The sequence below is a fragment of the Thermosynechococcus sp. GLH187 genome, assembly GCF_031583395.1.
In the GTDB taxonomy this organism is placed as follows: Bacteria; Cyanobacteriota; Cyanobacteriia; order Thermosynechococcales; family Thermosynechococcaceae; genus Thermosynechococcus.
Window position 1 is genome coordinate 1595376 of record NZ_CP134175.1, and the last position, 55353, is coordinate 1650728.

Below are 55353 nucleotides of genomic sequence, written 5' to 3' on the forward strand. Positions count from 1 at the left end.
TCCTTTTTTGGTGGTCAGTGGCGATAGCATTACCGATATCGATTTAACCGATGCCCTCCGTTTTCACCAGCAGCACGGTGCTCCCGTAACCCTGATCCTTGCCCGTGTACCTCAACCGAAGGAGTTTGGCATTGTCTTTACTGATAGCGATGGTCGCGTGCGGCGGTTTCTCGAGAAGCCCTCAGCGGGGGAAGTCTTTACAGATACGGTGAATACAGGCATCTACATCCTCAGCCCTGCTGTCATGGACTATCTCAATAGCGGCATCGAGCGGGATTTTTCGCGGGATTTATTCCCGTTGCTGTTGCAGGCGGATGTGCCGATGTATGGTTATATCACCGATGCCTACTGGTGCGATGTCGGCAGTCTGCAAACCTATCAACAGGTGCAACAGGATGCCCTCTATGGCCGCGTGCACTTGGAAATTCAGGGGCACGAAGTTCAGCCGCAAATTTGGGTAGGGCACAACACTACATTGCCGCAAACAGTTCAGCTACAGGCGCCGCTAGTCTTGGGCAATAACTGCCGCTTTGGTGCGGGGGTCACCCTTGGGGCAGGGACGATCTTGGGAGATAACGTGATTGTTGGTAATGGCAGTCGGTTGCGCTCAGTGGTGGCTTGGAGTGGCTGTTTTATTGGGGATGACAGTGAATTAGAGCACTGCATTTTGGCTCGCCATGTCCATGTCGATCGCCATGTGAGGGTGCACGAAGGGGTAATTATTGGCAGTCGCTGTGTGGTCGGGGAGGAAGCTAGCCTCAGTCAGGGGGTGCGGCTTTGGCCGGGCAAACGCATTGAAGCGGGTGCAATTGTCAATGAAAGCCTGATCTGGGGCACAACGGGGCAACGCTATCTCTTTGGCCAGCGGGGGGTAGCCGGTGTGGCCAATGTGGACATTACACCGGAGTTTGCTGTGCGGCTGGCGGCCGCCTATGCTTCAATCCTTGAGCCCGGAACTAGTGTGCTGGTGTCGCGAGATCAGCGCAATGTGTCGCGGATGGTGTCCCATGCTCTGATGTCGGGTTTGATGTCGGTGGGGATTCATGTCCTCAATTTGGAGGCGATCGCCCTACCGATTGCCCGCTTTGCTGCCCAAACCCTTTCAGTCAGCGGCGGAATTCATGTGCGTGCCCATCCCGATCGCGCCGATCAACTCTTGATTGAGTTTTTTGACCATAAGGGCATCAACCTGAGCAAAACCAAAGAGCGGCAAATTGAAACCGCCTACTTCCGCGAAGATATTCGCCGCGCCCTACTTACGGATGTCGGTGTCATGACCCATCCCAACAACTGCGTGGCCGCCTATGCCCAGGGCTTTGAAAAGTGGCTAAATACCCAACTGTTTTATGGTAGCCCCGCCAAAATTGTCATTGACTATGCCTATGCCGTTTCTGGGGTTGTCTTGCCACAAATCCTCAGTAAGTTTGGCTGTGATGCCGTTGTTCTCAATGCCACCCTGCACCCAACCCCCCTCAATATTCTCGAGCGACAGCGACTCCTGCGGGAACTGGGACAGGTGGTGACAGCGCTATCTGCCAGTTTGGGGGTGCAAGTCTCCGCCAATGGTGAACGGTTGACCTTAGTGGACAATGCCGGTCAGGTTTTCAGTGATCAAGAACTCACAGCGTTGATGACCTACTTGATCCTCTTGACCCATCCGGGGGGCACTGTCGTGGTGCCGGTCACAACTTCTAGTGCGGTGGAGGCGATCGCCCACCAACAGGGCGGACAAGTGATTCGCAGTCGCACCAACCCCACTGATCTCATGGAAGCCTGCCAACACCACAGCGGTGTGGTTCTCGGCGGTTCTGCGGAAACGGGATTTATTTTCCCACAACTGCATCCGGGATTTGATGCCATGTTTACGATCGCCACCCTGATCGAACTGCTGGCACTGATTGGCAAACCCCTCACCGTCATGCGCCAAGAACTGCCCCGCGTCCACTACTATCATCGCCCGATTCGCTGTCCTTGGATTGCCAAAGGGTCATTGATGCGCCACTTGGTGGAAACCCATCCCCGCAATCACTTGAGTCTCATTGATGGCGTCAAAATTGGTGAACCCAATACTGACCACTGGGTACTGATTCTGCCCGATGCCAGTGAGCCATTGGTACACCTCTACGTCAATAGTCCCGATGCCACTTGGAGTGAGCAGATGTTGCAACGCTATAGCCGCCGCATTGAAGAGTTTGCTCGTTTGGAACCCCTCTCAGATGCCACAATAAAGATGTAACCAAAATCCCGTAGAATCAGGGAAAATTTTTCGTACATTAGGCGCAATGGTGGTGTTGAAAACCGAGAAAACCGAAGGGGACTTTACTGATAAATTGCGGGGCATTGCCCGTTGGTGGTCAGAATTCAAGATTCAAACCCGCCTCATGGCCACAGCAACCCTCGTGGTCTCGATCATCATGAGTGGTTTCACCTTTTGGGCGGTGAATACCATTCAAACCAATGCCCACCTCAATGACACCCGCTATGGCCGCGATTTGGGGTTGCTCTTAGCTGCCGATGTGGCTCCCCTCGTGGCCAAGGGGGATACCGCCGCTGTTGCCGAATTTTCCCGTAAGTTCTACGAGCGCAGTGCCAGTATTCGCTACATCCTTTATGCCGATCCCGATGGCGAAATTTACTATGGCCTCCCCTACTCTGCCCCCCAAGTGGAAAGTGCGCTGACCCTGCGCCGCCGTATTCAACTGCCGGACACCTACCGTGCCAGCCAAGAACCCCTTGTGCGCCAACACCAAACTCCCGACGGCCTTGTGGCCGATGTCTTTGTGCCATTGATATTTAATGATGAAAATCTAGGAGTTGTGGCTTTGGGCATTAATCCCAACCAAACGCTTATTGCCTCTGCCAATCTCACGCGGGATCTCACGATCGCCGTCTTTGTCTCCCTCTGGATCATGGTGATCTTGGGCGGCGTCTTCAATGCCCTCACCATTACTCAGCCCATTAAAGAATTGGTGCAGGGGGTCAAAAACATTGCCGCCGGCAATTTTAAGCAACGCATTAACCTGCCCTTTGGTGGTGAACTGGGGGAGTTGATTGCTAGCTTTAATGACATGGCAGAGCGGCTTGCTTCCTACGAAGCGCAAAACATTGAAGAACTGCAAGCGGAAAAAGCCAAGCTGGATACCTTGGTTTCCACCATTGCCGATGGGGCAATCCTGTTGGACACTGACATGCGGATTATTTTGGTCAACCCCACGGCTCAACGTCTCTTTAATTGGGAGGGGATGAATGTCATTGGTCAAAATGCCCTGAACTGTTTTCCGGCGCCGGTGTGTGAAAAACTCACCTGTCCTCTCTACAAAGCCTCCAAGGGCGAATCGGAAGGGGGAGAATTTCGCGTCACGCTCCAAGAACCCAGCTCGCGATCGGTACGCATTTTGCTGACAACGGTTATGGATGTGCAACGGGAAAAACCCAAGGGCATTGCGATTACGATTCAGGACATCACCCGCGAGGTGGAACTCAACGAAGCCAAAGCGCAATTGATTAGCAATGTTTCCCACGAATTGCGCACACCTCTATTCAATATCAAATCGATCATCGAAACCATTCAAGAGTACGGCAGCAGTCTTAGTGAAAAAGAGCAGCAGGAGTTTCTGGAAACCGCGAATCACGAGACCGATCGCCTGACCCGCCTTGTGAATGATTTCCTCGATATTTCTCGCCTCGAATCGGGTCGCCCCTATCAATTTGGCTCGGTACAGATGGCGCAGGTGATTGATCAGATCATGCGCACCTACCAACTCAATGCTGCCAATAAGTCCATTACCCTCACTGCCGAAGTGGAAAACCCCTTGCCACCGGTTTGGGGCAACTACGATCTACTCATTGGTGCCCTCACTAACTTGGTGGGGAATGCTTTGAAGTTTACCCCCGAAAATGGACGGGTAACCATTCGTGCCTATGTCTGGCATCCCCCCAGCGATCCAGAGCAGGAACGGGTGCGCATTGAAGTCGCCGACACGGGTATGGGCATTGCCCCAGAGGATCAACCCCGCGTCTTTGAACGGTTTTTCCGCGTTGAGAATCGCGTGCATACCCTAGAGGGGACAGGGCTGGGGTTGGCCATTGTCCAAGATATTATCCACAAGCACAATACACAAATTCATTTAATTAGTGAATTGGGGGTCGGCAGTACCTTTTGGTTTGATTTGGCCATTGATGAATCCGCCCTCGTTAATAACCCTGATGGCACTGCTGAAACGGCACTTCCCCCCGCTTGAACAAGTTGATAGAGGAAGGGGGCGATCGCCCCACCTTGCCAACAACCACAAATGATCCGCTAAAATCTGAAGGCAAGAATCAATAACTCCTCACGCCAATGGTTCCTTGGGCTTGACCCTCAGGAAAAGAAACAAATTTTTGTATTGATTTTGCTGCCCTATCTAAAACCAAATAACTAAGCATTGGGGTTGAGGACGTGAAAACAAACTTATTTGCACCCGTTGCCCTTCTCTCTGTTCTCGGCAGTACGGGAGCGGTGTTACCTGCTTTAGCGATTCCAGTTATCACCCCCACCCAACAGGATATTCAGCCCCCCCTACCGGAACCACCCCCTCTACCCTCCCCTTCGCCACCCGCTCTTGAACCGCCCCCTTCACCCCCTAGGCCAACCCCCGAGTCAGAAAATGTTTTAATACCTGTACAAAAAATTGTTGTTGAAGGGAGTACTATCTTTGGGCCTGCGGAATTTGATCCGATTATTAAGCCCCTGGAAGGGCGTCAGGTGACGCTGGCGGAGCTACAAGGCGCTGCCGATGCGATTACAAAACTCTATCTTGAGGGGGGCTATTTGACCTCTCGCGCCGTTTTAGGCGAGCAGGTGGCACGGGATGGGGTAATCACGATTCAAGTGCTTGAAGGCCGCCTAGAGGACATTCGTATTGAAGGGAATAAAGGAATTATCCAACGCTATATTCGCAGTCGTATTGCCCTCGGTGCCGGCGTGCCCCTCAACTCCAATCGTCTGGAAGAGCAGTTGCGCCTGCTGCGAACGGATCCTCTCTTTGCCAATCTTTCTGCCAGTCTGCGACCCGGCACGACGCCCCAGGACAGTATTTTGGTGGTACGGGTGGTACCTGCCCGCTGGTTTAATGCTGCTTTTGGTTTGGATAACAATACGCCGCCAGCGATCGCCCCGGATCGGGCCACGGCCTTTTTGGGATACAACAACCTCAGTGGTCGCGGCGATAGCGTCTACGGTTCCTACGCCATCGGTAATAACCTAGGCACGTTTGACTGGGGAGCGTCCAACACTGTGGAGTTTGGCTACAGTCTGCCCCTCAATGCCATGAATGGCACACTCACCATTCGCACCGTACAAGCAGACAGCGAAATTACCCGCCCCCCCGCCCTTGCTGGCTTGAATATTCGCAGTGAGTCTTCTATTTACGAAGCCAGTTTTCGCCAACCGGTGATTCGCAATATCCGTGAGGAACTAGCCTTTGGCATTGGCTTCCTGATGCAGTCGGCACAGACTTTTGTTTTGGGAGTGCCAACCCCCATTTCCATTGGTTCTGATTCATCGGGCTATAGTGCCACCCGAGTGCTGGAAGTGAGCCAAGAATATATCCGCCGTGATCCCCAAGGGGCATGGGTCTTTCGTTCGCAGTTCAACTTTGGCCTGCCGATCTTTGGCGCCACCGAAAACCCCAGTCCAACCCCTGATGGTACTTTCTTTAGCTGGCTGGGACAGGGACAGCGGCTGCAACGCCTCTGGGCAGATAACTTCTTGATTTTGCGTACGGATGTGCAACTGAGTCCCAATAGCCTGCTCCCCTTTCACCAATTTGTCATTGGTGGCCCCCTGTCGGTGCGGGGTTACTCAACCAATGCCCTCTCTGGGGATAATGGCCTGCGGTTCTCTGGGGAAGCCCGTTTTCCCGTACTGCGCACTGCCAATCGTCGCCCAATTATTTCCATTGGGCCCCTGTTTGATCTGGGGGTGGTCTGGAACAATAGCCGTAATCCTGCGGGTGCAGTGCCTAACAATGTGATTGCCGGTTTAGGCATGGGACTCTTGGTGCAACCAACGCCCAACTTAGACATTCAGTTCCAGTACGCGGCACCATTGATTGATCTGCCCGGTCAAACCCGCAGTTTGCAGTCCGATGGCATTTACTTTACGTTGACGGTGCGTCCCTAGGGCGTATCGAGGGCTGTGCGGAGTGACTGACAAAACTCGGCGACAGCGGCAACTCCCTGCTCTGGTTCTGCCAGCCGTTTGACAAAGGCACTGCCGACAATGGCAGCATCGGCGCCCCAATCGCGCACTTGACGGGCATGCTCTGGACTGGCAATGCCAAACCCGACACCAATGGGCTTGGGGGTAATTTGCCGCAGTGTGCCCAATAGTTCCTGAACGCGACTGGCCATTTTTTGGCGCATCCCTGTGACGCCCGTGGTGCTGACAAGGTAGATAAAACCTTGGGAGGCGGTGGCGATCGCCTGCATCCGTTCGGGCGATGTGGTGGGCGCAATCAGTAGTGTCAATTCCAAGCCTAGATGCGCTGTTTCTGCAAGAACGGGTTCTGCTTCCTCAAGGGGCAAATCCGGAATCACTAAGCCCTTGATCCCGGCTTGGGCAACGGCTTTCAGAAATGAAGAGACCCCTCGATGGTAGATGGGATTGTAGTAGGTAAATAAAATGAGTGGTGCCCTCAGTTGGCAGTGTAAGTCCGTTGTCATTTCTAAGACTGCTTCGAGGCGAGTTCCCCGTTGCAGGGCGCGGGTAGCGGCTGCCTGAATCACAGGACCATCGGCCAAGGGATCGGAATAGGGCATTCCCAGTTCAATCAGATCTGCACCATGGGCATCTAAGGCCTTGAGGGCAGCAACCGTCGTTTCTAAATCAGGGTCACCGGCGGTCAAAAAGGGAATCAGGGCACAGCGTTGGCGGGCACGACATTGCTCAAAGCGTTCAGAAATTGTAGGCACAGTCACAGGCAGTCGCTCTCAAAGATGCATAATAATTGTGCCAGATTAGATACTGTTCCTATAGTGGCCGGTGCCAGTGAGGGTCATCTAAGCGTGAGTTGGTGGCGTTTTCTCCCCTTTGGCGATCGCCTGCGGCGCAGCGAAGCGGTTGGCGACCTGCGGCAGTGGACTCTAGAAGCACGATTGCTCCACTGGTTGACCCTAGTGTGGATTGGTCTTGGGTTGGTCGTCCTCTTTTCCGCTAGTTTTCCCGTGGGTTTGGCCGAAACAGGGGATGGGCTGTACTACTTTACGCGCCAGTTGCTGTGGCTTGCCCTTGGCTGGGCAGGGTTTCAATTGTTTCTACGGCTACCCCTGCGGCGATCGCTCCAGATGGCCATTCCAGGGTTCTTCTTGTTTCTGCTGCTGATCTGGGCAACACGCCTACCGGGGGTCGGGACAACGGTGATGGGCGCCACCCGCTGGATTAGTCTTGGTCCTTTTCAACTCCAGCCTTCGGAGATGATGAAGCCTTTTTTAGTCCTGCAAGCCGCTTGGGTGTTTAGTTCGTGGCGGCGGCTGCATCTCAAGGCACGCTGTTTTTGGTTAACGGCCTTTGCCGTGACGCTGCTAGGAATTTTAATCCAACCGAACCTCAGTACCACCGCCCTCTGCGGCATGACATTGTGGCTGATGGCCTTTGGGGCAGGTTTACCCTTGGCGCCCCTGCTGTTAAAAGCCATGAGTGGCTTGGGCTTGGCAGTCCTCAGCATGAGCATTAACGAGTATCAACGGCGGCGGGTGATGTCCTTCCTCAACCCTTGGGCGGATGCGATGGGGGATGGCTACCAACTGGTGCAGAGTCTCTTGGCGGTTGCTTCGGGGGGCGTTTTGGGCACGGGCTATGGCTTTTCACAGCAAAAGCTCTCGTATTTGCCCATCCAGCACACGGATTTTATTTTTGCGGTCTATGCCGAGGAAATGGGGCTATTGGGGTGCCTCTTGCTCCTAGGACTGCTGGCAGCCTACGGTTGGCTGGGAATGCGGGTGGTGAATCAGGCGCGGGATCCCCTGATCCAGCTCATTGCCTTGGGGGCAACGGTGATCATGCTCCTACAGGCCTTGATTAATATAGGTGTCGCCATTGGTATCCTACCGACAACAGGATTACCCTTTCCCCTCTTTAGCTATGGCGGTAGCTCAATTATGGCCAGTATGGCGATCGCTGGCCTGTTGATTCGCTGTGCCCGTGAAGGACAGCAGGCAGAGGTGATTGCCTTCCCCGCTGCCACAAACACTCGCGCCAAAACGTCTAGAACCCACCGCCGCCGGGCTGCCCCAGTCGTACCCCTGCGTCCTGAAGGGATCAATCGCTATTCTTCCCGCAAACCCTAGGCTGACACTTCCCGGCCATCTGAGCGCCACACGGCAATCACGGCAGGCCGAGGCACGACCACCTCTTCTCCATAGGGCCAGCGTGTTGACAGATCAGCTGTGGATTTTGCCCCTTCCCCCGGATGCTGAATGGCACAGAAAAAGGTTTGATAGTCACTGCTAAATTCAGGGCCACAAATTTCACAGCCGGGCACGCCAGAGAGGAACATCTTCAGTTCGCGGCGCTGCGGATTGAGGACATAAACGCCATCATTTTTACCCAAGCGGGTTGATCCGCCATTGCCATCGGTGGCAATCCAGACATTGCCGGCGCGATCGAAGGTCAAGTTATCCGGTGCTGAGATTGGCGGTACCTCTGCGTTGGTGGGTTCACCATACAGCACTAACTGGCGGTTCTTCTCTGGGGCGGAGGGATCTCCACAAAGCAAAGGTAAACGCCACTGAAACTGCAAGGCGGTTGGGTTATTGCCCTGCTCAATCATTTCAATCACATGCCCCATCACATTTTCAGGACGCGGGTTGGCGCCATCCGTGGCCTTAGCCTTCCGTTTCTCGTTGTAGGTCAGCGCCAGCCAAACACTTTTGGTGACCGGATTCCACTCAAAGTCCTCGGGTCGATCCATTTTTGTTGCCCCTAGGGCATCGGCGGCGGCGCGGGTGTAAATAAAACACAGGGCAGGATCCTGTTGGAAGGCTGTGGGCAGATTGGGGTTGGGGCTAATTGTACTGCCCTCAACGCGGGCGATCGCTCGCCATTCACCCGTCAGATCGTCATTAAAGCGAGCAACGTACAGTTCCCCTTCATCCAACAGATTCAAGTTGGCGGCGCGATCGTTGGCTTGGTACTTGCCCTTGGTAATGAATTTGTAGGCATACTCAAAGCGTTCATCATCACCCATATACACCACAACTCGACCATCGGGGGCAATCACCGTTGTCGCCGCCTCATGGCGAAACCGTCCTAGGGCTGTGCGTTTAATGGGGGCGCGATCCGGAGAAAGAGGATCCACTTCCACAACCCAGCCAAAGCGAAAGGCCTCTTGGGGTTCCTTCGCGATGTTGAAGCGATCTTCATAGAGATAAAAGCCATAGCGATCGGCTCGCTCATTGGGAATGTCATAGCGCTTATGTAGCTCCTTCACCATGCCCGTGAGGTTGCTATCACTGCCGCCAAAATAGCTATGGAAGTTTTCCTCGCAGGTGAGTACCGTGCCCCAAGGGGTTTTGCCCGCTGCGCAGTTGTTGAGGGTGCCGTTGACCCGTGTCCCCGTGGGATCCCCAGCCGTCTTCAAAAGGGCATGGCCTTTGGCAGGGCCAGAAATTTCGCAGGGCGTTGAACCTGTGATTCGGCGGTTGTAGGGCGAGGCTTTCACATATTGCCAGCCACCATTGGCGTTTTTGGCAATCTCGACAATGGAGAGGCCATGGGCTTCCCGCTGGAGTGCGGCTTGCCATTGATTGGGGCGATCGCCCACCGTTTGAAACATGAGTTCGGGATTGGTGTATTCATGATTCACAACGAGCAAATGCTTGCCATCGGGTGTGGTCTGGTAGCCAACAAAATCACAGTTGTAGCCAAAGCACTGCTGCTGCCGCTGGACATCAGCTGCGGTGACTGTTTGGTGAATGCGATTCCAATTCAAGTTTTCACCACCATCGAGGGCATCGCCCCAGCGAATCACGACGCCATGCTCAAAGCCCTCAGGCAGCGTAATTTTATCGTCGGTGTTGGGGTAAATCGTTGGAAAGCCTAAAGCCGGTGCAGTGGCACACCCTTTGGTCAGGGTTGCAAGGGTTAAACCCGCCGCGCCAAAAAGAGCAGTTTTTAGTACGGTGCGTCGGCTTAGGACACGGGGTAACAGATCACCAAAATATTCAGCCATGAAGCGTATCTCGTTCCAAATTCATCCACTGTGGGCAGCCAGTTTATAACTTAGGGAAGTTGGGTTAGGGTTTGCCTAAGAAATGGGGGAAAAGTGGTTAAGACCAGCTACAGAGCAGCGGCCAGCAATTTTTGCGTGTAGGGATGTTGCGGCTGGGCAAACAATTGGGCGGTGGGCGCCAGTTCAACAATCTTGCCAGCGTACATGACGGCAATGCGATCGCAAAAATAGCGGGCGACCCCCAGATCGTGGGTGATAAAGAGATACGTGAGTTGGAATTGTTCTTTTAACTGCTGCATCAGTGCCAGCACCTGGCGTTGAATATGGGCATCGAGCATGCTCACCGGCTCATCACAGACCACCAGTTGGGGATGGGTAATCAGGGCACGGGCGATCGCCACCCGTTGGCGTTGTCCCCCCGATAGGGCATAGGGATAGCGATGAACATAGGCTTCAGGGGGGGTCAATTCCACCTGTGCCAGCATCTCGCGTACCCGTTCTTGGGCAGCCTCTTTGGCCATCAGCCGATGAATTAGCAGTGGCTCCAGCAAGTTTTGCTCCACGGTCATTTTGGGATTAAGGCAGGCATGGGGGTCTTGGAAAATCATTTGCAGATCGCGGCGGACTGGGCGCAGTTGTGCCGCGGGTAATTGAGTTAAATTGCGCCCCAAAAAGACCACTTCACCGGCGTTGGCGGGAATCAGTTGCAGAATCAAGCGCGAGAGCGTACTTTTACCACAGCCAGATTCGCCCACAAGGCCAAGGGTTTCTCCCCGGCGCAACGTCAGATCGATGCCATCTACCGCTCGAATCGTGGTTTGCGGTTGTAGCCATCCCCCCAAGCGGTAGTGCCGCTGTAAATTGTGAACCCGCAGCAGTTCTGGGGCAGTGTCCAAGGGTGGGGTTTTTTTAGCGGTGAGTTGGGTGGCCGCAAGTAGGGACTGGGTATAGGGGTGTTGGGGCTGTTGCAGCACTTGACGAGCCGCTCCCCGTTCAACAATCTTGCCTTGGTGCATGACCGCAAGGCGATCGCAATACTTGGCCATCAATGCCAGATCGTGGGAAATCAGCAGCAGTCCTCGCTGCTCCTCTTGGCACAGGCGCGTGAGTTCATCGAGAATTTCCGCCGCGACAGTCACATCTAGCGCCGTTGTCGGTTCATCGGCAATGATCAGGGGTGGGTTCAAGAGCAACGCAAGGGCGATCGCCACCCGTTGACGCATCCCGCCACTCAACTCATGGGGATACTGATGCAGGCGATTGGCCGAAATTTTCACCCGATCCAACACCTCAACAATGCGCTGCCGCCGTTGGGAGCGACTCCAAGCAGAGCAATGACTCCGCAATAGCTCATCGCAGTGGTCATAGACGCTCATGAGGGGATTGAGGCGCGTCATCGGATCTTGAAAGACCAAACCAATTTGCTCGCCCCGCAGTCGCCGCAATTGGGAAGTGGTCAGCCCCAAAAGGGATTGCCCCTGAAGGGCGATCTCCCCAGCAACCTGTGACCCAGTCGGCAATAATTGCAAAATGGCCTTACCAATCGTGGATTTGCCACAACCTGACTCCCCCACTAAGCCAAACCGCTCCCCAGCGGCCACACAAAAAGAAACACCATCCACCACGAATGTTGCAGCAGATGATGTCTCCGTTGTAGGGTAGGCGACCCGCAGTTCCCTGAGTTCTAAAAGAGTCGCCATGGGCTGGTCGATCCTAGGCAGGTTCGATGCGGGCGTAAAAGACCCCTTGAATTTTCACTTCGTGAGGTTCGTGGGCACCCATATCATCATCGGAGAGTTGCTCACTTTCAAAGGTGCCAGCAATTTCACCCGTGCGGCCATCCACTTTCGCCACATTCAGAGAAATTTCACCCTTGGTCAAGGAGAAGCGTTTGACGTTGGCGCGAGCCAGCTCTTCTTCTTTACCTTGGGGAATGGCGATCGCCGAATCATAACCAGAAGCCAAGCCCCGTCCTTTGGGATCGAGGAAGTTGGCAGTGCGGTAGGAAGGAACGGTGAATTCCCCTTTGAAATCCGTTGAAGTGGTGATGCTAGTAATGTTGGGCTGAGTGCTCGCCACCAAGTTTTTCACTGTAAACAGCAGTGGGATACGCTCGCCACCGGGCATTTGCACGGTCACTGGTTGGAAATCAATCCCATCCTCTTCTATGAACGTGAGGCTGCCATCGCTGTTGACCTTGAGTTCCCCTTGAATTTGATCCAGGCTCGTGGTTTCGCGGGTCACCAGTTTTGTGGGGACAAATTCGGCCTCTTGGCGTTTGTTCTTAGGCTCTTCCTTGACCAAAAATGTCGTGGGCTGTAAGCACAGTTGGGCAATGCGATAGGTTTGGGAGCTATCAATGGGGTAGGCACCGCGTGCCGTATCATCAAGCGTGGGGCACTTGTTGGCCAGACCAGTGCCGACAATATCGTCATAGGTTAAAGTCTGTTTTGCGGCAAAGGCGGGGGCGCTCAAGGAAAAAATCCCTAAACATACCGCCAGCAGCGTCGCCATTAAAATGCGATATTTCATGGTTAACCTCAGAAGTCAAAGCATCTCAAAGCAGTCAGAGTGTGGGAGATACCCCTGCGTAAGAGTCCAGTGAAGGCAGCCATGCAACTACCTTATCAATCCATGATTATACGGAGCTTTGCGATCGCCTCAGAAAGGAAATTTTCACAGATATTTTAATTTCACAAGAGCAAAAACAATGACCGACCTCTCTCCGACTGGAGCGGCAAAGTAAACTATAAAAAAGCAGGAGCGGGAGTGAGTTCATGGATGACAGCGAGTTGTTTGCTGTTTTTGTTGCCGATGTTGTCAATGGGGCTGAGAGCCTTGCCTCAAATCCCAACTATCGCATTGAATCGGTTTTAGGGACTTGGCAACTGGTGGACAACAAAGCGGGCGTCATTGCCACGGGCAAAAGTGAGAATGGTCAACCGCAGATCATGGTCAAGCGCTACTGCGATGCGTGGGAATCTTTGCGACAAGCATTGACCCATGGATCATTCTTCCCTGATCTCGCTCAAAATAAGGCACAACTGGTGCCCTTTACCCGTGCCGCCATTCCCGAAGGCTATCAACTCTATGATTGTGCTGCCAGTGAGATGTGGCGCAGTTGGCGACGGGGCGCAGTTAATTATGTCCATATCTATACCGCGAATCAGTGGCGATCGGTGGGGGAAATTTCCTGTAGTGGCGGTGTGGTCTTTATTCCCGTTCCCGATCTCGATAAAGAGATTCAGATTACCAGTTCGTCATTGATGTCTTGGTTAGGCGTTCCTAATGCTTAGAACCCTAAAAAGGCTTAAGAAACTATGGATTAGGGGAGAGCGATCGCCCCAATGGATCAAACAGAACCTAAAGACTCTAGAGATAATAGACGTATAACCATAGCGACCTAGCAACACAATGCTTCCCTGTTTGCGACCTCGCCAGCCGATTTCCCCTTGAGGCAACTATGTCAGAACCGTACCGCGATACCAACATTGGCCAAATTCTGATGAATCGGTACCAGCTGACGGAGCTGATTGGCAAAGGCTCAATGGGACGGGTGTATCGGGCAGAGGACATTCTCCTTGGCGGCGTTCCGGTTGCCGTTAAATTCCTGTCGCAAACCCTGCTCAACGATCGCATGAAAACCCGCTTTGCCCAAGAAGCGCGCGCGGGTGCTCTCCTCGGTCAGAAAAGTATGCACGTGGTGCGGGTGCTCGACTACGGCATGAACAACGAGGAAATTCCCTTCTACGTCATGGAATTTTTGGAAGGCGAAAACCTCAGTGATTTGCTCCTAGAAGAACCCCTGCCCTTAAGCCGATTTCTGCGAATTGCACGCCATATGTGCCTTGGTCTGCAGGTAGCCCATGAGGGAATTATCATCGAAGGCCAAAAATGCCCCATTATTCACCGTGACATTAAACCTAGCAACGTCCTTGTGATTCAGGATGGCACGATGGGGGAACTTGCGAAGCTATTGGATTTTGGGATTGCCAAATTTTTGGGGGATGTCTCTGAAAAAAGGCAAACCTCGTCGTTTATGGGCACTTTGGCCTACTGTTCCCCAGAGCAAATTGAAGGGCGAGAGTTGGATCACCGCTCGGATATCTACAGTCTTGGCATCACCATGTATGAGCTACTCACCGGCAAGATGCCCATTCAGGCGGACACCCACTCCATTGGCAGTTGGTTTAAGGCACACCACTTCCAAAAGCCAGTGCCCTTCAATGTGGCCAGTCCAGGGTTGTATCTTCCTCCTGTCCTTGAGGAACTGATCATGGCCTGCATGGCCAAGTCCCCCAGCGATCGCCCCCAAAACGTCGGTGAAATTATCAAGGTCTTAACAGCCCTTGAGGAACAGTTTGGGAGTAGTCGAGTCACCCAGCCGGGGGTAGAGGTCGCTGCAAAAGTCTCTCAACCCTCAGAACGCCAGTCTCAACCGCCTGTTGCCCTTGCAACGGTTGAAGAAGTCTGCTGGCAAAGTGTTTGGCCTGCCGATAAACCCGTAGCGGAAATTGTCTTTCCGATGCCTTTGTATGCACAGCGGGAATCAGCCGCCTCGCTGTGGGTGATGCTGCCTCGCCCAGAAATTGATCGGCGCATGCTCAATATTCGCTACAACCAGTTTCTCTTTACCACCAGTCCCCACCCGATGATCCTCTGGATTACTGCCATCTACGATCCCAAGCAAGGGCCCCGCTGGTTGCCCTGTTATTTGGATATGAAACTGCCACGCAACCAAGAACTCTGCGTTTTGCTCTCGGAGACCGGCTACTATCCGCTGCTCTTTTTCTCCCTTGAGGATCCGCAACACTGCATCAATGTCCGCATGTTTACGATCGCTACCTTCCAGCGGCAACTGCTACGGGATTGGCTGCAAACCAGTAAAAGCTTGCCCAGTTCTGCCCCAGCGATTGTGAGCCGTAATCTCCTCAAAGCAGAGTTTGAAAACTACAAGCCGCAAATCCTCGCCAAGCTGGAGAACGTGAAGATGGCCACAGTCATTGATTAGGGATATTGCGATCGCCCTCTAGGACAGCAATAGAGAAAAATATATTAAGAGATGTTGCGGAATTAGTAAAGAATTGTTACAGTGAGGGTACAGGGTTCGATCAGGAGTCAAAACCATGGAAGATACCAAAACCATCAAAGCTGAAGATCGCAACGCATGGGTCTTTGGATTCACCCCCCAAGCTGAAATTTGGAACGGTCGCCTCGCCATGATCGGCTTTGTGGCGGCGCTACTCACAGAACTGATCACCAAACAAGGCGTGCTTCACTTCTGGGGTCTCCTCTAGACCTTAACTCTCTCCCAATTTTCAGCGGTCAAAGTGTCATTTTGAGGTCAGTAATGGCCTCTTTTTTTTGGCCAATTCAGCGGTACTACAAGGCAAACACAGCGCCTTTCACAAGGAGAGCACACCTTCAAAACCGTGAAAGCGACTAGCAGAGAGGATTGTACTCCCTCTATCCATCCCAATAGGTCAGGACTGTAGCGGGAAATGCCGCTGTCAAAGTACCTGTTAAATAATCCGCAATTGAGTATGAATAAATCGAATAAATCTAGGAGTGATTCACACGAGGAATCCCCAGACTGTAGTTGCGCACACGACTGTTGAGGTTGTAGCCAATTTCCCCCTGCATCAGCAAAGAGCGAATAAAATGCTCCAAGTCCGAGCCAATGCGCCGCAGATTATATTCCGTCAAGTCCTCGCCAGCGGCATTTGCCACCAACTCCTGAAATTTGGCTTCCACCTTCGCTAGGGCGGCGTCGTTCCACTCCAACTCGTTATCGGGATCCACATTCAGCGTCAGCGTTTCTGTATCAGGATGAACTTCCCCATCAACCACATGGCCGGCATAGATGTGAACGTGGCGTGTTGTAGACTTCAGTAGCATGGCTAACCAATGACGAGTGAACCGTAGTTCGTAAACGCTTATACTATACCAAGAATCCTTGCGCGGAAAGTTTCGAAAAACTCATGCCTTAACCCAAGAATCCGTAATAGAACTAGGCTGGATTCTAGGCTGATTTTGGCTAGCGATCGCTAAAAGCTGAACATAAAAGGGGCAATTGCCCCCTCTATCCATCCAGATTTTTAGCTACCTCACAAAATTTCCCAGCCGCCTATGTGGTAACGGGCTTCCTCCTAACGTGCCTGTCGTTGCTCCCAGCGTCGCCGGCCACCCGCCCAGGGGGGAGGTCCACCATGGGGACGAATGTTAATCACCTCGCCATTGGCGCGGGTAATGCGAAAGGCGTCAAAATCATAGTCATCATATTTCCCTACCACCGTGACCGTTTCGCCGGGCTGAAGATTAATTTGGTGGAACCAACGGGGACCGGCATCCACAATGACTTGGCCAGTACCATCGTCGAGGATAAATTCATTACCAACAACACTGCGTACGGTGCCGCGAATGGTAATGCCATAGACATTGCCTAAATTACGAATCGGAGTTACCGACTGGGCAACACTTTGAGCTATCGGTGGCATCAAAACGCCCGTAGTACCTACAAAAAGAGACATACCCAAAGCCCATAAATACTTCCTAACCATCTTCTGTGTCCTCAATGCTTCAATCCCTAGATTAAGGAAAAAAAATGACAGAACTATGTCAACGTCCGTCAACGTCCGCTTGGGGGTAAGGTAATGGTCACCGTTGTTCCCTCCCCCACGCGACTGTGAATTTGCAGCTGTCCTTGATGAGCATCAACAATTTGTTTGACGATCGCTAGCCCCAAACCAAAGCCCTGCGGTTGTTTCTGACCTTGATGAATGCGATAAAAGCGATCGCAGACATGGGGCAGCGCGGCTTCTGGAATGCCGATCCCCGTATCCACAACAGCAATTTGAACCTCGCGCTCTGTTGAGTGAGTTGCCAATTTTACCTTGCCACCTTGGGGGGTATAGGCACAGGCATTACTCAGAAGATTGGCGATCGCCTGTTTCAGGAGTAAAAAATCACCCTTTACGATAAGTGGTAACTCCGGCAACTGAACCATAAACGTAATCCCACGCTGCACCATTGACAGTTGCCATTCTTGGGCAAGTTCAGCAATCAAAGAATTCAGATCAAAGGATTGGCAATTTGCGAGTTGTCCTTCATGGCGAGCCAAAAATAAAAGGTCACTCACTAGATGCGCCATCTGTTTAGCAATTTGAGAAATCTTGGCTAGATTTTGCTCCACTATTATCAGAGATTCACGAGAAGTTTCTTCGTCTTCTTGTAAAATCATGAGTGCAAGCTGGCTATTGCTTAAAATTACAGATAACGGCGCCCTTAACTCATGGGAGGCATTGGCTGTAAATCGTTGAAGCTGATCACAGACAATAGACAATTTAGCATTGTTTGCTTGCAGAGCATTTTCTCTTGACTCTAGCTCTGTAACCAATTGATAAAATAAATGAATTGAGAATAGACTAGTAATCCCACCAATGACTGCCGCAGCAATAATAATTGACCATGCGAGTTCTCGATACTCAATTTGATGTTGACGGCGATCGCCCAACAGCACCTCCTCATTTTTATAAAATTCGTAAATGCTTTGCCGTGCTCTTTCCATTAAAATCCGACTTTTATTCCAATCAATATTCTGCTCTTGGTTGGATTTACTGACTAAATGAGTCATAGATGCAAAATTTTCTGAATACACATAATGATCAAAAATCTGAATGTTTTGCTGAAGGGTTTCCTCGATTGAGTCTAAAGCCTTAAGTTGCTCAGGATTATCCTGTACCAGCTCTCTAATTTTTTCCAATGATGGAACAATGCGAGATTTTGCCGCAATGTAAGGTTGCAGAAAGCGGTGACTGCCTGTCAGGCTATAGCCACGCACACCCGTTTCCAAGTCCAGCAGTAAGTTAAGTAGTTTTTGCGTTTCTAGTCGTACTTTTTGCGTATGCAACACCCATTCATCATCTTCAATTAGGTTTAGCTTCAACCATATAAATGACGCGACAATAATGAACAGAAAGATAATCGGCATGGCAATAATTAAGCCAGCACGATAGCGAATTGATCCAACTACTTTCCTAAGAAACATTTTGCTGGGGATTCAAGGAATAACCACTACCATAGTGGGTTTTGAGCCAATGCTCTACACCCAGTTGCTTCAATTGCTCCCGCAGCCGTTTCACTCGCACAGCAACCGCATTACTCTCAGGGGATTTATCCCATTCCCAGAGTTGACTTTCAATTTGCTGGCAGCTGAGAACTTGGCGTGGATGGCGCATCAGGTAGCTGAGCAACTGAAAATCTCGACTTTTAAGCTGAATTTCCACACCTTGATAGCTCAACTTCCGAGTCTCTAGGTGGAGAGTTAATCCCTCAAGGGTTAGTTCATCCCCCTGCCAGAGGGGCGATCGCCGCCGCAGGGCGCGGATGCGTGCCAATAATTCCAATAGATCCACGGGCTTAATGAGATAATCATCGGCACCCACATCTAAGCCAGTGACTTTATCCGCCGTCGTGTCCTTTGCGGTAAGAAAGACAATTGGCGCAGTTTTTTGCTGCTGGCGGTAATAGCGACACAGCTGTGTGCCTTCACCATCGGGTAAAAGCCAATCTAAAATGAGCAATTCATAATCCACCTCATGGATTAACCAGTAGGCTGTTTTCAAATCGGGTGCAGTATCAACGGTGTAGCCCTGCCGCTGCAGTGCTAGGCAAATGGGCTGTCGCTGATGGGGGTCATCTTCGACAAAGAGAATGCGCATGATCGAGTGACCGCTGCTATAAAAAACGATGATAAACCGATTGAAATCCAACTTGATTTAGACAGAAAGAAATAGGATTCGGTTCAGGCCAGAGGCAGGTTGAGCAAAAGGGGAAGGCATGCTTAACTGAGTTAAAGAGTTTTGAGCCTTTGCTTCTATGCCTTTGATAGCGCTACTGTTTGAACCCTTTTTTGCCAATGCGGCAGCAGAATCAGTGAACTTGGCGGAAGCAGCACCTTTAATTTTGGCCGCTGTTTTACTGAGTCTGGTGGTGATTTACTTGGCGAGCAAAATGGGCGGTGAAATTTGTGCCCGCATTAACTTTCCACCGGTGTTGGGTGAGCTGGTGGGCGGTGTGGTGGTTGGTATTTCGGTCTTGCACCTGTTGGTCTTTTCCGAAGGGGGAACCACTGAGCCCTCTGTGCTGACGACGTTTATTCAGCAGACCACCGGCATGGATGACCCGCTGGCTACGGTGGTTGCCAATACTGCCAGTGAGGTCATTGCCGTCCTCTCAGAAATTGGCGTCATGATCCTGCTCTTTGAGATTGGCTTGGAGTCCGATCTAGAGGGTTTGCTGAGGGTGGGGCCGCAGGCAGCTATCGTTGCTGTGGGCGGGGTGGTGGTTCCCTTTACAGCAGGAACCCTTGGCCTCGTGACGCTGTTTCATGTGGACTTGGTACCGGCCATCTTTGCAGGGGCGGCTCTGACGGCAACCAGTATTGGCATCACAGCCAAAGTCCTTGCCGAAATTCAACGTCTTACTTCTCCGGAAGGTCAAATCATCATTGGGGCAGCCGTTCTCGATGATATTCTCGGCATTATTGTGCTGGCAGTGGTGGCCAGTCTAGCCAAAACGGGCACGGTCGAGATTAGCAATGTGATCTACTTGATCATTAGCTCTGTAGTCTTTTTGGTGGGGTCTGTTGTCGTGGGGCGGCTGCTGAGTCCCTTCTTTTTGGGAATGGTCGATCGCCTGACAACGCGCGGCAACTTACTGATTCCCTCTCTTATCTTTGCCTTTGTCCTTGGTTATGTGGCAGTGATGCTGCAATTGGAAGCGATTCTCGGTGCTTTTACCGCTGGCTTAGTCTTGGGGGAAACGGAAAAACGACGTGAGCTAGAGGAGCAGATTTTGCCCATTGCCGATATGCTAGTGCCAGTTTTCTTTGTCTGTGTTGGCGCACGCACCGATATTAGCGTTCTCAATCCCCTAGAACCGGCCAATCGTGCGGGTCTGATCATTGCCTCGTTCCTTGTATTGGTGGCCATTGTTGGTAAGGTGGTAACAGGGGCAACGGTCTTTGGCCAGCCGGGAATTAACCGTTGGGCCATTGGCATTGGTATGGTGCCTCGCGGTGAAGTGGGTTTGATTTTTGCAGCTGTGGGGTCGGCCAGCGGTGTGCTCTCGAAGGCTCTAGATGCCGGTATTATCGTCATGGTGATTGTGACCACGTTCGTTGCGCCACCCCTGTTGCGCTTGGTCTTCAAGCCAGAGGTAGAAGACTCAGAGGCGTTACCCAGCTCAGAAGTTGCAGTGGAGTCTCCCCCAGAAGGATAGCAATGGAACCGATTACGGTCATTGGTGGTGGTCTAGCGGGTACAGAAGCGGCTTGGCAAATTGTTCGAGCGGGTGTGCCGGTGGTGCTGTATGAAATGCGCCCCCATGTGCCTAGTCCAGCTCACCATACGGCGGAGTTGGCAGAGTTGGTGTGCAGTAATTCCTTTGGTGCCAAGGCGAGCGATCGCGCCACGGGGTTATTGCACCATGAACTGCGTGCCCTCAGGTCGTTGATTATTGCCACTGCCGATCGCCATCAAGTGCCTGCCGGCGGTGCTCTAGCGGTGGATCGTGCCCAGTTTAGTCGTGAGTTGACTGAAACCCTCGAACGGCATCCCCTTGTGACATTGCGGCGCGAAGAACTCCCCCATTTGCCAGAGACCGGGATTGTCGTGCTAGCCACCGGGCCGCTTACCAGTGAGGCGCTGAGTGCGGATCTCCAACGCTTTACCGGACTGGACTACCTCAGCTTTTTCGATGCTGCCAGCCCAATTGTGGTTGGGGAGTCCATTAACCGTGAGGTGGCCTTTTTGGCCTCCCGCTACGACCGCGGGGAAGCAGCCTATCTCAACTGTCCCTTCACTGCTGAGGAATATCAGCGCTTTTGGCAGGCTCTCTGTGAAGCTGAACAGGCACCCTTGAAGGACTTTGAGCGTGAGAATGCTCAATTTTTTGAGGCTTGCTTACCCGTAGAGGAGTTGGCGCGGCGGGGGGTGGATACGCTGCGCTTTGGACCTTTGAAACCCGTGGGCTTGCGAGATCCGCGTACGGGAGAGCGTCCCTATGCGGTGGCACAACTGCGCCAAGAGGATCGCCATGGTCAACTGTGGAACTTGGTGGGCTTTCAAACCAATTTGCGCTGGGGGGAGCAACAGCGGGTGTTTCGGATGATTCCGGGCTTAGAGCAGGCGGAGTTTGTGCGCATGGGGGTGATGCACCGCAATACCTTCTTAAATGCGCCGAAGTTGTTGAGTGCCAGTCTCCAGTTTCGCGATCGCCCCACCCTCTTGGCGGCGGGTCAAATTACCGGTACCGAAGGGTATACAGCAGCAGCGGCGGGGGGCTGGTTAGCAGGAACGAACGCGGCTCGCTTGGCACAAGGACTCCCACCCTTGGTATTGCCGCCAACCACGATGGCCGGTGCCCTCTTCCACTACATCAGTACGGCGGAGAGCAAAACCTTCCAGCCCATGCCCCCCAACTTTGGTATTCTGCCACCCCTAGAGCAAAACGTTCGGCAAAAGGCCTTGCGCTATGCCGCTTATCGCGATCGCGCCCTCAAAGATTTAAGCATTTGGGCAACAGCGATGTCGCTGCCCCTACAGCCTCTAGAGTTAGACAGGTGCGATCCTGCTGTCGTTGAAGCTGGAGCCTAAGGTAGTCTGGGGGTAGCGTTGGCAGGCGATCGGGCCACTCTATGGCAACAATTCCGAGATCAATTTCTTCCCCAAGCCAATAACGTTCCGGTGCCAACTCCGCCACTTCAGCAGGGGTAAGGCGATAGAGATCAAAGTGATAGAGGGGCACACGCCCTTCGGGGTATTCCTGAATCAGCGTGAAAGTGGGGCTTTGGATGACATCCGCAATGCCCAATCCCTCCCCCAAGGCTTGCACAAACGTGGTTTTCCCTGCCCCTAGATCCCCCGCTAACAAGAGCACTGTCCCCGGCGGCAGCCATGTCCCCCACTGGCGCCCCAAGGCTTGCAGATCCGCCAAGCTGAGGTTGAGGTTCGTCATCTAGGCGCGCACTGCTTCTAGGAGTCGCGAAAAGTAAAAGCGGGTTTTGGTCATGGCATTGCGTTCAATCCGCCAACCCAAGTCTCGCAAAATCCCCACAATAAATTCCTCACTGTGGAGATAGGCACGGGTGGCCTTGCTGGAGCCGGGGAAGAATTCACCAATTTTTTTCAGCAGCGTATATTTTGGTGTTTTGGGGGCAAAGCTGAGGATCAGTCGCTCCATCGCCAAGGAACTCAAGTGGGCTAGCATCCCTGCCATTTGGCTGTCGGGATAGTGGATGAGGACATCAAGGCAGATGACGGTATGGTATTGTCCCCGCAGGACTTCAAGATCACTGACACTGAGGATGAGTTCATGGTGGCCATTCAATTGAGCAGCGGCGCGATCGCGGGCTTCGGCCACCATCTTCTCGGAAATGTCACTGGCATAGACCCGTGCCCCCAATTCTGCAAGGGGAATGCTCAGACTACCAACCCCACAGCCCGCATCACAAATGAGTTTACCCTTGAGGGAGCCATCAGCCTTGAGCCATGCTAGTACCGTATCAATGGTCTGTTGGTGTCCCATGCGGATATCCGCTTGCACCTTGCTGACCTGATCCGTGCCATAGATGCGCCGCCAGCGATCGAAGCCGGTCGTGTTGAAATAATTTTGAACAATTGCTTTCTCGTCAGCCGTAAATTGTGCCATAGCCCTTAGAATCAATCGTCATTGCCCCATTTATTGTGGCATAGCCGCCTACCGCTGAGAGGTGGTTGGCAGTGCCAATCGGGTACTCACTAGCCCCAAAATTACCCCAATGATGATCAGGAACACCCCCAAGCCCAGCGACCATTCAAGGGAAACATTGCTGGCAAGGGCGCGAAAACTGGCCTGTTGGGTTAACCACTGCTGAAGCTGTTGACTACTGCCCCAGCCAACTATCCACGCCAGTAAACCACCGCCGCCACCTAGACTAGCGGCTTGAATAAATAGGGGGGTATAAATCCAAGTTTGGGTGGCGCCCACCAATGTCATGATCTCAATTTCAGGTTGGCGCACAAGGATAATCAACCGTAAAATGGCGCTCACTAAGGCAACTACCGTTAAACTCAGGAGCAGCACCAAAATGAACGTGACTGCCCGCACTACCCGCTGCACACTTTGCAGACCCGTTAGGGCACGCTCAAGATACTGCACCGACTCAATGCCTTCCTTTTGGGCAATTTGGCTGGCTAGGGGAGCCACCTGTTCGAGGCTTTGGGCGCGGATCTTGATTTCATCGCTGAGGGGATTGGTGTCAAAGAGGGCTAAGCCACCCTGTTCACTTTTGAGGCCTAAATCAGCTTGCAATTGTGCCCAAGCGCGATCGCGATCAATCCAAGTGAAGTCGGCTACCCCCGGTAATGCCGCCAACTGCTCCTTAAGGCTGGCCACTTTGGCTGCGGGAAGTTCAGGCGACACATAGGCCGTAATTTCTAGCCGATTGCCCAAGGACTCGACACTAGCGCCAAGGAGGTGCGACACTTGCCAGCCCCAACCAAAAATAAAGAGCGTCACGGCCACAGCAATAACGGCTGCGCCATTGAGCCAACCACCGCGCCAGAGACTGCGGCGCACTTCTGGAAGCAAAAAGTCAAGGGTGGGTAAGGGACTCAAGTTTGCCATGGTGCAAATGGAGAATCCGATGGGGGACTAAGCGAGTCAAGGCTAAGTCATGGGTGGTAAAGAGAACCGTTAGCCCATGTTGATGGAGGCGATGGAGCAGAGCAAGAATTTGCTGGCTGGTTTGCGGATCCAGATTGCCCGTGGGTTCATCCGCCAGCAATAGCTCAGGCCCACCAACGATCGCCCGAGCAATGCTCACCCGCTGCTGCTCTCCCCCCGATAGAGATTGGGGATTGGCATTGGCTTTGTGGCTCAGGCCCACCAGTTTGAGCACCGTTTGTACCCGCTGCTGAATTTCTGCTTTGGGAATACCGCGCACCAGCAGCGCAAAAGCCACATTGTCTGCCACGGAGCGATCGCCCAGCAGCTTAAAGTCTTGAAAGATTACCCCCAAGCGCCGCCGCAACTGTGCCATCCGTCGATCCTGTTGGGGATTGACTTCCTCACCAAAGAGGCGAACTATGCCCTGATCTGGGCGAACTTGGCCACAGAGGAGTTTTAAGAGGGTAGATTTACCCGACCCCGAAGCACCCGTGAGAAAATAAAACTCTCCCCGTCGCAGTTGTAAATTGACGCGATGTAAGCAGGGCAAAGTGCCACCAAAGGACTTCGTGACTTGCCACAGTTCTGCAACGATTACCCCCTCAGAGGTGGGTTCGCAGGGGGGTACCACTGGGGTCACTGCTGTCATCGGGACGAGAAACGCTGTCGCCCATACAAACGACTTAGAAGCGCCTTCCATGCAAATTGGGGCAAAGCCAACATCCGCCGCCAGCGCCACGGTTCCTGATACAGACGGTAGAGCCATTCTAGATGGAGTTTTTGCATTAGCTTGGGTGCTCGCTTTTTAACCCCTGCCCACACATCAAAACTACCGCCCACGCCAACCCAAATCGCTTCTGGACAAATGTGACGATGGCGATCAATCCAATATTCCTGACGGGGAACTCCCAAAGCCACAAAAATAATGTGGGGTTGTGTCTCCTTTAGCGTTTCAATGAGAGCAACCTCTGTATCGGCATCGTGGTAGCCTGACTGCACACCAATAATGTTCAGGTTGGGCAACTCTCGATGCCAGCGCTCAGCCACTTTTTCTGCCACCCCCGGCGCTGCCCCATAGAAGAAGACCCGCTTGGGCTGGGGCGCCTCATTGGCAAGTCGCAGGAGGTCTTCGGCAAATTCAATCCCCGGCAGACGGCGCACCGAGAGGCCATGCAACTTGAGGTAGAGAATGACCCCCGATCCATCGGGAATCACCAAATCAGCACGGTGTAAAACATCAGCAAACTCTGGTGTTCGCTCCGCCAGCATCACCATCTCTGAATTGAGCGTGATCACGTGCTGACCATGGCCATCCCGCTGTTGCATTAGCAGCCACTCAGGAGCGTTGTCCACCAAATGAAGGGGAAAGCCAAGAACAGAGACCTTTACGGGAATGGCGGGAATTAGAATTGAGCGACCCATAGGGCAGAATTCAGGGCAAGAAACACCGAGTATCTTACAACCCTTTTCACAGGAATTGAACACCGTGAGCAAAACAGCTTCCTAGGAGGGACGACAGCTCGCTATGTTCTGCCATGGTTTGGAAAAGGGCTATACCCTAGATACACAGTTCCTCGACGAGGTATGCCTTGTTGAAAACCACAAAACGCCTTTGCTAGATTAGAGTCGTTATTAAGATTCGTAAACTTGGCTCTTATCGTCCCATTGAGCTACCTCACGAATCTGCCTTTATCACTTCCTTTCGGAGTTGAGTTTTATGACGATCGCAATTGGACGAGCGCCAGCAGAGCGGGGATGGTTTGACATCCTCGACGACTGGCTCAAGCGTGACAGATTTGTCTTTGTCGGCTGGTCAGGCATCCTGCTGTTTCCCTGCGCCTACCTTGCCCTCGGGGGCTGGCTGACCGGTACCACCTTTGTGACCTCTTGGTACACCCACGGCCTCGCCTCCAGCTACCTCGAAGGCTGCAACTTCCTCACCGTTGCCGTTTCCACCCCCGCCAACAGCATGGGGCACTCCCTCCTGCTCCTCTGGGGTCCCGAAGCCCAAGGGGACTTCACCCGCTGGTGCCAACTGGGCGGTCTGTGGACCTTTATCGCCCTCCACGGCGCCTTTGGCCTCATTGGCTTCATGCTGCGGCAATTTGAAATTGCTCGCTTGGTGGGCATCCGTCCCTACAACGCCATTGCCTTCAGTGCCCCCATTGCCGTCTTTGTCAGCGTCTTTTTGATCTATCCCTTGGGGCAATCCAGTTGGTTCTTTGCCCCCAGCTTTGGCGTGGCTGCCATCTTCCGCTTCCTGCTGTTCTTCCAAGGGTTCCACAACTGGACTTTGAACCCCTTCCACATGATGGGGGTGGCCGGTGTGCTCGGCGGTGCCCTGTTGTGTGCCATCCACGGTGCCACAGTGGAGAACACCCTCTTCCAAGATGGCGAAGGCGCCAGCACTTTCCGTGCCTTTAGCCCCACCCAATCGGAAGAGACCTACTCGATGGTGACGGCCAACCGGTTCTGGAGCCAAATTTTTGGCATTGCCTTCTCGAACAAGCGCTGGTTGCACTTTTTCATGTTGTTTGTGCCCGTGACGGGGCTGTGGATGAGTGCGATTGGCGTGGTGGGTCTGGCGTTGAACCTGCGGTCTTACGACTTTATTTCGCAGGAGATTCGGGCAGCGGAAGACCCTGAGTTTGAGACCTTCTACACGAAGAACCTGCTCTTGAACGAGGGCATTCGCGCTTGGATGGCGCCCCAAGACCAACCCCATGAAAACTTTGTCTTCCCAGAAGAGGTACTCCCCCGTGGTAACGCTCTGTAGAGCCTAATCGTATCCTCGTCTAAGTGTCCCTCTCCAATTGGGGAGGGATTTTTTATCTCAAGCAAATAGGGGAAGTTCGTTGAACGACTTGCCCTGCTGATCCTTGGCAGAAAGGAGGGGTTCGCTGTCGATCGGCCATTGAATGCCGACGGTTGGATCATTCCACAGCAGCGTATATTCATCCCCCGGATTGTAGTAGTCCGTTGTTTTGTAGAGCACTTGGGCAGTGGCTGATTGCACCCAGAAACCATGGGCAAAGCCAGGGGGAATCCACAGTTGCTGGAAGGTCTGCGCACTCAGCCAAGTCCCCACCCATTGGCCACAGGTGGGCGAAGAGCGCCGCAAATCGACTGCGACATCGAAAATTTCCCCCTCGATCACGCGAATGAGTTTGCCTTGGGGCTGTTGGTGCTGGTAGTGTAATCCCCGTAGCACGCCCTGTTGTGAGGCAGAGTGATTGTCTTGGACAAAGGTCACCTCTAAGCCTGTAGCGGCCATAAAAGCCCGCTGATTAAAGCTTTCTAGGAAAAAGCCCCGCTGATCGCGAAAGACACGGGGTTCCAAGAGCAGAACGTCAGCGATCGCTAGCGGTTGTACCTTAAGCATGACTGCCTCCAGTGACTTCTGCCCACACCTGCAAGAGATATTGACCGTAGCTACTTTTGCGCAGGGGTTGGGCGAGTTCATAAAGTTGCTCTGGGGTAATGTAGCCCTGATGCAGAGCAATTTCCTCTAAGCAGGCAATTTTCACCCCCTGCCGTTCCTCCAGTGTGCAAATAAAGCTGCTGGCCTGTTGCAGCAGATCATGGGTACCCGTATCCAGCCACGCATAGCCGCGTCCCAGCAATTCCACCCGCAGTTGTCCCTTTTCAAGGTAGAGGCGGTTGAGATCGGTGATTTCCAGTTCCCCCCGCGCCGATGGTTGAAGCTGGGCTGCCAGATCGCACACTTGATGGTCATAGAAATAGATGCCGGGCACCGCATAGTTGGACTTGGGCACCGCTGGCTTTTCCTCAATGCCGAGGACGCGACCGCTGGCATCAAACTCAATCACACCGTACTGCTGCGGATTGGCCACCCGATAGCCAAAAATCATTGCCCCTTCCGTCAATTGCGCCCCCTGTTGCAATTTTTGGGGTAAATCATGGCCGTAGAGTAGATTATCCCCAAGGGTGAGGCAGACGGGTTCTCCTTGTAAAAACTCCCGCCCTAGGATAAAAGCTTCCGCGAGACCATTGGGCTGAGGCTGCACACAATAGCTGAGGGACAAGCCCCACTGATGACCATCCCCTAGAAGCTTTTCAAAAAGATAGAGGTGCTCTGGGGTAGAAATAATGAGGATCTCCCGAATCCCCGCCAGCATCAGAATTGAGAGGGGATAGTAAATCATTGGCTTGTCATAAATGGGCATCAGTTGTTTACTGAGCACCTGTGTCAGGGGATAGAGGCGGGTTCCAGAGCCACCAGCCAAAATAATTCCTTTCATGGGCAATGACTAAGAACGCTGCCATAGTGGGTTGCCAGCCAAGCACTGTAGTCGGCGGTGCGCGCTGCTTCCACCCAGTCTTGATGGGCAAGATACCACTGCACGGTTTTTTCAAGGCCACTGCCAAACGTTTCTTGGGGCTGCCACCCCAGTTCCCGCTGAATTTTACAGGCGTCAATGGCGTAGCGGCGATCGTGACCGGGGCGATCGCTGACAAAGGTAATCAAGCTGCGGTAATTCAAATCAGCGCGAGGCACAAGGGTTTGCAGCAGATCGCAGAGGGTGTGCACGACCTCAAGGTTCGGCTTTTCGCAGTTGCCACCAATGTTGTAGGTTTCCCCCACCTGACCCTTTTGCCAAACGGTATAGACCGCACGGCAGTGATCTTCAACGTAGAGCCAATCCCGCACATTTTGACCATCGCCATATATCGGCAGCGGTTGCCCCGCTAGGGCTTGGCAGATCACCAGCGGAATCAGCTTTTCGGGAAACTGGTAGGGACCATAGTTGTTGGAGCAATTCGTTGTCAGGGTGGGCAGACCGTAGGTGTGGTGGTAAGCTCGCACCAAGTGATCCGAGGCAGCCTTTGAGGCGGCATAGGGGCTGTTGGGGGCATAGGGGCTGTCTTCACGAAAGGGCGGATCCTCAGGGCCAAGGCTGCCATAGACTTCATCGGTGGAAATATGAATGAAGCGGAACTGCTCCTGTGCTCCAGTGGGTAACTGTTGCCAGTAGGTTTTGACCTCTTCTAGGAGATTGGCGGTCCCCACGACATTGGTTTGGATAAAGTCCTGGGGGCTATTGATGGAGCGATCCACATGGCTTTCGGCGGCAAAGTGAATCACGGCATCGGGCTGAAAGGTTTGCAATAGCTCTTGGACAAGGGGGCGATCGCCCACATCCCCCTTGACAAATTGATAATTGGGCAATTGCTCGAGCATGGCCAAAGTGCCGGGGTGACAGGCATAGGTCACTTTATCGAGGTTGAGTACCGCCCCCCAGCCTTCCGTAAGGGCTAAGCGCACAAAGTTGGCGCCAATAAAACCACCCCCACCCGTTACCAAAAACTTGATCATGGACACTGATACCACCAGATTCTGGCTTGCATCATACCAAGACTAGACACCCGTTCAGAAAAAGACGTTTACTAGGAATGAACATTTGCTCAGGCGGACAATCATGGATGAATTTATGGCGGCGGCGGCGATCGCCGAAGCAGAACAAGGACTCAGAGAAGGTGGCATTCCGATTGGCTCGGTCTTGGTGCGCAATGGCCAAATCATTGGTCGCGGCCACAACCAACGGGTGCAGCGGGGTAGTCCGATTCTGCATGCGGAGATTGACTGTCTGGCCAATGCCGGTCGCATCGGTCGCTATGAGGATACGGTGCTGTACTCAACCCTAATGCCCTGCTATCTCTGTGCGGGTGCTGTGGTGCAGCTTGGCATCAAAAAAGTGATTGCGGGTGAATCCCAGACCTTTCCGGGGGCGCGGGAGTTCATGGCAGCCCACGGCGTTGAGGTGATTGACCTGAACTTGGAGCGATGCCAGCAGTTAATGCGGGACTTTATTACGCAGCATCCCCAGCTTTGGTTTGAGGACATTGGCGAACTCACCTCTGAAGGAGAGTAGCGAAATTTTAGGATACGGGAATACGCGGCAAGCGGTTCTTGAAGCCACAGAGAATTTCCCAAGTAATTGTGCCTAGGGTGTCCGCCCAAGTTTCTACGGTTAGGCAGTCCCCGCCATCTTCGCCAAGAAGGGTCACCACATCCCCCTCCTGAAGGCCATCAATGTCACTGACATCAATCATCAGTTGATCCATCGTAATAGCCCCCACTTGGCGCACCCGTTTTCCCTGAACCAAGACTTCGAGCTTGTTGGAAAGAAGGCGGGGCACCCCATCAGCGTAGCCAATGCCCACAACGGCAATTTTCATCGGCTTGGGGGCAATGAATTGGTGGCCATAGCTAATGCCCGTATGGGCGGGAATCTCCTTCAACAGGGTAATGCGCGATCGCACTTGCATCACTGGTCGCAGCGGCACCACCCCCCGTAAATGGGGCGCCGGATACACGCCGTAGAGACTCAAACCAACGCGCACCATGTCATAGTGACTACTGCGGTTGGCCAAGGTGGCTGCCGAATTCGCCATGTGACGGCGCACAGCCCCTAAACCTAGGGCCGAAATCTGTTCCCACACCTGTTCAAAATAGGCCTGCTGCTGCCACATCAAACTGGGATCGGTGTCATCGGCACTGGCAAAGTGAGAATAGATTCCTTGGATGCGCAGGTGGGGTAACCGCTGCACAAACTGCACAAATTCGACTGCATTCTGCCACGGACAGCCCAAGCGGGACATGCCTGTATCAATCATCAAATGGACATCAAGAGGTTCCCGCCGGTGATCAGCGTAGTCAGAGAAAATCAAGGCTTGCTTGGGTGTAGAGAGGGTGGGCTGAAGCTGCCACTCGGCCATCATCTGCACCTGCACGGGCAAATTGACGGATCCCAAGACCAAAATTGGCGCTGTAATCCCCGCCTGCCGTAGGGCAATCCCTTCGGGGATTGTTGCCACCCCTAGCCAAGTTGCACCGTGGGCTAAAACCGTCTGTGCCACCGTGAGGGCACCATGACCATAGGCATCTGCTTTCACCACGGCTAAAAGTTCCGTTGTTGGTGCCAGCCATTGGCGAAGATGTTGGGTATTCGCTGCCAAGGCCGCCAAATCAATTTCAATCCATGCGCGCTCACACTCCTGGGAACTGGTGAGCTGTTCCTGACTGAGCATTGTTTTTCCTATCCTCACACCATAACTTCCCCACAGGGGGTGACCAACCCTACAGCCACGGGTGCTCTGTGATTCAATGTATAGCACCCGATGTTCAGTCTTAGCGTCAATCATTCGCTTCTTAGCAAAACCTGCTAGAGTGGCACTACAGCCCTTTTCTATGACCTAGAGTCCATCAAGGAGATCTCGCGGTTTTGAGCGTGTCCCATCTCCGTAAAAAGGGCAGTAGATTGGCTGTGGTTGCCCTCTTGCTGAACGGGGCAATGTCATTTTTGTTGGTGTGAGGTCGAGGTTCGAGTGGACAACTGGCACAAGACATCCCTAGGGCTAAATCCTCTGGGAGCGATTGGCGTGTTTGACAGTGGGGTGGGCGGCTTAACGGTTTTACAGGCACTCCAACGCCTTTTACCCCAAGAATCGTTTCTCTACTTTGGGGATACAGCACGGTTGCCCTATGGAACTCGCCGCCGCAGTGAAATCCTGCAATATGTGCGGGAGATTTTGGCGTGGATGCATTCCCAAGGCGTCAAGATGGCGGTGATGGCCTGCAACACCAGTTCAGCCCTTGCCTTGGCACAGGTTCGCAGTGAGTTTCCCTTTCCGATCCTTGGCTTGATTGTCCCCGCTGCCAAGATGGCGGTCACGCTGGGAAAGCGCATTGGTGTCATTGCTACCCCCGCAACGGTTAAAAGCGGTGCCTATGCACGGGCACTTCAGGAACTCTCACCCACAGTGGCGATCGCTCAAGTGGCTTGCCCTGAGTTTGTCCCCCTTGTGGAAAGCAATTGCCTAGAGGGCGATCGCGTCCACCGCATTGTTTGTCAGACCCTAAACCCCCTAGTTCAATTTGACCCCGATACCCTCATTTATGGTTGCACCCATTACCCCCACCTGCGCCCTGTGATTGAGCAGTATTTGCCCGCAACGGTTCATCACCTTGATCCTGCCCATGCCGTTGCCCGTGCAACAGTGCGCAAACTAGAGGCCATGAATTTAGCGACTCCTTGCCCCCAAGGCCAAGTGCACTTTTATGTCAGTGGGATACCCGAACAATTTGCCCAGTTAGCCAGTCGATGGCTGGGATACTACCCAACGGTGGAGCATCTATCCTTGAGTGTCTTGACCCAATTCTATCCGCCATTAGAGATAACCGCCCCGCCACCAGAGGTCTCCGTGGTTGTTGCCAGCTAGGTGCCCTTGGGAATTTTGGCACAATAGAACTATGCCATCTGGCTGTGTTGTCTATTCACCACCCTTGGAGGATTCCCGTGAGTAGTACCAGTAATTTTCAAGAGGCGATTCGCGAGGCGCGTAGTAGCGCGATTGTAGGGCCTAATGTGATTCGCAATGCCCTGCCCTTTGTCGGTGGTGGCCTCGTCCTGACGGCGGTGGGTAGCTGGGGTGGCCTCGGCGTCATCAGCGCCGCACCTCAACTGTTCATGCCCACATTCATTGTTGCCATTATTGCTGAACTTGTCCTCTTTTTTGTGGCACAGGGAGCCGCTCGCAAAGGGAATAATGGGCTAGCCCTACCCCTGTTGGCCACCTACAGTTTGCTGTCGGGTTATACGCTCTCTGGATTGATTGCCCTTGCCCTCAGCACCGTAGGCATTATGGGGATCATCATTGCCGCTGGCGGCTGTGGCATCACGTTTATGGCCGCTAGTCCCATTGGTTCCAATCTGTCGGAACGCGATGGCTTTGCCCTTGCCAAAACGGTACAACTGGGGATTATTGCCCTGCTGGTGGTGCTCGTTCTCCAGTTAGTCTTCAGCTTCTTTGGTGTCTTTACACCCACGTTTCTGGAAATTGCGATTTCTGGCATTGGTGTCGTGCTCTTTGTGGGGGCTGCGGTGGTGGACTTCTTTGTGCTGCCCCGTACCTACCGCGATGATCAGTACCTCTCTGCTGCCCTTTCGATGTACCTGACCTACATCAACCTGTTTATCTTTATCCTGCGGTTACTGATTGCCCTCAATCGCAGTCGCTAAAACAGCAGATGACACTGGGCATGATCCCGGAGCAGATGGTCACAGAGAACAAGAGCTACCATTGCCTCGACCATCGGCACCGCTCGCGGTAACACACAGGGATCATGCCGCCCTTTTGCCGCTAGCATGGTTTCTTCACCCGCTTGGTTCACGGTTTTCTGGGCTTGACCAATGGTGGCGGTGGGCTTAAAAGCTACCCGCAAAATAATGTTTTCGCCATTGGAGATGCCCCCCTGAACCCCCCCAGAGCGATTGGTGCGGGTGCGAATTCTTCCCTGTTCATCGGTATAAAACTCGTCATTGTGCTCTTGACCCGTGAGCAGGGTACCGGCAAAGCCAGAACCAATTTCAAAGCCCTTACTGGCGGGCAGCGACATCACCCCCTTGGCAAGATCTGCTTCTAGTTTGTCAAAGACGGGGGAGCCTAGGCCGACAGGCACATTGCGAACCACGCACTCAATGACACCGCCAATGGAGTTGGCTTGCCGCCGCACCTCATCCACAAGGGCAATCATCTTTTCTGCGGTGGTGGCATCGGGACAGCGCATGATATTCGCCTCAACGGCAGCCGCTGCCACGGTATCAGGATCAACAACGGCTTCAATGTCCTTGACCCGCTTGACGTAGGCAATGATTTCGGTACCCGCGACTTGAGCCAGAATTTTGCGGGCGATCGCCCCCGCGGCCACACGCCCAATGGTTTCCCGTGCCGAGGCACGGCCCCCCCCTTGCCAGTTGCGAATCCCGTATTTGCCGTCATAGGTAGCATCTGCATGGGAGGGACGATAGACCTGTGCCATTTCGGCATAATCTTCGGGGCGAGTGTCCTTGTTGCGCACCAGAATCGCAATGGGCGTGCCGAGGGTTTTGCCCTCAAAGACCCCGGAGAGAATTTCACAGCGATCGCTCTCTTGGCGAGGGGTCGTGAGCCGACTTTGGCCGGGGCGGCGGCGATCCAGTTCCTTTTGAATATCCGCTTCTGACAGTTCCAATCGGGGAGGGCAGCCATCCACAACCACCCCCACACCGCCCCCATGGGATTCACCAAAGGTGGTGACGCGAAAGAGATGCCCAAACGTATTGCCCATAGTGATTTCTGAAACCTACGATCCGCTCACCCGAAAGGCCATGCCACAGCCACAGGTTTGACTGGCATTGGGATTGTGGAAGCGAAAAGCGCCCCCCATTAAGTCTTCGATGTAATCCACCCGCAACCCCCGCAACATCTCAGCCGCTTCCGCCGCGATCGCGATTGTCCAGCCTTGGGACTGGGTGAGCACATCCGTCGGCTCGGGTTCGGTCACAAGGGCAAGATCGTAGCGCCAGTCACCGCAGGCACTAGGTTGCACCTGAATCCGTAGAATCGCGGCCCGACCTCGACTGACGCCATGGGCTTGGAGACGTTCCAACTCTTGAATGGCTGCGGGGGTCAATTCCACCATCTTGCACCAAACTAGCGGGAACCATCAGTATATCGTGGTTTGAGGAGGTTGGTGAGAGCTGCCTTGGCGTTGGGGTAGTCAAATTGAAATCCCGTAGCCAGCGTCCGCTCCGGCAAGACCCGCTGCCCCTTGAGCACCACATCGGCACCTTCCCCCAGCAGCAATTGGAGAACTGGGGCAGGCACAGGCAACCAAGAGGGGCGCTGCATCACCTCTCCTAATACCCGGCAAAAGTCCGCCATCGTCAGTGGCTCTGGGGCGGTGGCATTGTAAACCCCCTGCATTCCCGCTTGATCCACTGCGGCCAGAATCAGGCGCACTAAGTCCTGCTGATGGATCCACGAAAACCACTGCTGACCCGACCCAAGGGGCCCCCCTAGATATAACTGAAAGGGCAATAGGAGCTTGGCCAGTGCCCCCTGCTCGCCGAGGACAATGCCAAAACGCAGAATTACGAACCGCACCCCTAAATCCGTTACCTCTTGGGCAGCCGCTTCCCAGTCCACACAGACCTTGGCCAGAAAATCATTTCCCGCTGCATGGGTTTCGACAAACGTTTCTGTATCGCTAGTGCCGTAGTAGCCAATGGCAGAGGTCGAGACCAATACCCGCGGGCGCTGTTGACATTGGGCGATCGCCCGCACCAACTGCTGTGTGCCGACAACCCGGCTATCGTAGATCTCCTGTTTGCGCTGCGCTGTCCAGCGACCATTGGCAAGGGGTTCTCCTGCCAAGTTAATTACTGCATCCGCCCCCTCAAGGGCAGCAAACCAGTCCCCAGCGGCTTTGGGGGTATAGCCCACCCATTCAACATGGGTCATGCCAGCGAATTGTTTGGCGGCTTTCGCCGGGGAGCGTACTAAGGCAACCACGTGATCGCCGCGATCGCTGAGGGCGCTGACGACCTGCTGCCCGACAAATCCAGTAGCACCGGTTACAACGACTCTCATAGATCCCTATCCATGGGTTGCGCTGGACGCTTTTGCCTGAAGGGCGGCCACCACGGGTTGCCACTCTGTACCGTAGCGTTCCCGCAGGGTGTGCCAAGCTGCCACTTGACCTGCGGCGTATTCACCGGGCTTACCCCACTGCAAAAAGGCACTGAGGACGGATTTCTCATTGGCATCGAGAAAGCGAATGGCGTAGGTAGGAAAGTTGCCCCGCTTGGCTTGCCCTTCCTCAAAGCGAATTTTGGCCACCTGATCCATATTCAAGTGAAACTCAAAGTCCTCCGTGTGCATATTGGCATAGCGCCCCTTGGGCAGTTCAGCATAGAAAACCTTGGTGAGGGGCGATCGCACCTCCAGAACGGCAGTTTCGTTTGTAACCACAAGGCGCAGTAGCCCCAATTGCTCACAATCCCTGAGAAATTGCTGAAAGGAGGGAGAAGTATCAGACATCGTTGGTGCATCAGCTATGAACGCTTCTTCCACTGTGACGCACAGAGGATGCTGATGCAAGACTGCCAAGTTGGTCTTTGTTATTTGGCCTTGGCCAAGTGCAGCACCACCCCCAAGCCTGCTCCCATGTCCTCCGGGGTCACCTTACCATCGTGGTTGGCATCGAGGGCATCAAACACTGCATCCGTTCCCAGCCACTCTTCGCGGGTAATAATGCCATCGCCATCGAGGTCATAGACATGGAAGAGTTCTTCTGCTGCATGGGTGAGGGTTTCCGCCCCTTCAAGGCGGGTCAGTCGCTGCGTCAAGAGATCCTCAAGGGTCTCCAGTGCCTTGGTGAAGCCCTTAATGCCCTCATCCAGTTTTTCACTGGCCATCTCATCAGCCGCGTGCATCTTGCGGAAGGTGGCTTCATCCATAGCGACTTTTTCAATGTCAAGGGTGGCAGCGATCGCCGGATCCAGTTTGCGTTTTAGCTCGCCACTGGTGTTTTGCAGCTCCTGTAGCAGTGCCGGTGAAATCGTCAGCAGATCACAACCCGCCAGTTCAATAATTTCGCCAATGTTGCGGAAGCTGGCGCCCATCACTTCCGTGGGGTAGCCGAATTTCTTGTAGTAGTTGTAGATTTTGGTGACGGAAATCACCCCTGGATCCTCAGGCCCCGGATACTCGGCACGACCTGTTTTTTTCTTGTACCAGTCAAGAATGCGCCCAACAAAGGGGGAAATCAATGTCACACCCGCCTCAGCGCAGGCGATCGCCTGATGGAAGCCAAACAGCAGGGTTAAATTGCAGTGAATGCCCTCTTTTTCGAGAATTTCGGCTGCACGAATGCCTTCCCAAGTCGAGGCAATTTTAATCAGCACGCGATCGCGCCCCACGCCTGCGGCTTCGTATTGGCCAATCAACTCCCGCGCCTTTTGCACTGTAGCTTCTGTATCGTAGGAGAGCCGCGCATCTACTTCCGTTGAGACCCGACCGGGGATAATTTGCAAAATTTTCAAGCCAAAGGCCACCGCCAAGCGATCCACAGCAAGGGAGACAATCTCACGGGGAGTAGCACCAGACCCCAAATCAGCTTTGGCTTTGCGCAGGGTTTCATCCACAATGGGCTGGTACTCCTTCATTTGGGCAGCAGCCGTAATCAACGAGGGATTGGTGGTGGCATCACGGGGGGTGAATTTTTCGATGGCGAGGATGTCTCCCGTATCGGCGACCACAACTGTCATTTGTCGCAACTGTTCCAGCAAGTTCATGGGACAAGTCTCCCAAACGTGTCCCTTTCATTATCGTTCGCCAGCCCAAGGGTCGGGGAAAGCGCCGTAACAAAGCGCAATATGTCACCCCTCGGCTCTCTAGGTGTCATCGATGAGCGACCAACCTTGCGCCTCAACCCGCGATCGCCAGTGCTGCCAGTGCCGCTCAAGTTCCTGCCCCATTTCGGGAGTATTGAGGTGATTGCGCCAAAGAATCAGGGCATCCTCTGGGGGGTTCTCGTAGTAGTGGGGACGCCGTCCGACCAGTTCAAAGCCAAAGCGCTGATAGAGTTGTTGGGCGGCTGCATTGCTGGCGCGTACTTCCAACGTTGCCCACTGGCGATCGCCCCCTTGATGCCCCAGTTGCAAGAGCCGACATAGGAGTAACCCTGCTAACCCCTGCCGCCGGTACTGCGGATGCACCATCAACAGCACCAGGTGCAATTCATCGGCAATCCCCCAGCTCACGCCACAGCCCCACACCCCATCAAGGGTGGCCACCACCAGCAGCGTATGTTGCGGATTCTCCAACTCACGGGCATAGCCTTGGTGCGACCAAAAGCCCCCCAGACACACCTGATCCAGTTGAACGATGCTATCTAAATCCTTAATCGTTGGGCGTCGTAATTCTAATTGCCCCATGGCCGTTGCCTGCAAGGGAGAGTGCTATCATGCAGAGGAAATGGTACCCTATAGCAGCGCTATGGCAGAAGAGACGCCCACCCAAGCCCCCAAAAAAGAAAAGCCCCCCGCTATTGAGGATAAACCCTTTGCTGAGTTTATTAATGAGGCTTTTTTGCCTGCTCTCCAGAACGCCCTCAGCGCCAAAGTGGGGGATGTGAGTCTGCGCCTAGAGGAGAATACCGTGATGGGTGAGTGGGGCAAGGGAATGTATCAGTTTCGCCTCTACTTCCTAGAGGGGGATATCCAAGGGCCGAAGGCTTTTGTCTGTAGCAGCGGTGGCATTGCCCCCAGCACCATTGAGCCATTTTTGGGGGATGAGCGTAAAGTAACGCTTGATCTACTGGTCTTTGGGGTGATGCAGCGCCTGAATGGCCAAAAGTGGTTGGGAGGCAATTAGCGAGAGTATGGCCACAGCAATTCAAGTGGGCGATCGCGCCCCTGATTTTGAACTCACGGCTGCCGATGGCCGCAAGGTGAAGCTCTCCGACTTTCGTGGCAAAAAGAACGTTGTCCTCTACTTTTACCCCGCCTCAGAAACCCCCGGCTGCACGATTCAAGCCTGTGCCTTTCGCGATGCCTACAGTGTTTTCCAAGAACTGGGCGCTGAAGTGATTGGCATTAGTGGCGACCCCGTGGAGCGGCAGCAGGGCTTCCAGAAAAATCACCAACTCCCCTTTCTCGTCCTCAGTGATCCCGGCAACAAGGTTCGCCAGCAGTATGGTGCCTCTTCGCTCTTTGGTCTCTTTCCGGGGCGGGTCACCTATGTCATTGATCAAGAGGGTGTGGTGCGCTACGTTTTTGACTCTATGCTCAACTTCAAAGCCCACGTAGATGAGGCGCTCAAGATTTTGCGTCAGTTGGCCAGTGCCACTGCCTAGAGCAAGCGATCGCAATCACACCCCAACGGTAAGCGAGTTCACTGCCAAGGCCAACTCCCTAGGGCTAGGGTAGAGCTATTCTTCTTAGGAGTTTGGCCATGCGTTCCTACCTTGCCCTTGTACCTGCGGTGACCCTCTTTCTGTTGTCCCTTGGTTCTCTCAGCCTTGCTCAGGGAACGACCCCTGTGGTGAGCCAGCCTTCCAGTCTTGTGGCGCGACTGCGGGCGAATCTGCCGAACCGTGGTGTTCCCGGTAGTCGCTTTGGGGGGGCAACCCGTGGAGCCTGTGTTAGCGGCAGTGAACGTTTAACCGCCTTACTCCCTGATACCCACCTTGGCCAAACGGCTGTGGCGACACCAACCCTCTTTGTTTTTGTGCCCAAGAGCAAAGCCACGCAGGGGGAAGTGGTGATTGCTGATGCTGAGCATCGTCCCCTAGCAACAATGGTGGTGGATCTACCCGCTGAACCGGGGATTCTGGCACTGAAGCCCAATGTGCAACTCCAACCCGGCCAAGACTACCGCTGGACCTTTACCCTACTGTGTGGTGCTGATGCCGATGATCCCTCCGCCTTTATCTCTGTCAGTGGCGTGATTTCGCGGGTGCAGCCGGCCACGGATTTGGCAAAGCAACTTCAGGGCAAGAGTGGGGGGGATCGTCTTGGGGCAGCAGTTGATGCGGGTCTTTGGTACGAAACCTTGGCGATTTTGGCCGAGCTGCAAGGAAATGAAGCCACACGGAACCTAGCCCGCAGTGAATGGGTCGCCGTATTATCTGCCGTTGGTCTAGGGAGTATTGCCCAAGCGCCCCTAGTACAATAAAACTGAATGAGTTAGCGCGGTGGTTGCGGGAGTCTCTCACTCCTGAGGAAAGTCCGGGCTTCCGAAAGACCAAGCTTGCTGGGTAACGCCCAGTGCGGGTGACCGCGAGGATAGTGCCACAGAAATATACCGCCGATGGAGGGAAACCTCACAGGCAAGGGTGCAACGGTGCGGTAAGAGCGCACCAGCAACATCGAGAGGTGTTGGCTCGGTAAACCCCGGCTGGAAGCAAGGTGTGCTAGCGCTAAGGAACCAGGGTTGGTCTTTTCCCCAGTTCTTTGCTAGCCAGAGCCGCTAGAGGCACTTGGTAACAAGTGTCCCAGATAGATAACCACCCTTTGAACAGAACCCGGCTTACGTCTAACTCATTCATTAGACCCTTTTGCAAATCCCTTGTGAGGATGTGTCCTTGAGTCTTTGCCCCCCTTGTCTGGATCTTCTATGGTGAAGCTGGGTTATCTTGGCCCAGTGGGCACCTACAGTGAAGAAGCCGCTCAAAGCTACGCCCAATGGCAACAGGGAGAACCCCTGACGCTGATTCCTTTGACGACGATCGCTGGCTGTTTGGAGGCGTTGGCCGCCGGCGAGTTGGATTTGGCGCTAGTCCCCAGTGAAAATTCCGTTGAGGGCAGTGTCAACATTACCCTTGATTCACTATGGCGACTGGATACGCTGCACATTCAGTACGCCTTTATCCGCCCCATTGTCCATGCCTTCATTGCCCAAACCACAGATTTCGCCCAAATTCAAGCGGTCTATTCCCATCCCCAAGCTCTCGGGCAGTGCCAGCGCTGGTTACAAGCCCATCTTTCCCATGCTCGCCAATGTCCGGTGACCTCCACCGCCGAAGGGCTGCAATACGTGGCTCAATCCGATCGGGTGGCGGCGATCGCCTCCGTACGAGCCGCCCAACTCCATCAACTACCCATTGTCGCCACCGAAATTCAGGATATTCCCGACAATTGCACGCGGTTTTGGGTGGTGAGTCGCCAACAGGGGGACGGCTGGCCCCAGCCGGGGGATACCCACACTTCCATTGCCTTTAGCCTGAAGGCCAATGCCCCCGGTGCCCTGCTCAAGGTGCTGCAACTCTTTAGCGATCGCCAGATTAACCTCAGCCGCATTGAATCGCGCCCCAGCAAACGTGCTTTGGGGGATTATCTCTTCTTTGTTGACTTAGAGGTGAATGGTCGCCCTGATGTGGTGGCTGATTGTCTGCTGGCGCTTAAGGACGCTACAGATGTGTTGAAGGTCTTTGGTAGTTATCAATTTCTAGACCTCGGAGAATAGATTGGCCATGCGTATCGGTGTCCCCAAAGAAATGAAGGATCAAGAATTCCGCGTCGGTCTGACGCCAGCAGGGGTGCAAAGTCTGCGGGAGCGCGGCCATGAGGTTCTCATTGAAAGTGGCGCGGGGGTGGGTTCAGGCTTTCTCGATGAGGCCTATGTTGCCGCAGGGGCCCAAATTGTGGCCACGGCCCAAGCGGCGTGGGATGCCCAACTGGTGGTCAAAGTCAAGGAACCCTTGCCCTCGGAGTATCGCTATTTGCGTTCTGGCCAACTGCTCTTTACCTACTTGCACCTTGCCGCTAGTCGGGAGCTGACGGTGGCTCTGTTGGAATCGGGGATTACCGCGATCGCCTATGAAAGTGTTGAAGAAACGCATCATCACCAACGCAGCTTCCCACTGCTAACCCCCATGAGCATGATTGCCGGTCGCTTGGCAGTGCAGTTTGGTGCCCGCTTCCTAGAGCGTACCCAAGGGGGGCGGGGAGTGCTCCTCAGTGGCATTCCGGGGGTGCGGCCGGGGCGGGTTGTCATTTTAGGGGGCGGTGTCGTCGGCACAGAGGCGGCGCGGATGGCTGTGGGTTTGGGGGCACAGGTGAGCATTCTCGATATTAATGTCGAGCGTCTCAAGTACCTAGAAACCCTCTTTGGCGCCCGGGTGGAGTACCTCTACAGCAGTTCTCACCTCATTGCTGAGCTATTGCCCCAAGCGGACTTAGTGATTGGTGCTGTCCTTGTGCCGGGTCAGCGTCCTCCCTGTTTGGTGCCCAAGTCCCTTGTGCAAACGATGCGCCCCGGCGCTGTGATCATTGATGTGGCCGTGGATCAAGGGGGCTGTGTGGAAACGCTGCGACCCACGACCCATTCCAACCCCACCTATACCGCCTTTGGTGTGGTTCACTATGGCGTGCCGAATATGCCGGGAGCTGTGCCTTGGACAGCCACCCAAGCCCTGACGAATAGCACCTTGCCCTATATTCTTTGCCTCGCCGATCATGGCGATCGCGCCCTCGAACTCTCCCCTGCCCTTGCCAAGGGTCTAGTGGTCAAGCAGCACCATTTAGTCCATCCCGATGTGCGGGTTGTCTTTCCTGATCTTTAGGCGGACGATCAAGTACCTCTGGACAGGCTGAGCCCCGTTCTCATTGACGCTCATCCCGCTAAGGCTAGGCGTATAGCAGGAGATTCCCCGTTCACAGCATCTCTACGAAAAACCTAGGCCGTGCTAGTTGAAGTCCGTCCGAGGTGGAGAGAAAGTATTCCAGGCCAACATCGAGGCCAACCACCCGCTTCAAGACTTGCTGCAATGCTTGGGCGTTAACCGACGCTAAATCAGGGTTGGTCTGCTTTGCTTGGGTTAATCCTTGGCACTGCACGTTGAAGCTGGGGTAGGGGGCATCCGCTGGGATGATGTACTCGCTAGGCACAGAGCAGGCATTGACTGGACATTTGCGCGAAGCAATCCAGTCTTTGCGCTCCCTCAGCGCATCATTTCAAACTTGGCGACACACGTCTAGATCGTAGTCGATCTGCTTAGCCTGCTGCTGGGTTAGTTTTAGTTTGTACTCGTACGTCAGGGTGATCATGAGTGGACTATAGCTATCAGTCGCACCCGATGTTCGGTGCTAGCTCAATATATCCAGCAACAAGCTGAGATTGAGTGACTGCTCCCTATGGTCGCCCGCCGCCTCACCACTACCTAACCGCTTTGCGGTATAGACGGAGCACTGCGGCGAATTTTGGTAGATTGAATGGCAAGAAACTCATTGACACAAGGGCAATAGTAACGTCACAAAGTAAAACACAAGGGGTGCCGTAAAAACATAGCTATCGGCGCGATCCAAAATGCCGCCATGCCCGGGAATCAACTGGCCAGAATCTTTGACGCCGGCATCCCGTTTCATCATTGACTCCGTTAAGTCCCCCAATAGACTGGCAATGCCAATCATGAGGCCAAACATTGCACCCAAAAGCCAAGGGAGTGGCCAGCCGAGGGAATGTGCTCCCCAAAGGGCGACGCCTAAACTCCCTAAAACGCCAAACACTGCCCCTTCTACGGTTTTCTTGGGACTGATGTGGGAAAGCCGTGTCCGGCCAAAGAGCTTACCAACAGCATAGGCACCAATATCTGCCGCCCAAATACAGACAAAGGCCAAGAGGGTTACCTGCAACCCCAAGGGCAAAGCGGTGAGTTGAAACTGCTCTGGCCAAAATCCTCCCAAAGGTAATGTTGCCTGTTGCTCCAATCCCCGCAAGCGCACCCAATAGCTTGGCAAATAGCCGCCGTAAAATAGCCCCATGATTGAAGTGGAAATGTCGGCGATCGAGGCCAGCTTGGGTTGAAATAGCAAGTAGAAGCAAATGAAGGTACCTGCGACGGGAAAGACAGCATCCGCAAGGTCTGGACGCAGCAGTGAGGTGATCAGGAGCACTTGACTCACCACGAGGGTGGTTTTAGCCGCCGGCGCACTCCCTTTGGCACGGGCTAATTCAAAGTATTCCAGTTGACCCAGATAAATCAGTGCCCCAATGCCCAGACAAAAATACCAACCGCCTAGAAAGGTCATTAGCAGCGCGAGAGCGATCGCGACAAGTCCACTGGCAATGCGGATCCAGAGCATGGTGGTGAGGGGCGGTGATAAGGGGTTACATTGAGCCGCGCGTTGAGTATTTGCGTAGCGCGTCCAAAGAACGATCGCCGCTACAATAAAAAGTTTAATCTAAATTCACCAACGTTAAGGAAACATTAACAGACTCGCAGCCAAAACAGGATGCATGGCAATGTCCTTGGCAAGCTATAACGGATCAGGGAACATCATGGGGGCAAGGGCGTCATGAAAAGCGATTGGTCTGAGGTCGATTGTATCCATGACATCCAGTCTTCCCCTTGCTTGGACGCGTGTTGAGGAGACCAGTGCTCGGGTGACGCTGCCGCTGACAAAACTTACACCCCAAGAGTTGGTTGTCCGCTGTCAAGCCGGCAGAACCCCAGATCGTGCTGCCTTTACTGAATTGTTGCGGCGATACCAATCCCATGTGGAGCGAATTATCTATCACCTCGCGCCCGACTGGGACGATCGCGCCGACCTTGTGCAAGAAGTCTGGATTCGGGTCTATCGCAACATTCACAAACTCCAAGACGCCAGCAAATTTCGGGGTTGGCTCAGCCGCATTGCCACCAACTTGTTTTACGATGAGTTGCGCAAACGCAAACGCCATCAACCGCCCCTGTCGCTGGATGCACCCCTGAAAACCCAAGAGGGTGAAATGAGCTGGGAACTTGCCGCCAGTGATGCCAGTCCCGATGACCGGTTGCGTACGGATGAATTCTATGATCAATTACGGCGGGCGATCGCCAACCTACCGGCAACCTTTCGGACAACGATTGTTCTGCGGGAAATTGAAGGCCTCTCCTACGAAGAAATTGCCCAAATCACTGGGGTTTCCCTCGGAACCGTGAAATCGCGAATCGCCCGTGCCCGACAGCGACTCCAACTAGAACTCCAACCCCACCTCGATCTCCCTTCAACCTGATGCGAATCACCCCTACCCTTTTCCTGCAAGGACAGACCCCTATGATGGACGAACTGGATCACTGCAAACGCGATACCTTTGAACTCCTGAGCGCCTACCTCGATGGTGAAGTGACGGCTGCAGAACGGCAACAGGTGGAAGCATGGCTGGCCACTGACCCCGAAGGCCAACGCCTCTATCAGCGACTCCTGACCCTCAAGCAACAGATGCAAGAACTGCCCGTACCCTTGACCCCCTGTCCAGCGGATCGTTTGGCCGCTGAAGTGATTGCTAAGGCCCATCGCCCCCGTCGTATTTGGGTCTTAGGGAGTGCGGGAGCAACCCTAGCGGCATCCTTCGTGGCAATGCTGACGGGTCTAATTCCCAATCCCTTCTCCAGTCTGCCTGTGGCTATCACCAGTCCTGCCGGCATTGAGCCAGCGGTATCTCCTCTACCGATTGAGCCAACGGCAGTTGGTTTGATGCTCAGTCTTGACCGTCCCCCTGTGGCCATTCCCGTCAGTGAAACGGCTCCTGCGGCGCTGCCGGCACCTTGGGCAAGTTCACAGCCAAGGACTGAAGCTACTGACCAGGAATAATCTCCGGCTTGAAGGGACGCTCCAAAAGACAGTTGAGGGCAGCTTGGGGAGTGAGGTCGCCCCTCAGAACGGCATTCACCATCGCCGTAATCGGGATATCTAACTGGTGCTGCTGGGCATAGGTGCAGAGCACGCGAGCAGTGTTCACCCCTTCAGCCGTCCCCTTGGTCAGCGCTAGGGCTTGGGAGAGGGATTGACCCTGGGCAAGATGCCACCCCACTTGATAGTTGCGACTCAGGGCGCTGGTACAGGTGGCGAGGAGATCCCCTAACCCTGAAAGGCCGTAGAAGGTTTCCACTTGTCCGCCCCAGTGGGTACCCACCCGCACCATTTCCACCAGTCCTCGGGTAATCAGGGCAGAGCGGGCATTGACGCCAAGACCCAGACCATCATTGACGCCACAGGCGATCGCAATCACATTTTTGAAGATGCCCCCCATTTCCACACCCCGCCGATCCTCATTGCTATAGAGGCGAAAGGTGGTACTGCCCAAACAGTCTTGCACTGGCTTGGTGGCTGCTGGCTTTCCCCCCACCACTGCCGCTGCCGGTAGTCCCTGTTGAATTTCACCGGCCAAGTTGGGACCAGAAAGAACGACGAGATCGTGATGCGGGCAGTAGGTTTGCCAAATATCCGCTGCTGTGGCAAAGGTTTCTGCTTCTAAACCCTTGGTGGCACTGACAAGGATGGTGTCTAGGGGGGGCTTGAGGGCGGCCACTTGGGCAGCGACTTCCCGCACAGCTTTGATGGGGAGAGCCGAAACCAATAAGTGAATCTCTTGGAAAAGAGCAGCCGAGAGTGCCCCCTGCGATCGCCCCCAGCAGGAGACCCTGCAGCCCTGTTGCTCAAATAGGTATGCCAGTGTTTGTCCCCAATGACCTAAGCCCAAAATCAATACCCTTGGGGACATACCATCCCCGTCCTAGGGCGTAACCGTTAGATTTTGAAATTGTTGCTGCTGTCGTTTGCGAAAGGCCTCTGCTTCAGCATTAAGATTCTCCATTTGATCCGCCACTACTTCGTTGGGATCGCGACCATCCATCAAATGCAGGCGATTCATCAGTCCGGGCACGGAAAAGTTGCCATTCTGGGGATTAAGAATGCTTCCCAAATCATTGGCATTGCCGTTTTGTTGCCAGCCTTCCATTGGGTTATTCGTGTTTGCAGTCTGGGCAAGCGCCATACCCCCGAGATTGAGAGTGAGTGCAGCAAGGGCAAGACTGGTGAGATAGCGAGGTGTCATGGGTCACTCCTCAAAACATGCGCTAGGAATGCAGACGATAGGATGGCTTAATCGGTGCCGAGGGCTGTACAAGGGATTATACCAAGTCTTTGTCCTTGCCTAGGGGTTGCAGAAGTAGCATTGACTGGGATCGGCAACGGCTTCAGGAACTGGCACTGTGAGTTGGTGCAAACAGCGTTGACAGCGGTAACGGCTGGCTTTGATGGCGCTGGTGGGTGCGCCACACCGTTCACAGGGTAGCCCCAGCAGTTTCTCACAAGCCACAAACCCCGGCCAGCCGCACTGGGGACAGCCCTGAGCCATTGCTTGAACGAGGTCAGCAGCCGCTTGAGCAATCACCTGCATGCGCGTCGGGTTCATGTGGGCCCGCATATCGGTTTCAAGGTGAATGGTGGGGCGATCGGTTTGCAGGCTAGCGATCGCCCTTTGCAACTGTTCCTCGCTTTGAATCCCTTTGAAAATTGGCGTATTGGGTAGAGGATCCGCCTGCGCCATTGCAATCAAACCATGGGATGGAAAGCCCACCCGTGCGCCAAAGGCCAAGGCCTCTTCAAGATGACTCACGGTGGCATGGTTAAAGTTGGTTTCTAGGGAGAGCACCTCCCCCCGCAAGACAAGGTCATGGCGGCGATCCACAAGCAGGATGAGTTCGCGATCGCTCGGAAGCATCGGAAATTGCGGATGAGGGCCAAAGCTCCCCTCACTGGCAACCACTAAGTCTGCCTCCGTTTGTGTCAGCACCGCTTCTGCCTTGGCGAGAGCTGCCTCCTCTTGGGTGCCACAGCGGGGAATTTCACGGCTAAACGTCCCAAAGCGATCGCTATCAAAATCCGAGGCCACAACCACCGTTACCCCTAGACGCGCCAGCACCGGGGCGATCGCCTGCTCTTTGCCATGCTTGGTGGCAAGAATAGCTGTTCGTCCTTGGAAATAGGAATCCGTCGCCTTAAACATCACCGCCGAGGTATGCCTCAATCACCTTGGGATCATTTTTAACCGTCAGGGGATCCCCTAAAGCAATGAGTTGACCAAAGTCCAATACTGCCAAGCGATCGCACAAACTCATCACCAAGGGCACATGGTGCTCAATGAGAATCACCGTCAGGTCAAAGGTCTCCTTGAGGCGGCGAATTAACTCACAGAGGTCTTGCTTTTCCTTGGGGTTCATACCCGCAGCCGGTTCATCTAACAAGAGCAGGCGGGGTTGCAGTGCCAAGGCACGCGCCAGTTCAAGGCGGCGTTGTTCACCATAGGGTAAGTTGCCTGCCCGCTCGTGGCGCCGCTCATAGAGATTCACCCAGTAGAGGAGTTCCTTGGCGCGGTTTTCCAAGCGCTCCTGAACATACCGTACGGGCGCTGCTCCCCAGAGGTTTGCCCAAAAACCGGCAGAGGCATGGAGATGCTGTCCCATGCGCACATTCTCCCAAACACTCATCTCTGGAAAGAGGCGAATATTTTGAAAGGTGCGAGCAATGCCCAACCCAGCAATCTGGTGGGGCTTAAGCAGGTGCAGGGGCTGCTGCTGAAACTGAATTTCTCCTGAGGTGAGAGGAATTAACCCCGTCAGCAGGTTAAAAAGGGTGGTTTTACCAGCGCCATTGGGGCCAATAATGCCAAAAATCTCCCCCGTTGCCACGCTAAAGGACACGCAATCAACCGCCTTGAGGCCGCCAAAGTAGCGGCACACATTCTCTAAGGTCAGGAGTGGCTGCGACATCTAGGGCTGAGAAGGGGGAAGTTTCTCGAAGGCTTGGTAGGCCATGCGCGAGACTTGGCGAATGAGTTCACTACCTCGGGGATCATTGTAGGGGCGTTTCACCATCATTGCTGCCACATAGCGTTGGCCATTGGGCATATCCACCATGCCCGCATCTCCCACCACAATACCAATATCGCCAGTTTTGTGGGCAATCGTAGCCCCTTTGCCAAGGCCAGCGGGCAAGAGGGTATTAGTGACCGTGCGCCGCATAATGTCCAGCAGGCGATCGCGACTACGGGGGGAGACAATTTCCCCCTGACCAATTTTCAGCATCAGCGTTGCCAAGTCGCGGGGGCTAGTGGTGTTGGTGCCCTTCATATCCGGTAGCAGATTGTTGATCACTGTATTTTCTAAGCCCCATTCCTGAAACTGTTGGTTGAGCACGGCTGCGCCCCCAAGGCGATCAATAATCATATTCGTTGCCGTGTTGTCGCTAATGGTAATCATTAAATCGGCCACCTCAAGGGCAGGATACTGGGAATTGGGCTTTTGATACTGCAGCGTACCGGCCTCAGGGGCAATCAGATCCGGACGCATGGTGAGGCGTTCATGGAGCGTGACTCGTCCCTCATCCACCGCCTTGAAAAAGGCAACAAGGATGGGAAATTTAATCGTAGAGGCCGCTGGAAAGACCGCATCGCCGCCTACATTCAGAGATGCCCCGGAGTCGAGGTTAAAAAAGTACAGCCCCGCCGTCAGATTGGGTTGACGGCTCACCAGTTGTTGAATTTGCTGTTGCAGAGTGGGGAGGGGACGTTCTGGGGGCAAGTTGGGGGTTGGTGTTTCAGGAGCGATCGCCTGACTGGCCGTGGTCTCTAGGGACAGTTTTTCAGGCTGCAACACCGACAGCAGTGTGCCGACTATGGTGGCAAGGGCAACCACACTGACGCCAAAGCGAAAAGTCATTAAGAACAAATTGGGACGGGGAGGCGTTGGGCTAGGAAGCGGTGACGGATGAGACAGTGAGGAAAGCGTAGAGGACGAAACCATTGAACGCGACTGAGCAACCATGCCATTTACTGTAGAGGGAAGGTGTCCGAAGCAATCGTGGCTGCGTGCTGAATCGCCCACTCCACCTGACGAACCATGCCCCGCAACAGCGCCACTTCGGCATCCGTGGGGTAGGCACGCCCGAGGAGCGATCGCACCTTGGCCATACGACTAGCAGCGGTATGGGGATACAAAAAACCAATCTGGAGCAGCACCTGCTCTAAATGGTCATAAAACCCCTGCAACCGCTCAAAGGGGACGGCAGACCCTTGGGGAAAAGTTCCCGCACTGTCGCAGGCCGTCAACCACAACTCATAGCAGCATACGGCAACAGCTTGCGCCAGATTCAAAGATGGATAAGCATTGGCCGTAGGAATCTGCACCAAACCATGGGCACACTCCAATTCTGCATTCGTGAGTCCCCGATCCTCGCGACCAAAGACCAGTGCCGACTGCGGGACAGCCAACAGTTGCGGTGCCGCCTGACGCGGTGTCCACAGAGGTAACGCCAAATCCGCCACCTCTCGCCCCACCGTGGCAAAGACCCGCTGACAATCCGCCAGTGCCGTTGCGAGGGAGTCCGTCATTCTGGCTTGCTGGAGCACATCCTCTGCATGAACCGCCCAGCGACGGGCTAGCTCTCCCTTGGGATCACAGCGGGGACTGACAATCCACAACTGCTGTAACCCCATATTTTTCATCACACGGGCAATGCTGCCGACATTGATCTCCCCTTGGGGTTCAACGAGCACAATGCGTACCGAAGGCAGGGTATCCACGCTTGCTGGCTGAGCCAAAATAAAAAAATAATTAACATTTTCTAGATGATTTTAGAAGACTTCTTTAATCTTTCTCAAGTCCTTACAAATTCAGGACTTTGCTGCATATTTCATAAAATTTAATAACTGTAACACGCTGAGTACGGTTCTTAGCGCAATCAGTAAAATTGGAAATAACTTTTTAGGTGTGACCCCTACTCGCAAACCGCGTTCCCTTGCTTAGGAAGTTCTCCAGAGATTTCCTAGGTACAGCTCTGTTCTAAAACATGGGGGACACAAAGGGGGCTTCTCTCCTATAGAGACTTTCACCGTTTTAACTGTGTTCCATCCCTGTGAAGAGGGCTGGGTTTTGGGCTGGCAGCAGGGGTCTTGACTTATGTGGTGTGGTTCTGTCAATGAGGAGTTAACTCATGTGGCGTTTTATGAGCTTGCATTGGCCAAAACTCAGTGCCGTCGGCATCCTGTACTGTGGTCTAGCCGCTGGCTTAGGTTATCTTACGAACCTACAACTGGATGCAATGCACAATCAAGCAAAAAATCAAGCCATCACCGTGCAATTGTCCCATAGCCTGAATGACCTCAATCCCTGAGTCAAGAGGCTTTAGCTTCGAGGGGGAGATCCTCCGTCAGACCAATTTCCCGTTTCAGCAGCTCAACCGACTGTGGATCAATGTAGCTTTCGCAGCAAATGAGACGGGGGATGCGAATCAACTCATGACGGGCCGCCGCAATAGCTGCTTTGACCCGTTCCCCACTGGCGCGATCGCTAATGATCGTGTGGGCACGGTGCACCAAGGCATTGAGCTTATAGCTATCGTTGGCTTGAGCCGTCACCAAGAGTAGCTCATCCCCTCGCAAACTGTGGATCATCACCTCGGCCACACCGAGGGTACCGGAACTCAGGCTCACCAACCCCAAGCAGGAGCCTTTTGGCAATTGTCGCACCACTTCCAGTTCCCGCTGGTAGTTGTAGATGTCGATGAAAAATACTCGCACGTCCTTATCGCGGGTAATCGCTTCCGTCATGCTGGCAAAATAGCGCACGGTAACGACAGTTGCAGAGGTATCGCCATCAAGGACGGTTTCTAAGTCTTCAAGAAAAATCAGCTCGACGGGAATTGGCAGCAGTTGTTGCAGTTCCTGAACAATCAGTTCGCCAGCCCCTTGATCGTGGCGGGGCACCGTCACCAAAACCCTCACTCCAGCTTTCTGGCGGGCATCAATCTCGGCAAGGAATAACTCGCGAATTTGACTCAGGGAATAGCCCATTTCGAGGAGGGTATCGACACTTTCTTGAACAATGCGGTGTACAGGCACAACAGCGGGTCGGCGTTGGCGAGGACGGGTTTCCTCTTGGCCGAGGGCACGCACATAGATGCCCGACCCCACTTGGGGCACGACTAAACCAGCAGCTTCAAGGCGTTCGTAAACTTTGCTGATCGTGTTGCGGTGCAATCCAGTTTGCATGGCGAGCTGCCGCGTACTGGGCAAGCGATACCCCGGCGGAAATTGCCGTGCAGCGATCGCAAAACTAATTTGGTTAAAGAGCTGAGTTGAAGCAGGAATTTCGCTATCTGGTTGGATGTGGAATTGAACCATACGTGTCCTTTCGCCCATCAGGTACTGTCCTAGAGGGATACGCCCTCCTTGGTGTGACTATGCCAGATGCAAAACCTACCCCCAATCGCTGCATAAACCGTCACAGTTAGTGAGTAATTTTACCGCACTTGCTACCGATCGTTCTTTTTGGGGCGATAAAGCACGGTTACAGGGTCACCACCAAGTTGTCGCGGTGGACAATCGTATCGGCAGCGGCATAGCCGAGGATCTTGGCTAGTTCGCTGGACTGTTGCCCCTGCACACGCCGGATTTCTTCACTGTTGTAGTTGACAAGGCCACGGGCAATTTCAGTGCCTGCGGGGTCACAGAGCTTAACAGCATCTTGGGCTTGAAACTCCCCTGCAACACGGGTGATGCCTGCTGCTAAGAGGGACTTGCCCCCCACAGTAATGGCCTTAACGGCACCCTCATCGAGCCACAACTCGCCTTTGGGAATGAGGGCACGGGCAATCCAGCGTTTGCGGGCATTGATGGTTTTGGGACGGGGTTCAAAGTGGGTGCCCAAGGGCTCACCCGCAAGAATTTTTAGCAGGTTGGTGGGCGATCGCCCATCGGTAATGACAGTGCGTACGCCGGCTTCGGTGGCAATCTCGGCAGCCCGAATTTTGGTGGCCATGCCCCCGGTGCCCCAAGGGGAGCCAGCAGCACCAATTTGAATCGTTTGGGCTAACTCGGCTAAGGAGACCACCCGCTCAATGGGAACGGCTGTTTTATCAATGCGCGGGTCCGCTGAGTAGAGGCGATCGACATCCGTGAGCAAAAATAACCAATCGGCTTCCACAAGGCTCGCCACAAGGGCTGAGAGAGTATCATTGTCGCCAAACTTGAGTTCATCCACCGCCACCGTATCGTTTTCATTGACAATGGGGATGACGCCCAGTTCAAACAGCGCTTGGAACGTGTTGTAGATATTCAGGTAGCTCTGGCGATCGACAAAATTTTGCCGCGTCACGAGGATTTGGGCAATCGGCTGGCGCAGGACTGAAAAAAGATCATCGTACATGCGCATTAGGTGTCCCTGCCCCACTGCTGCCACTGCTTGTTTTTGGGCTAATTGTTGGGGACGCTCTGTTAAGCCCAAGCGCACAGCACCCACGCCCACCGCCCCAGAGGAGACGAGTACCACGCGATCGCCCCGCCGTTGACAGTGACACAAGACCTCCACCAGTTGGGCAATGGTGGCCAAGGCTAGATTTCCTTCTTTACCCCCCGTTAAGCTCGATGTGCCAATTTTGACGACCAGTGTTTGTGCCATGGGGAGTCGGGACGGATATTGACCAGTGGGTATAGGATCAGACGTGCTCATTGTATCGCGGTGGGAGACAGCCAATGAACTCAGGGTTTTGGTCTGAGGTGCTGCAAACCTGTCAACAGATTCAACAGGTGGTTGCCCCCCGTTTGCTGGAGTGGGCAGGGCAATCCCCCAGCGATCGCAAAGCCGATGGCAGCCTTGTTACCCGCGCCGACCTTTGGGCCGATCAGAAAATCACCGCGATGCTGCAAGAGCGCTTTCCCCACCATGGCTGCCTGAGTGAAGAGGGCAACCATACCTACGGTGGTGAACAGTGGTGTTGGATCATTGATCCGATTGATGGCACGACTAACTATAGTCATGGTCTGCCCATTTGGTGTATTGCCCTCAGTCTGCTCTACCAAGGCACACCCGTATTTGGCTATGTGCACGTTCCCGGCTTGCAGCAGACGTTTTATGGCTTCTATCAAGCCCCTGACCATGCCAACGGTGCCTATTTGAATGAGAAACCCATTCGCGTCAAGGTCAGTGAGCCAACGTTGCAGACGTTTTTTAGTCTTTGTGCCCGCAGTACTGATGTGCTCAAGCGCTCCTTCCCCTGCAAAATTCGCATGTTGGGATCCGCCAGTTACAACTTGCTGACCGTTGCTGCGGGTTATACGCTCGGTGCTGTGGAGCGCACACCTCGCATTTGGGATGTTGCCCCCGCTTGGCCAATTGTCCATGCCGCTGGTGCCCACTGGCAATGGTTAGACCCGCCAGAACCGTGGCAGAGAATGTTTCCCATTCAGCCGGGGCAGGAAGCCGGGAGTCGTATCTTTCATACACTGGTGAGTGCCAGTCCCAGCTTGGGGCAATTTTTTGCAGCGTACATTATCTAAAATGCGTACATTATCTAAAATGCAGCTTGAGGGGATCAGCTCATCAAAAATCATGCAAAGCAATCTTTATGAAAGCGACTTTTATGCTTGGACCCTAGAGCAGGCGAAGCTACTCAAGACAGGCGACTTTAGCCATCTTGATATTGCCCACCTAGTAGAGGAAATCGAAGCCTTGGCACGGCAGCAGCGGCAAGAACTAAAAAACCGCCTCGGTGTTTTGATTGGGCATTTGCTGAAGTGGGAGTACCAGCCAGAAAGACGCAGTAAAAGTTGGCGAGTCACGATTCAGATGCAACGACGCGAGATTAAGGATTTATTGGAGGAAAATCCTAGCCTTCAGTCTTATCTAACGAAGGCGATCGCCAAAGCCTATTTGGCAGGACTAGACTTAGTGTGCTTGGAAACGCCCCTAGACTATCCAGATTTACCCCCAACCTGTCCCTATACCCTAGAACAATTGCTCGACCCAGACTTCCCGCGAGATTTGTATCCCACGGAATAGTTCACCATCAAAGGCCATGACCTCTCCTCTGTATGACACGGACTTTTATGCTTGGACCCTAGAGCAGGCGAAGTTGCTCAAGGCAGGCGACTTTGGCCACCTTGATATTGCCCACCTAGTAGAGGAAATCGAAGCCTTGGGACGGCAGGAGCGTCGGGAGCTAGAAAATCGCCTCGGGATTCTCATTGGACATCTCCTGAAGTGGGACTATCAGCCGCAAAAACGCAGTAAAAGCTGGCGAGCAACCATTCGCGAACAACGGCGAGCTGTGCAGAGACTGATCCATCAAAACCCCAGCCTGGAACCCTACTTACCCCAGGCGATTGCTGAGGCCTATGAATCTGGCAAAGATTTAGTGGTGCGTGAAACCCCCTTGGACTACTCAGATCTCCCTGAAACCTGCCCCTATACACTGGGGCAACTCTTTGATCCCGACTTTCCTGCCACGAAGTAAAAAACTTCAGCGTTCTGAAGCATACTCATGGCATCAAGGCTATACTGGCAGTGACGACGTGGAGTCGCAGTATGGATACAGCCCAAATTAAAGCTCTAGTGGAAAAAGCCCTAGAAGATAAAATTCTTACCCTCGAAGAGCATGGCCAAATTATTGACGCAGTGCTTTCCGATGGCCAAATTTCCGAAGAAGAGGAAAAAATTTTACAGGAACTCCTCGAACGGGTCGCCTCTGGGGAAATTGATTCCCAGTATTAGGGTGTTTTCATCTGCACTCGCCCTTGGCGCAGGACGTGCCATTCCCCCGATTGCCATTGCACGACGGTTGAAGGTTCTGGGGGGGTAGGGGGTAACTGCCACGGGTGGAGCGTCAGCACTTGGGGAAACTCACGGGCGATCGCCCCCCATTCAATGAGTGGCGGCTGACCTGAACGGTTAATACTGGTGGTGGCCAATGGTCCTGTTTGCTCGAGGAGGGCTTGGGCAGGCGGCCAATCGGGAACCCGCAAGCCAATCGTGCCTGTACCTAGGGGGTTCAAACCCGCAGGAAGTTCAGCAGCGGGCAACACCAAGGTCACGGCTCCCGGCCAATAACGCGCCGCCATAGCAGACCACTGCTCCCATTCAGCAGCACTACCGCGCACAAAGGGCCAGAGTTGCTCAGGATTGGCGCCCATGAGGATCAAGGGTTTAGACGGTTGGCGCTCCTTGGCAGCATAGATCAATTCCCCGCGATCGCACCGACTGGCCAAGGCGGGCACCGTATCGGTGGGAAAACTAATCAACCAATTGCCCGCTCGCACTGCGGCGACTAAGGCAGCCATACTCACCTGTGCCATATTTCTCCTCTACCAACCCATGGCAGCACCTTCCCCCCGCGGATCGGCTGCCCCTTCCAATTGTCCCTGATCCAAAACGCGAATTAAGCTGGCATTTCCCCAAGGGCGGCTTTGTTCTACCCGATAGCCCCACTGTTGCCACGCTTGAATCCAAGAACTTGGAATCGTTGGCTCGACAAAGAGGGTATCC

General features: G+C 53.9%; 60 protein-coding genes and 1 other RNA gene (2 of these 61 running past the window's edge). 26 read left to right on the top strand and 35 right to left on the bottom strand.

The window, feature by feature from the left end; genetic code table 11:
• The 3 genes from RHI63_RS07775 to RHI63_RS07785 form a co-directional block, all read left to right on the top strand.
• A protein-coding gene (locus RHI63_RS07775) for a mannose-1-phosphate guanyltransferase (RefSeq protein ID WP_310742851.1) crosses the window boundary here: on the top strand, positions 1–2236 show its 3' portion. It extends 296 nt beyond the left edge of the window; 2236 of the gene's 2532 nt are visible here — the last part of the coding sequence; the start codon falls outside the window, past its left edge; its stop codon occupies positions 2234–2236.
• A gap of 46 nt (positions 2237–2282) precedes the next feature.
• Positions 2283–4241, top strand: a complete 1959-nt coding sequence (gene nblS / locus RHI63_RS07780) for a two-component system sensor histidine kinase NblS (protein ID WP_310742852.1) — start codon at positions 2283–2285, stop codon at positions 4239–4241.
• Positions 4242–4438: 197 nt separating this feature from the next.
• Positions 4439–6163 carry a ShlB/FhaC/HecB family hemolysin secretion/activation protein gene (locus RHI63_RS07785; RefSeq protein WP_225901529.1) on the top strand — a complete coding sequence of 575 codons (1725 nt, stop codon included), beginning with the start codon at positions 4439–4441 and terminating at the stop codon, positions 6161–6163.
• Here RHI63_RS07785 and trpA read toward each other — a convergent pair.
• Entirely contained in the window at positions 6160–6954 is a 795-nt protein-coding gene (gene trpA / locus RHI63_RS07790; RefSeq protein WP_315863373.1) for a tryptophan synthase subunit alpha, read from the bottom strand. The genes RHI63_RS07785 and trpA overlap by 4 nt on opposite strands.
• 93 nt (positions 6955–7047) lie before the next feature.
• Between trpA and RHI63_RS07795 the strand changes: the two genes are divergently transcribed.
• A complete protein-coding gene (locus RHI63_RS07795) occupies positions 7048–8328 on the top strand; it encodes a putative peptidoglycan glycosyltransferase FtsW (RefSeq protein ID WP_310821439.1) in 1281 nt (426 codons plus the stop codon).
• Here the strand turns inward: RHI63_RS07795 and RHI63_RS07800 are convergent.
• The 3 genes from RHI63_RS07800 to RHI63_RS07810 all read right to left on the bottom strand — a co-directional run bounded on the left by RHI63_RS07800 (position 8325) and on the right by RHI63_RS07810 (position 12743).
• Positions 8325–10211, bottom strand: coding sequence for a PhoX family phosphatase (locus tag RHI63_RS07800; protein ID WP_310821440.1), 1887 nt, complete (start codon positions 10209–10211; stop codon positions 8325–8327). The two genes, RHI63_RS07795 and RHI63_RS07800, sit on opposite strands and share 4 nt — an antisense overlap.
• Positions 10212–10318: 107 nt before the next feature.
• A complete protein-coding gene (locus RHI63_RS07805) occupies positions 10319–11911 on the bottom strand; it encodes an ABC transporter ATP-binding protein (protein ID WP_310821441.1) in 1593 nt (530 codons plus the stop codon).
• 13 nt (positions 11912–11924) lie between these two features.
• Positions 11925–12743: a photosystem II manganese-stabilizing polypeptide gene (locus RHI63_RS07810; protein WP_206199681.1), complete on the bottom strand. Its 819-nt coding sequence runs from the start codon at positions 12741–12743 to the stop codon at positions 11925–11927.
• A gap of 245 nt (positions 12744–12988) precedes the next feature.
• Here RHI63_RS07810 and RHI63_RS07815 point away from each other — a divergent pair, with 245 nt between their 5' ends.
• From RHI63_RS07815 to RHI63_RS07825, 3 genes are all read left to right on the top strand, one after another.
• A complete protein-coding gene (locus RHI63_RS07815) occupies positions 12989–13507 on the top strand; it encodes a hypothetical protein (RefSeq protein ID WP_302676232.1) in 519 nt (172 codons plus the stop codon).
• 167 nt (positions 13508–13674) lie between these two features.
• A complete protein-coding gene (locus tag RHI63_RS07820) occupies positions 13675–15222 on the top strand; it encodes a serine/threonine-protein kinase (RefSeq protein WP_310821442.1) in 1548 nt (515 codons plus the stop codon).
• 115 nt (positions 15223–15337) lie between these two features.
• A complete protein-coding gene (locus RHI63_RS07825; RefSeq protein WP_011056299.1) occupies positions 15338–15508 on the top strand; it encodes a chlorophyll a/b-binding protein in 171 nt (56 codons plus the stop codon).
• A 265-nt stretch (positions 15509–15773) separates the two neighbouring features.
• On the opposite strand, the gene ndhM is transcribed toward RHI63_RS07825, so the two are convergent.
• The 4 genes from ndhM to RHI63_RS07845 form a co-directional block, all read right to left on the bottom strand.
• Positions 15774–16109 (bottom strand): photosynthetic/respiratory NAD(P)H-quinone oxidoreductase subunit M, encoded by a 336-nt coding sequence (gene ndhM / locus RHI63_RS07830; RefSeq protein WP_206199685.1) that lies wholly within the window; start codon positions 16107–16109, stop codon positions 15774–15776.
• A 251-nt stretch (positions 16110–16360) separates the two neighbouring features.
• On the bottom strand, positions 16361–16741 hold the full coding sequence (locus RHI63_RS07835) for a hypothetical protein (protein WP_310821443.1): 381 nt from the start codon (positions 16739–16741) through the stop codon (positions 16361–16363).
• A gap of 98 nt (positions 16742–16839) precedes the next feature.
• Entirely contained in the window at positions 16840–18201 is a 1362-nt protein-coding gene (locus RHI63_RS07840; protein ID WP_310821444.1) for a CHASE3 domain-containing protein, read from the bottom strand.
• A 46-nt stretch (positions 18202–18247) separates the two neighbouring features.
• Positions 18248–18931, bottom strand: coding sequence for a response regulator transcription factor (locus tag RHI63_RS07845; RefSeq protein WP_310821445.1), 684 nt, complete (start codon positions 18929–18931; stop codon positions 18248–18250).
• A 157-nt stretch (positions 18932–19088) separates the two neighbouring features.
• Between RHI63_RS07845 and RHI63_RS07850 the strand changes: the two genes are divergently transcribed.
• Together RHI63_RS07850 and trmFO are read left to right on the top strand one after the other, a co-directional pair.
• Positions 19089–20492, top strand: coding sequence for a cation:proton antiporter (locus RHI63_RS07850; protein ID WP_206199689.1), 1404 nt, complete (start codon positions 19089–19091; stop codon positions 20490–20492).
• A 2-nt stretch (positions 20493–20494) separates the two neighbouring features.
• Positions 20495–21868, top strand: a complete 1374-nt coding sequence (trmFO, locus tag RHI63_RS07855) for an FADH(2)-oxidizing methylenetetrahydrofolate--tRNA-(uracil(54)-C(5))-methyltransferase TrmFO (RefSeq protein WP_310821446.1) — start codon at positions 20495–20497, stop codon at positions 21866–21868.
• Here the strand turns inward: trmFO and tsaE are convergent.
• From tsaE to RHI63_RS07880, 5 genes are read right to left on the bottom strand one after another with little or no spacing between them, the layout of a single operon-like run.
• Positions 21771–22229: a tRNA (adenosine(37)-N6)-threonylcarbamoyltransferase complex ATPase subunit type 1 TsaE gene (gene tsaE, locus RHI63_RS07860; RefSeq protein WP_206199691.1), complete on the bottom strand. Its 459-nt coding sequence runs from the start codon at positions 22227–22229 to the stop codon at positions 21771–21773. The genes trmFO and tsaE overlap by 98 nt on opposite strands.
• Entirely contained in the window at positions 22230–22922 is a 693-nt protein-coding gene (bchM, locus tag RHI63_RS07865) for a magnesium protoporphyrin IX methyltransferase (RefSeq protein ID WP_206199692.1), read from the bottom strand.
• Between the two features lie 48 nt (positions 22923–22970).
• The gene (locus RHI63_RS07870) at positions 22971–23879 is read right to left on the bottom strand and encodes an ABC transporter permease (protein WP_206199693.1); all 909 of its coding nucleotides are present in this window, start codon (positions 23877–23879) and stop codon (positions 22971–22973) included.
• A complete protein-coding gene (gene ftsE, locus RHI63_RS07875) occupies positions 23848–24570 on the bottom strand; it encodes a cell division ATP-binding protein FtsE (protein WP_225901530.1) in 723 nt (240 codons plus the stop codon). Before ftsE ends, RHI63_RS07870 begins: the two co-directional genes overlap by 32 nt.
• Entirely contained in the window at positions 24567–25343 is a 777-nt protein-coding gene (locus RHI63_RS07880; protein ID WP_310800099.1) for a WecB/TagA/CpsF family glycosyltransferase, read from the bottom strand. The genes ftsE and RHI63_RS07880 overlap by 4 nt, the downstream gene beginning before the upstream one ends.
• A 295-nt stretch (positions 25344–25638) precedes the next feature.
• Between RHI63_RS07880 and psbD the strand changes: the two genes are divergently transcribed.
• Positions 25639–26697, top strand: coding sequence for a photosystem II D2 protein (photosystem q(a) protein) (gene psbD, locus RHI63_RS07885; RefSeq protein WP_149818344.1), 1059 nt, complete (start codon positions 25639–25641; stop codon positions 26695–26697).
• Between the two features lie 57 nt (positions 26698–26754).
• On the opposite strand, the gene rfbC is transcribed toward psbD, so the two are convergent.
• The 3 genes from rfbC to rfbB are packed head-to-tail and all read right to left on the bottom strand — an operon-like array spanning position 26755 to position 29259.
• On the bottom strand, positions 26755–27303 hold the full coding sequence (rfbC, locus tag RHI63_RS07890) for a dTDP-4-dehydrorhamnose 3,5-epimerase (protein WP_310744431.1): 549 nt from the start codon (positions 27301–27303) through the stop codon (positions 26755–26757).
• Positions 27296–28183 (bottom strand): glucose-1-phosphate thymidylyltransferase RfbA, encoded by an 888-nt coding sequence (gene rfbA, locus RHI63_RS07895; RefSeq protein WP_310821447.1) that lies wholly within the window; start codon positions 28181–28183, stop codon positions 27296–27298. Before rfbA ends, rfbC begins: the two co-directional genes overlap by 8 nt.
• Complete coding sequence (gene rfbB / locus RHI63_RS07900; protein ID WP_310744432.1) at positions 28180–29259, bottom strand: dTDP-glucose 4,6-dehydratase; 1080 nt, start codon at positions 29257–29259, stop codon at positions 28180–28182. Before rfbB ends, rfbA begins: the two co-directional genes overlap by 4 nt.
• A gap of 103 nt (positions 29260–29362) precedes the next feature.
• Between rfbB and RHI63_RS07905 the strand changes: the two genes are divergently transcribed.
• A complete protein-coding gene (locus RHI63_RS07905) occupies positions 29363–29815 on the top strand; it encodes a nucleoside deaminase (protein WP_310744433.1) in 453 nt (150 codons plus the stop codon).
• Between the two features lie 7 nt (positions 29816–29822).
• Here RHI63_RS07905 and alr read toward each other — a convergent pair whose 3' ends face one another.
• Positions 29823–30974 (bottom strand): alanine racemase, encoded by a 1152-nt coding sequence (gene alr, locus RHI63_RS07910; protein ID WP_206199700.1) that lies wholly within the window; start codon positions 30972–30974, stop codon positions 29823–29825.
• 297 nt (positions 30975–31271) lie between these two features.
• On the opposite strand from alr, the gene murI reads away from it, so the two are divergent.
• The gene (gene murI / locus RHI63_RS07915) at positions 31272–32165 is read left to right on the top strand and encodes a glutamate racemase (protein WP_310742863.1); all 894 of its coding nucleotides are present in this window, start codon (positions 31272–31274) and stop codon (positions 32163–32165) included.
• A 77-nt stretch (positions 32166–32242) separates the two neighbouring features.
• Entirely contained in the window at positions 32243–32965 is a 723-nt protein-coding gene (locus RHI63_RS07920) for a Bax inhibitor-1 family protein (RefSeq protein ID WP_206199702.1), read from the top strand.
• Here RHI63_RS07920 and aroC read toward each other — a convergent pair.
• The 6 genes from aroC to rimI form a co-directional block, all read right to left on the bottom strand.
• Entirely contained in the window at positions 32962–34053 is a 1092-nt protein-coding gene (gene aroC / locus RHI63_RS07925) for a chorismate synthase (protein WP_302677994.1), read from the bottom strand. The two genes, RHI63_RS07920 and aroC, sit on opposite strands and share 4 nt — an antisense overlap.
• Positions 34054–34068: 15 nt before the next feature.
• Entirely contained in the window at positions 34069–34407 is a 339-nt protein-coding gene (locus RHI63_RS07930; RefSeq protein WP_302676218.1) for an iron-sulfur cluster assembly accessory protein, read from the bottom strand.
• Positions 34408–34418: 11 nt separating this feature from the next.
• On the bottom strand, positions 34419–35357 hold the full coding sequence (locus RHI63_RS07935) for a TIGR01777 family oxidoreductase (RefSeq protein WP_310742864.1): 939 nt from the start codon (positions 35355–35357) through the stop codon (positions 34419–34421).
• Between the two features lie 6 nt (positions 35358–35363).
• Positions 35364–35807: a ChuX/HutX family heme-like substrate-binding protein gene (locus RHI63_RS07940; protein WP_310821449.1), complete on the bottom strand. Its 444-nt coding sequence runs from the start codon at positions 35805–35807 to the stop codon at positions 35364–35366.
• Between the two features lie 80 nt (positions 35808–35887).
• Positions 35888–37063 (bottom strand): transaldolase, encoded by a 1176-nt coding sequence (locus RHI63_RS07945; protein ID WP_206199707.1) that lies wholly within the window; start codon positions 37061–37063, stop codon positions 35888–35890.
• A gap of 99 nt (positions 37064–37162) precedes the next feature.
• Positions 37163–37705 (bottom strand): ribosomal protein S18-alanine N-acetyltransferase, encoded by a 543-nt coding sequence (gene rimI / locus RHI63_RS07950; RefSeq protein ID WP_310742865.1) that lies wholly within the window; start codon positions 37703–37705, stop codon positions 37163–37165.
• 61 nt (positions 37706–37766) lie between these two features.
• Between rimI and RHI63_RS07955 the strand changes: the two genes are divergently transcribed.
• The 6 genes from RHI63_RS07955 to ald all read left to right on the top strand — a co-directional run bounded on the left by RHI63_RS07955 (position 37767) and on the right by ald (position 41835).
• Positions 37767–38144 (top strand): DUF2996 domain-containing protein, encoded by a 378-nt coding sequence (locus tag RHI63_RS07955; RefSeq protein WP_310445776.1) that lies wholly within the window; start codon positions 37767–37769, stop codon positions 38142–38144.
• On the top strand, positions 38116–38625 hold the full coding sequence (locus RHI63_RS07960; protein ID WP_225901532.1) for a peroxiredoxin: 510 nt from the start codon (positions 38116–38118) through the stop codon (positions 38623–38625). Before RHI63_RS07955 ends, RHI63_RS07960 begins: the two co-directional genes overlap by 29 nt.
• A 98-nt stretch (positions 38626–38723) precedes the next feature.
• Positions 38724–39446, top strand: coding sequence for a DUF928 domain-containing protein (locus tag RHI63_RS07965; RefSeq protein ID WP_302678000.1), 723 nt, complete (start codon positions 38724–38726; stop codon positions 39444–39446).
• A 7-nt stretch (positions 39447–39453) separates the two neighbouring features.
• An RNA gene (rnpB, locus tag RHI63_RS07970) (RNase P RNA component class A) lies at positions 39454–39818 on the top strand.
• Between the two features lie 69 nt (positions 39819–39887).
• Positions 39888–40736 carry a prephenate dehydratase gene (gene pheA, locus RHI63_RS07975; protein WP_206199710.1) on the top strand — a complete coding sequence of 283 codons (849 nt, stop codon included), beginning with the start codon at positions 39888–39890 and terminating at the stop codon, positions 40734–40736.
• A gap of 7 nt (positions 40737–40743) precedes the next feature.
• Complete coding sequence (ald, locus tag RHI63_RS07980) at positions 40744–41835, top strand: alanine dehydrogenase (RefSeq protein WP_206199711.1); 1092 nt, start codon at positions 40744–40746, stop codon at positions 41833–41835.
• Between the two features lie 91 nt (positions 41836–41926).
• Here ald and RHI63_RS13165 read toward each other — a convergent pair whose 3' ends face one another.
• Both RHI63_RS13165 and RHI63_RS07990 read right to left on the bottom strand, forming a co-directional pair.
• Positions 41927–42160, bottom strand: a complete 234-nt coding sequence (locus RHI63_RS13165) for a hypothetical protein (protein WP_310821452.1) — start codon at positions 42158–42160, stop codon at positions 41927–41929.
• A 336-nt stretch (positions 42161–42496) separates the two neighbouring features.
• Positions 42497–43354, bottom strand: coding sequence for a phosphatidate cytidylyltransferase (locus RHI63_RS07990; RefSeq protein ID WP_149821646.1), 858 nt, complete (start codon positions 43352–43354; stop codon positions 42497–42499).
• A 247-nt stretch (positions 43355–43601) separates the two neighbouring features.
• Here RHI63_RS07990 and RHI63_RS07995 point away from each other — a divergent pair, with 247 nt between their 5' ends.
• Positions 43602–44267: a sigma-70 family RNA polymerase sigma factor gene (locus RHI63_RS07995; protein WP_206199712.1), complete on the top strand. Its 666-nt coding sequence runs from the start codon at positions 43602–43604 to the stop codon at positions 44265–44267.
• A 41-nt stretch (positions 44268–44308) separates the two neighbouring features.
• Positions 44309–44845 (top strand): anti-sigma factor, encoded by a 537-nt coding sequence (locus tag RHI63_RS08000; protein ID WP_225901533.1) that lies wholly within the window; start codon positions 44309–44311, stop codon positions 44843–44845.
• Here the strand turns inward: RHI63_RS08000 and RHI63_RS08005 are convergent.
• The 6 genes from RHI63_RS08005 to RHI63_RS08030 form a co-directional block, all read right to left on the bottom strand.
• Positions 44829–45755 carry an NAD(P)H-dependent glycerol-3-phosphate dehydrogenase gene (locus RHI63_RS08005; protein ID WP_310742868.1) on the bottom strand — a complete coding sequence of 309 codons (927 nt, stop codon included), beginning with the start codon at positions 45753–45755 and terminating at the stop codon, positions 44829–44831. The two genes, RHI63_RS08000 and RHI63_RS08005, sit on opposite strands and share 17 nt — an antisense overlap.
• A 12-nt stretch (positions 45756–45767) precedes the next feature.
• Positions 45768–46088: a hypothetical protein gene (locus tag RHI63_RS08010; RefSeq protein WP_206199715.1), complete on the bottom strand. Its 321-nt coding sequence runs from the start codon at positions 46086–46088 to the stop codon at positions 45768–45770.
• Positions 46089–46187: 99 nt separating this feature from the next.
• A complete protein-coding gene (locus RHI63_RS08015; RefSeq protein WP_310828255.1) occupies positions 46188–47042 on the bottom strand; it encodes a DUF6671 family protein in 855 nt (284 codons plus the stop codon).
• Positions 47035–47805: an ABC transporter ATP-binding protein gene (locus RHI63_RS08020; RefSeq protein WP_206199717.1), complete on the bottom strand. Its 771-nt coding sequence runs from the start codon at positions 47803–47805 to the stop codon at positions 47035–47037. The genes RHI63_RS08015 and RHI63_RS08020 overlap by 8 nt, the downstream gene beginning before the upstream one ends.
• Complete coding sequence (locus RHI63_RS08025) at positions 47806–48753, bottom strand: serine hydrolase (protein WP_225901534.1); 948 nt, start codon at positions 48751–48753, stop codon at positions 47806–47808.
• Between the two features lie 110 nt (positions 48754–48863).
• Positions 48864–49616 (bottom strand): RNA methyltransferase, encoded by a 753-nt coding sequence (locus RHI63_RS08030; protein ID WP_206199719.1) that lies wholly within the window; start codon positions 49614–49616, stop codon positions 48864–48866.
• A 410-nt stretch (positions 49617–50026) separates the two neighbouring features.
• Between RHI63_RS08030 and RHI63_RS08035 the strand changes: the two genes are divergently transcribed.
• Entirely contained in the window at positions 50027–50206 is a 180-nt protein-coding gene (locus RHI63_RS08035) for a hypothetical protein (protein WP_206199720.1), read from the top strand.
• 1 nt (position 50207) lies between these two features.
• On the opposite strand, the gene RHI63_RS08040 is transcribed toward RHI63_RS08035, so the two are convergent.
• Both RHI63_RS08040 and proB read right to left on the bottom strand, forming a co-directional pair.
• Positions 50208–51215, bottom strand: coding sequence for a GntR family transcriptional regulator (locus tag RHI63_RS08040; protein WP_190278210.1), 1008 nt, complete (start codon positions 51213–51215; stop codon positions 50208–50210).
• A gap of 166 nt (positions 51216–51381) precedes the next feature.
• Complete coding sequence (gene proB / locus RHI63_RS08045) at positions 51382–52491, bottom strand: glutamate 5-kinase (RefSeq protein ID WP_206199721.1); 1110 nt, start codon at positions 52489–52491, stop codon at positions 51382–51384.
• A 74-nt stretch (positions 52492–52565) separates the two neighbouring features.
• Here proB and RHI63_RS08050 point away from each other — a divergent pair, with 74 nt between their 5' ends.
• The 4 genes from RHI63_RS08050 to RHI63_RS08065 all read left to right on the top strand — a co-directional run bounded on the left by RHI63_RS08050 (position 52566) and on the right by RHI63_RS08065 (position 54582).
• Positions 52566–53369: an inositol monophosphatase family protein gene (locus RHI63_RS08050; protein ID WP_206199722.1), complete on the top strand. Its 804-nt coding sequence runs from the start codon at positions 52566–52568 to the stop codon at positions 53367–53369.
• A gap of 52 nt (positions 53370–53421) precedes the next feature.
• Positions 53422–53871, top strand: coding sequence for a DUF29 domain-containing protein (locus RHI63_RS08055; RefSeq protein WP_302676200.1), 450 nt, complete (start codon positions 53422–53424; stop codon positions 53869–53871).
• 16 nt (positions 53872–53887) lie between these two features.
• Entirely contained in the window at positions 53888–54325 is a 438-nt protein-coding gene (locus tag RHI63_RS08060; RefSeq protein ID WP_310821457.1) for a DUF29 domain-containing protein, read from the top strand.
• Between the two features lie 71 nt (positions 54326–54396).
• Complete coding sequence (locus RHI63_RS08065; RefSeq protein WP_011057956.1) at positions 54397–54582, top strand: hypothetical protein; 186 nt, start codon at positions 54397–54399, stop codon at positions 54580–54582.
• On the opposite strand, the gene RHI63_RS08070 is transcribed toward RHI63_RS08065, so the two are convergent.
• Both RHI63_RS08070 and ggt read right to left on the bottom strand, forming a co-directional pair.
• Positions 54579–55163 (bottom strand): L-threonylcarbamoyladenylate synthase, encoded by a 585-nt coding sequence (locus tag RHI63_RS08070; protein ID WP_206199725.1) that lies wholly within the window; start codon positions 55161–55163, stop codon positions 54579–54581. The two genes, RHI63_RS08065 and RHI63_RS08070, sit on opposite strands and share 4 nt — an antisense overlap.
• Before the next feature lie 9 nt (positions 55164–55172).
• Positions 55173–55353 carry the 3' portion of a gamma-glutamyltransferase gene (ggt, locus tag RHI63_RS08075; RefSeq protein ID WP_310821458.1) on the bottom strand. 1547 nt of this gene lie beyond the right edge of the window, so only the last 181 of its 1728 coding nucleotides appear in the window; its start codon lies beyond the right edge, outside the window; it ends in the stop codon at positions 55173–55175.

Bases quoted from the DNA above. Each gene is read 5' to 3' on its own strand.
- RHI63_RS07805 (WP_310821441.1), bottom strand. From the start codon at position 11,911: ATGGCGACTCTTTTAGAACTCAGGGAACTGCGGGTCGCCTACCCTACA.
- RHI63_RS08015 (WP_310828255.1), bottom strand. From the start codon at position 47,042: ATGTTTAAGGCGACGGATTCCTATTTCCAAGGACGAACAGCTATTCTT.
- RHI63_RS08000 (WP_225901533.1), top strand. From the start codon at position 44,309: ATGATGGACGAACTGGATCACTGCAAACGCGATACCTTTGAACTCCTG.
- RHI63_RS07995 (WP_206199712.1), top strand. From the start codon at position 43,602: ATGACATCCAGTCTTCCCCTTGCTTGGACGCGTGTTGAGGAGACCAGT.
- pheA (WP_206199710.1), top strand. From the start codon at position 39,888: ATGGTGAAGCTGGGTTATCTTGGCCCAGTGGGCACCTACAGTGAAGAA.
- RHI63_RS07880 (WP_310800099.1), bottom strand. From the start codon at position 25,343: ATGGGTCGCTCAATTCTAATTCCCGCCATTCCCGTAAAGGTCTCTGTT.
- RHI63_RS07835 (WP_310821443.1), bottom strand. From the start codon at position 16,741: ATGTCTCTTTTTGTAGGTACTACGGGCGTTTTGATGCCACCGATAGCT.
- RHI63_RS08010 (WP_206199715.1), bottom strand. From the start codon at position 46,088: ATGACACCTCGCTATCTCACCAGTCTTGCCCTTGCTGCACTCACTCTC.
- RHI63_RS08060 (WP_310821457.1), top strand. From the start codon at position 53,888: ATGACCTCTCCTCTGTATGACACGGACTTTTATGCTTGGACCCTAGAG.
- rfbA (WP_310821447.1), bottom strand. From the start codon at position 28,183: ATGAAAGGAATTATTTTGGCTGGTGGCTCTGGAACCCGCCTCTATCCC.
- RHI63_RS08040 (WP_190278210.1), bottom strand. From the start codon at position 51,215: ATGGTTCAATTCCACATCCAACCAGATAGCGAAATTCCTGCTTCAACT.
- RHI63_RS07945 (WP_206199707.1), bottom strand. From the start codon at position 37,063: ATGAACTTGCTGGAACAGTTGCGACAAATGACAGTTGTGGTCGCCGAT.
- tsaE (WP_206199691.1), bottom strand. From the start codon at position 22,229: ATGACGAACCTCAACCTCAGCTTGGCGGATCTGCAAGCCTTGGGGCGC.
- alr (WP_206199700.1), bottom strand. From the start codon at position 30,974: ATGCTCAGTCAGGAACAGCTCACCAGTTCCCAGGAGTGTGAGCGCGCA.
- aroC (WP_302677994.1), bottom strand. From the start codon at position 34,053: ATGGGCAATACGTTTGGGCATCTCTTTCGCGTCACCACCTTTGGTGAA.
- trmFO (WP_310821446.1), top strand. From the start codon at position 20,495: ATGGAACCGATTACGGTCATTGGTGGTGGTCTAGCGGGTACAGAAGCG.
- RHI63_RS07940 (WP_310821449.1), bottom strand. From the start codon at position 35,807: ATGTCTGATACTTCTCCCTCCTTTCAGCAATTTCTCAGGGATTGTGAG.
- RHI63_RS07935 (WP_310742864.1), bottom strand. From the start codon at position 35,357: ATGAGAGTCGTTGTAACCGGTGCTACTGGATTTGTCGGGCAGCAGGTC.
- RHI63_RS08005 (WP_310742868.1), bottom strand. From the start codon at position 45,755: ATGTCCCCAAGGGTATTGATTTTGGGCTTAGGTCATTGGGGACAAACA.
- ald (WP_206199711.1), top strand. From the start codon at position 40,744: ATGCGTATCGGTGTCCCCAAAGAAATGAAGGATCAAGAATTCCGCGTC.
- nblS (WP_310742852.1), top strand. From the start codon at position 2,283: ATGGTGGTGTTGAAAACCGAGAAAACCGAAGGGGACTTTACTGATAAA.
- ndhM (WP_206199685.1), bottom strand. From the start codon at position 16,109: ATGCTACTGAAGTCTACAACACGCCACGTTCACATCTATGCCGGCCAT.
- RHI63_RS08050 (WP_206199722.1), top strand. From the start codon at position 52,566: ATGAACTCAGGGTTTTGGTCTGAGGTGCTGCAAACCTGTCAACAGATT.
- RHI63_RS07850 (WP_206199689.1), top strand. From the start codon at position 19,089: ATGCCTTTGATAGCGCTACTGTTTGAACCCTTTTTTGCCAATGCGGCA.
- RHI63_RS07965 (WP_302678000.1), top strand. From the start codon at position 38,724: ATGCGTTCCTACCTTGCCCTTGTACCTGCGGTGACCCTCTTTCTGTTG.
- RHI63_RS08055 (WP_302676200.1), top strand. From the start codon at position 53,422: ATGCAAAGCAATCTTTATGAAAGCGACTTTTATGCTTGGACCCTAGAG.
- RHI63_RS07815 (WP_302676232.1), top strand. From the start codon at position 12,989: ATGGATGACAGCGAGTTGTTTGCTGTTTTTGTTGCCGATGTTGTCAAT.
- rfbB (WP_310744432.1), bottom strand. From the start codon at position 29,259: ATGATCAAGTTTTTGGTAACGGGTGGGGGTGGTTTTATTGGCGCCAAC.
- RHI63_RS07930 (WP_302676218.1), bottom strand. From the start codon at position 34,407: ATGGTGGAATTGACCCCCGCAGCCATTCAAGAGTTGGAACGTCTCCAA.
- proB (WP_206199721.1), bottom strand. From the start codon at position 52,491: ATGGCACAAACACTGGTCGTCAAAATTGGCACATCGAGCTTAACGGGG.
- RHI63_RS08020 (WP_206199717.1), bottom strand. From the start codon at position 47,805: ATGTCGCAGCCACTCCTGACCTTAGAGAATGTGTGCCGCTACTTTGGC.
- RHI63_RS07960 (WP_225901532.1), top strand. From the start codon at position 38,116: ATGGCCAAAAGTGGTTGGGAGGCAATTAGCGAGAGTATGGCCACAGCA.
- RHI63_RS08065 (WP_011057956.1), top strand. From the start codon at position 54,397: ATGGATACAGCCCAAATTAAAGCTCTAGTGGAAAAAGCCCTAGAAGAT.
- RHI63_RS08025 (WP_225901534.1), bottom strand. From the start codon at position 48,753: ATGACTTTTCGCTTTGGCGTCAGTGTGGTTGCCCTTGCCACCATAGTC.
- bchM (WP_206199692.1), bottom strand. From the start codon at position 22,922: ATGGCACAATTTACGGCTGACGAGAAAGCAATTGTTCAAAATTATTTC.
- RHI63_RS07845 (WP_310821445.1), bottom strand. From the start codon at position 18,931: ATGCGCATTCTCTTTGTCGAAGATGACCCCCATCAGCGACAGCCCATT.
- RHI63_RS07825 (WP_011056299.1), top strand. From the start codon at position 15,338: ATGGAAGATACCAAAACCATCAAAGCTGAAGATCGCAACGCATGGGTC.
- rimI (WP_310742865.1), bottom strand. From the start codon at position 37,705: ATGGGGCAATTAGAATTACGACGCCCAACGATTAAGGATTTAGATAGC.
- psbD (WP_149818344.1), top strand. From the start codon at position 25,639: ATGACGATCGCAATTGGACGAGCGCCAGCAGAGCGGGGATGGTTTGAC.
- RHI63_RS07905 (WP_310744433.1), top strand. From the start codon at position 29,363: ATGGATGAATTTATGGCGGCGGCGGCGATCGCCGAAGCAGAACAAGGA.
- RHI63_RS07840 (WP_310821444.1), bottom strand. From the start codon at position 18,201: ATGCCGATTATCTTTCTGTTCATTATTGTCGCGTCATTTATATGGTTG.
- RHI63_RS08035 (WP_206199720.1), top strand. From the start codon at position 50,027: ATGTGGCGTTTTATGAGCTTGCATTGGCCAAAACTCAGTGCCGTCGGC.
- RHI63_RS07990 (WP_149821646.1), bottom strand. From the start codon at position 43,354: ATGCTCTGGATCCGCATTGCCAGTGGACTTGTCGCGATCGCTCTCGCG.
- RHI63_RS07955 (WP_310445776.1), top strand. From the start codon at position 37,767: ATGGCAGAAGAGACGCCCACCCAAGCCCCCAAAAAAGAAAAGCCCCCC.
- rfbC (WP_310744431.1), bottom strand. From the start codon at position 27,303: ATGCTTAAGGTACAACCGCTAGCGATCGCTGACGTTCTGCTCTTGGAA.
- RHI63_RS07870 (WP_206199693.1), bottom strand. From the start codon at position 23,879: ATGGCAAACTTGAGTCCCTTACCCACCCTTGACTTTTTGCTTCCAGAA.
- ftsE (WP_225901530.1), bottom strand. From the start codon at position 24,570: ATGACAGCAGTGACCCCAGTGGTACCCCCCTGCGAACCCACCTCTGAG.
- RHI63_RS07810 (WP_206199681.1), bottom strand. From the start codon at position 12,743: ATGAAATATCGCATTTTAATGGCGACGCTGCTGGCGGTATGTTTAGGG.
- RHI63_RS08070 (WP_206199725.1), bottom strand. From the start codon at position 55,163: ATGGCACAGGTGAGTATGGCTGCCTTAGTCGCCGCAGTGCGAGCGGGC.
- RHI63_RS07820 (WP_310821442.1), top strand. From the start codon at position 13,675: ATGTCAGAACCGTACCGCGATACCAACATTGGCCAAATTCTGATGAAT.
- RHI63_RS07800 (WP_310821440.1), bottom strand. From the start codon at position 10,211: ATGGCTGAATATTTTGGTGATCTGTTACCCCGTGTCCTAAGCCGACGC.